This window comes from Bacillus nakamurai (assembly GCF_001584325.1).
In the GTDB taxonomy this organism is placed as follows: domain Bacteria; phylum Bacillota; class Bacilli; order Bacillales; family Bacillaceae; genus Bacillus; species Bacillus nakamurai.
Map to the genome: position 1 here is coordinate 1 of NZ_LSAZ01000003.1, position 56,194 is coordinate 56,194.

Below are 56,194 nucleotides of genomic sequence, written 5' to 3' on the forward strand. Positions count from 1 at the left end.
AACGGGGGTCAGTCCCTAACCGGCCGGGTTTTTTCTAACGGAATGAATCGTAAATCACAAATAGATTAAGCGCAATAACCAATAAGGCAATGACCCAGGCGAGAGATGTAACCCATTTCCGATTCGTCAGGACACCCATAAGCCGCTTGTTGCTTGTGAACATTATAAGCGGAACTAATGCGAAGGCGATCCCGAATGAAAGGACAACCTGGCTCCATACAAGCGCCGCTGTGGCGTTCACGCCTGAGATGATGATAATCATCGGAGGTATGATCGTAATGAAGCGCCGTAAGTAAAGCGGGATGCGGTAACGGATAAATCCTTGCATAATGATATCGCCTGACAGCGTGCCGACCGAAGAACTGGAAAGCCCGGCGGCCAAAAGCCCGATCCCGAAAAGAACAGCCGAAGCCGGCCCGATAAAATGGCCGAATTGGTGATACGCCACGTCTAAATCTTCTACAAACAGCCCTTTTTTGAAGAAAAGCGCAGCCGCGACAATCAGCATGCTTGCGTTAATCGCACCGGCGATCACCATCGCGATGAGAATATCAACTGTCTCGAATTTGAATATCTTTTTCCGTTCAGTATCTGTTTTTCCGACTACACGGCGCTGCGTAAGCGCAGAGTGTAAGTAAATGGCGTGCGGCATAACGGTCGCGCCGAGAATGCCCGTCGCCAGAAGCACACTGTCCATTCCGTCAATCTTCGGAATAAAAAGCCCTTCAATAACCGAAGCGGCATCAGGCTTTGCGAAGAAGGTTTGCAGGGCAAACGCGATGACAACGACAAACAGCAACCCGGCAATGCCTGCCTCCAGCGCACGATAGCCCCGCCGCTGCAGCTCTAATATTGCGAATGATCCGATCGCTGCAATGATCGCCGATTCAATCATCGGCAGACCGAATAACAAATTAAGACCGAGAGCCGCTCCGATAAATTCAGCGAGGTCAGTCGCCATAATCACCAATTCACCTTGTATCCACAAACCGACTGACACCCATTTCGGATATCGGTCTCTTGCGATTTCAGGCAGGTTTTTCCCTGTAGCGATGCCAAGCTTCGCTGAAAGAACTTGAATTAAAAAAGCCATCAAGTTTGAGAAAAGGATGACCCACAACAGCATATATCCATATTTTGAACCAGCTGAGATATTCGTAGCGAAGTTTCCAGGATCAATATAGGCAATGGCTGCGATAAACGCGGGGCCTAAAAAAGGCAGAAGCCTCTTGAACCCCTTGCTCTTGCCGTCAAGTGCATCTTGCACGGCTTTTGATTGCAGTGATTGTGCTGAGATGTCTTTGCTCATAATGTCTCACCTAAATTCTAATAGATTTTTAGCTTAATAATAAAAAGTTTCCTGAGTGCAAATTATTTTATCTACATCATAAATCTGCTATTATGAGATGTCAAGTTCTTTATGTTTTATAAAACAGTACATTTATGCCCTGTTTTATCTATGATATGTATCCCCCCGTGATAAAGGTCTAAAAATAAAAAAGACACCGTTTCAGGAAAGAAACGATGCCCTCTTGACGAATTTTCCTTTTACGCTTCCTTGTGCATCCCGCGGAAAATAAAGCTGAGGATCAGAACAAAGATGGCTGCCCCGATAATTGCCGGAATGATCGCAAATCCTGCAAGGCTCGGCCCCCAAGTCCCGAGCAGCCCGTGACCGATCCAAGCTCCGATCAGTCCGGCAATCATAGAACCGATCATACCGCCCGGCATCCGGTTTCCGACAATCGCGCTTCCGATTAATCCAATTACAATGGCTACTACTAACGAAACTAAAAAGCTAAGCATGATGTCTATCTTTTGCCGTTTTATTTTAAACTAAGGATTGCACACTGCACAGCCGTTTTCTTCACGCTTATTCTTCCCGACCTCCGATTTCATCGTATTTGATCACTTGATGGGATACACCGGTGCCCATGAAAATATCAAAGATGAAAAGAGTCCGCCTGCTTATAAATCTTCAAAACATTCCAGCCGCCGAGACTGATTTGAAAAAAACACAGGTCATCTCTCTATTTAACCCAGTAAATAGCACAATAATTAATCTTTCCTTTGGAAGATAAAACCCTCTTGTACCGTTCAAATGGCCTCTGCTGAAGCCCCCGCTGTTTTTTTTAGAAACGATGAAGTCCGGCGATTCCAGTTCGAAAAACGAACCTATTTTATTCATTTTTTATATCATTTAGGAAAATAAGAAGAAAATTAAAAGTTCATGTCGAATATGAAGTTGGAACATTAGACTTATTTTAATTTTCTGAACAACGGAAGTATAATAACCTTAGGAAAGCTTTCCAGTTCCATTATAAAAAGGGGGAATTTGTCTTGGTACGCCGTTTATCGATCTTTTCTTTAGTCATGATTTTTGCCGTTTCGTTATTCGCATTTGGCGGCTCTGCATCAGCCGCAGCTTTTAAACCTTCTAAAGCTGAACCGCAAGTTTCAATTTTAGCCAGCAGCGGGGGCACAGTAGGTATTTACGGTGCTAATATGCGCTCATGCTCTAAGGTTAGCTGTTCAACTATTACAACATTCTCAAGCGGTAAAACAATTACAGGTACATGGGTTACAGGAGAATATGTTCAAGGCCACTACACCAATTCTAATAAATGGCTGAAAGTAACTTATGCAGGAGCGACAGGTTACGTTTCAGTCACAACTCTATCTTATTATTATGGTTTATAATAGAAAAACCTCGTTCTGCTAGAACGAGGTTTTTCTTTTCTTTTTCATCAGCGATTCGTACATGATCTCCACAAGAAACCCTACATGTTAACCAGAATAATGCTCCGCTCTGTCCGTGTGTTCCGCATCAGCTGCCTCGCTTCGTTTCATCGTCATGCTTCATCATCTGTTCAATTTCTTCTTTAGAAGCGTTTTCTTTCCACTTTTTCGCCTGGCTTGTCGCAATAGGGATGGCCCGTCCTTCCTCATAACCTTCATCCGTCATCGCATTGGCGATTTCAATTGCTTTCTTCTTCACAGGCTCCTCAAGATTTTTAAATGATTGAGGATAATCCTTCATGGACCAAGGCATGTTTATCACTCCTTTTATTAAAGATCTTTCCCGACTGAAGAAAAAAGAAACCGGAGGATAACTTGATATAGAAGCTGAGAAAATGAACCAATGGATATTTTCAGGGTAAAAAGTTTGCATCGGTGTAAAAAGAAAGCATGCTAAAGGTATACTATGAAGAAAGAAATCAGAAGGGATGTGCAGGACGGGTGACAGAACAACAGGAAGACCTGCAAACACAATTAAAAGAAATCCGGAAATGGGAAAAGGAGCAGCAGAGGGTCTGGTTCTGGAAAAAACTCAGCCGCCTGCCATTTCAGCTTTTGGACAAGCTGACGCCGCAGTTCATTCAGAAGAAAATCGGCGTCATTCTGGATGAGACGGGAAGCTTTATTCAAACAGGCGGGCAGTATTTAACTTCTGAGAAGCAAATCTTGAAAAAGTTTAAGAAGAGGCTCCCGCAGCAGGCCTTTGAGACGCTGCAAGACATACAAGAAGCCCCGCTTGCCGTCATGGATGACATCGCCGCTGCCATGGGGCGCGCAAGAATCAATGCCGCAACCGTGCAGGGCGCCGCAACGGGGGTAGGCGGCGTGTTTACGCTGGCGGCAGATATTCCCGCTATGCTCGGTTTGTCCTTAAAGACGCTGCAAGACATCGCGATCGCCTACGGATTCGACCCGAAAGATAAAAAAGAACGCGTATTTATCGTCAAATTGCTCCAGCTCGCATCAAGTGACGTGATCGGAAAAAAGGCGATCTTACAAGATTTGAAACATTATGATCAAAACGAACAAGCATATCAGCGCGTGGCCTCACAAATTCAAGGCTGGCGCGAAGTCGTATACAGCTACCGCGATACTTTTGCAACGAAAAAACTACTTCAAATGGTTCCGGTAGCAGGGATTATCTTTGGCGCATCCGCCAACCGCTCAGCATTAGAGAGCATTACAGAAACAGGCATCATGCTTTATAAAAAGCGCCGTATCCTGGCGCGCATGGAGGCCGCTGAATCATAAAACAGCCGAAAACACACATTCAATGTGTTTTCTTTGTTTAGGAGATCTGAAATCGGGAAACCAACAACCAACACCAATTAAAGGAGGAATTCAAAAATGGCACAAGAAAACAAAATGAACAGAGAAGAAGCAGGTAAAAAAGGCGGACAAGCGACAAGCAAAAATCATGACAAAGAATTCTATCAAGAAATTGGCGAAAAAGGCGGAGAAGCCACAAGCAAAAATCATGACAAAGAATTCTATCAGGAAATCGGCCAAAAAGGCGGAAACAGCCGAAGCAGCGATTAATCCAAACATACAGGCAGACATCATGAAACCAAAAAACGATCCGGATCACATCCGGATCGTTTTTTTTGTGATCTTGCAGAGGAATACTTAGCTTATTAATCGAATTTCTGCGTTACAATAAAAACAAAAAGGAGATATCGATATGCCGGACGTTCAGAACCTGCTTTCCATGGCAAATGAAATAACAGAAAAGCATGCCGATTTTTCAGTGTCAGAAGTCAATGATCATTGTGTGCGCCTCGCCGTGTTTACGGGAGAAAATGATTGGCACCTTCAACCCGAATCCGATGAGGAGCTTCATATTGATTTTGAAAACAAAGAAACGCAATAGTACAAGCAAACGACAGCTTGCTTGTACCGAAAGGAACCGTTAATTGGTGTATCGAGCACAGCCATGCTGAAACGGTCATCAGGAAGGGTGCGGAATGCTGATTAAAAAGGTAATATGCCATGTAGCAGCATTTCAAGCCGAAGAATTTTCAAAAGCCCAGTCCGAATGGAGAGAATTGTCTAAAGTAAAAGGATTTATAAAGCAAGCGGGCGGATGGCGTACGGATGAAGACGGCCATCTCACCGCCGTGATCGTGGGAGTTTGGGAAAATCGCCAATACTATGAAGAGTTTATGGCACACAGCCACGATCAAATCTTTGCAAATACAAAGCAAAACGATACCTTTCAATCAATAAACGTCGAGCTGTGTGAAGCAGACGATGTGCACGAGATTTTCCGTCAGCTTGACCTTCGATTTGAACCGGAATGGACAGTGCTGAACACATAAAAAAAGCCCTGCAGCAGGGCTTTTTCTTACTCCCGTCACGGAAGCGTATTATGGATATAAGGCGGAACCGGCCCTAATTCAGCCTTTTCGCCGTATGCTTTCGGCTCTTTCACATATTCAAATGCTTCACCATCCGGTGCTTTTTCCTTCAGCCAATTTTGCTCAGCGCTTTCTTCGCCTTCTGAGAAATTGATAAGCTGATGGGAGAATGACTGCTTTTCAAGTGCCTTCGGAAATGTGCCGGGAACGATCCGGCCTTCCTGCGCCTCAAGTTCTTTAATGGCCGCAAGCCATTGGTTCTGGTGCATCGTATCGCGGGCCAGCAAAAAGTTGAGCATATCTTTAACGCCTTTGTCATCCGTCATTTCATACAGACGTGCGACTTGGAGTCTGCCTTGTGATTCCGCGTTCAGATTGGCCCGGAAATCCGCCAGCAGGTTTCCGCTTGCGACGATGTAGCCGGCGCTCCATGGAACGCCCGTGCTGTTTTCCGGCATCGCTCCGAGGCCTGAGACAATCGCGTGATGAGGGTTCATGCCGCCTAAGATCGAGCCGATGACCGGATCATCAGCCGCTTGTTCCTGTTCTTCCAAGGGCGCGTTTTCAAGCAGCCTTGCAATCATTGTGGCGATCATTTCCACATGGCCGATTTCTTCTGTAGCGGTGTCCATCAGCAGGTCCTTATATTTTTATTCCGCGTGTATTTCCATCCTTGAAATAAATACTGCATGGCAACGGAGATTTCCCCGTATTGCCCGCCTAAAATCTCTTGTATCTTTTTTGCGAATAATGGATCAGGACGGTCCGGTTTAGCAGGATGCTGAAGCCTTTTCGTATGTGTGAACATATCTCCATCTCCTTTTCGTTTTGTCACTTTTTACTTCCCCGGCAAAGAAACAATCGAAACGAAAGACAGCGTATTTGAATCAGTTAGGGCTGGCGCCGCAAGGATAACAGCTCCTGAATGAGCCCGCGGCCGATAACAGGCTCATATTGCCCGTAAATCGGGTCAAGGCGTTTCATCCACTTTAATTTCTCCGCTTTCGTCAATACATGAATGCTGATGGCAGAATTCTTTTTGATTTCCTCAAGCTGCTCTTTGTTCATCTGCTCGGCGGAGGACTCATTCCATTCGGTCGTTTCCTTCATCGCTTCCGTTAAAATGCTCCTCGTTTTTTCAGTTTGCGAATTCCAAAAACGCTCGTCCGTCATCACCGAATAACCGAGATACCCGTGATTACTGATTGTCAAATAATCTTGAACATTATAAAATTTTTTAGAATAGATATTTGAAATCGTATTTTCCTCTCCGTCAACGAGACGGCTCTCCAGCAGCTGAAACGTCGAATTGAAGGAGTCCTGACGGGGATACGCCCCGAGCAGGCGGTACTGGTCTTCGATCACGCTGCTCGGCATGATCCTTAATGCCTGTCCTTTCAGATCATCCGGAGATAAAATCGGCCCTTTATTCGATGTGAGCTGTTTAAATCCGTTCGTCCAATAGGCCAGCCCTTTGAAATGCTGTCTTTCTAAAGACGCAAACAGGCGTGCGCCGATTTTGCCGTTTAATCCTTTTTGAACGGCGTCATAGCTTGTAAACGCGTAAGGCAGATCCAAAACGCCCCATTCAGGAGAAAGCGTGCCGAGCTTAGAAGTGGAGGGGGCGATGAATTGCACGTCTCCGTTTTGGAGGGCGTTCATTTCTTCATTATCTGAATAGAGGCTTCCGTTTGGAAACACCTCGATCTTAATGCTGCCGCCGGACTTTTTGTAAACCAAGTCCGCAAACTTATTAGCGGCCCGCCCTTTAGGGGTGTTTTCAGCAACGACATGGCTGAATTTGAAAACAATTTGATCTTTCAGGCCTTCCTGTTCGTCATCATAGTACGTCTCCTCCGAGGTGAAACGATCATGGAAGCCGATAAATAAAGCGGTTGCAATACCGAGTACCATCAATCCGAGACAAGTCAGCATACTTTTCATCGAAATCCCTCCGCTATTTTCTATAACAAGCATAATCGGGCGGGCTGTTTTCGTAAAGAGACGGAAAGGAAGAGGCCAATGACGAAAAAAAAGCTTACCATCCGCTGGAAAATCACCATTCTTTCTTATATCGTCGTTATCTTTACATTTTTGATCGTAGGCATTGTGCTGATCGGCAATATTCAGCATACGGAGGAGCGTGAGCTGAAGAAAAGGCTGATGAATACAGCGCGGACGGTGTCAGAGATGACGGATGTAAAGCGGGCTTTGGAGCAAAAGAAGCAACGGGCTGACGTGCGCCATGCGGTCGAAGAAATCCGGATTATAAATGAAGCGGACTACATCGTCGTGATGGATATGGATCATATCCGCTACTCACATCCCGTCAGCACGATGATCGGTAAGCCTTCAAGGGGAGAGGATGAAGAGGCTGCGTTTGCCGAGCACATTTACTTTTCAGAAGCGAAGGGCGAAATCGGCACCGCCGTCCGCGCCTTTTATCCGGTGAAAGACCGGGAGCTGAATCAGATCGGTGTCGTCCTTGCGGGCAAAACGCTGCCGGGCTTCGGCGATATTTTACTCCACTTAAAGCATGAGATTCTGTTCATTGTTCTCCTGGCGCTCGGTTTCGGCCTGGCCGGCTCCTTTTTATTGGCCCGCCACATCAAAAAACAGATGTTTTGGCTGGAGCCTCACGAGATTGTGAGAATGTATGAGGAACGAACCGCCACATTCCATTCAATGAACGAGGGCGTCATAGCCATTGATAATCAGCATATCATTACCATTTTTAATGAAAAAGCGAAGCAAATATTTAATGTGAAGCAAGACACGGCAGGAAAGCTGATTTGGGATGTTCTGAACGATTCCCGCCTTCCGGAAATCGTAGAGCGCAACAAAGCCGTCTACAATGAAGAAATTCAAGTCAGCGGAAAAGTGATTATGAGCAGCAGGATTCCGATCGTCATGAAAAAAAAGGTCATCGGAGCCGTTGCCATTTTTCAGGACAGAACGGAAGCGGCCAAAATGGCTGAGGAACTGACCGGTGTGAAAAACTTTGTCGATGCGCTCAGAGTCCAAAACCACGAGCATATGAACAAGCTTCACACCATCGCGGGGCTGATCCAGCTCGGAAAATCAGAAAAGGCCCTCCAGCTTGCATTCAAAGCCTCCTCAGAACAGGAAAGCGTCACTGGATTTCTTCATCAGGCGATTCAAAATGACGCCGCGGCGGGGCTGCTGTTAAGCAAAATCAGAAGAGGAAAAGAACTCGGCATTTCTGTCCGTATTGATGAAAACAGCAGCCTTACCGCCTTCCCGGAGCATGTCGACCAGCATGACATTGTCGTGCTGCTCGGAAATTTAATTGAAAATGCTTTCGGCGCGTTTGAAACGACAGACACGGAGGATAAACGAATTGACATCAGTATCGAGCAAAATGATGAAGTGCTTGCTATATTAATAGAAGATAACGGAAGCGGCATTTCCGATCAGCACATCCCGCGCCTGTATGAAAAAGGATTTACCGTAAATAAAACAGGCGGCACGGGTTACGGCTTATATCTTGTCAAACAAATAGTCGATAAAGGAATGGGTGTCATTGAAGTTGACTCACAGCAGGGACAGGGATCGGCATTTTCCATCTTATTTCCAATGAAGGGGGCAGAAACAGCATATGGACATCAAGGTGCTGCTTATTGAAGACGATCCGATGGTGCAGGAGGTGAATAAAGAATTTATCACAAGCGTGGCGGGCTTCAGAGTCGTGGCGACGGCAGGAAACGGGGAGGAAGGAATCAGGCTGATAAAAGAATGGCGGCCTGAACTGGTGATATTGGATGTGTACATGCCGAAAAAGGACGGAATCAAAACCTTGCAGGAAATCAGAAAACAAAAGCTCAAGGTCGATGCCATTATTGTCTCGGCGGCAAAAGACAAAGAGACGATTCAGCTGATGCTGCAAAACGGCGCCGCCGACTATATTTTAAAGCCGTTTAAGCTGGAACGGATGAGGCAGGCGCTCGAAAACTATAAGCAATACAAACGAAAGATTGAAGAGCATGACACCATGTCCCAAGACCAGCTCGACGCTTTGCTCAAATTGCCGCAAAATCCATCAAGGGATCTGCCGAAAGGGCTGAATCATTTTACCATGAACGAAATATTGACCTATATGAAGCAGCAGACGGCGCCTCTCTCGGCCGAAGAAGCCGCAAAAGCGCTCGGAATTGCCAGGGTGACGGCAAGGCGCTATCTTGACTTTTTGGAGAAAGACGGCCAGATTAAACTCGACATTCAATACGGAGGAGTCGGCCGCCCGGTAAATCGTTACATGTTCGTCCGCTGAATAAGACCAAAAAGACCAAAATGTCCGTTATGATCATAAGCTTCCCCTCACAGCGTGAAAACGCTACCATTTCACTATAGACAAAACGAGAGGCAAGGGGGAAAAGGGATGAAGGTCTTTAAAAATTTAACCGTTCAAGTTATCACAGCGGTTATCATCGGCGTCATTGTCGGGCTGGTTTGGCCTGATGCGGGGAAACAAATGAAACCGCTCGGCGATACATTTATCAATGCGGTGAAGATGATTATCGCGCCGATCATTTTCCTGACAATCGTACTCGGCATCGCAAAGATGGGCGACATGAAAAAAGTCGGCAAAGTCGGGGGAAAAGCATTTATTTACTTTGAGGTTGTAACCACAATCGCCCTTATTATCGGGCTGCTTGTCGTGAATATAATGAAGCCTGGAGAAGGGCTTGACTACAGCAAGCTTGAAAAGGGAGATGTCTCGCAGTACACGCAAAACGGGGGACAGGGCATTGACTGGATCGAATTTATCACTCATATCGTACCGTCCAACATGGTTGACGCCTTTGCAAAAGGCGACATTCTTCAGGTCTTATTCTTTTCCGTTTTATTTGGGGTCGGCCTGGCGGCATTGGGTGAAAGAGGCAAAAGCATCATTGATTTCTTCGATAAACTGTCACACGTATTTTTCAAAATCATCGGCTACATCATGCGCGCGGCGCCAATCGGCGCATTCGGGGCAATGGCCTATACGATCGGACATTTCGGCTTGGATTCAATTAAGCCGCTGGCAAGTCTGATGCTGTCGGTTTACATCACAATGTTCCTGTTTGTGTTTGTTGCCTTAAACATCATCTGCAAAATATTCGGTTTCAGTTTGTGGAACTATCTTCGTTTTATCAAAGATGAATTGCTCATCGTTCTCGGTACAAGCTCATCTGAGTCTGTTCTGCCGCGGATGATGGATAAAATGGAGCGATACGGCTGTTCTAAATCAGTTGTCGGGCTGGTCATTCCGACGGGCTATTCCTTTAATCTGGACGGCACCTCGATTTACCTGTCGATGGCGACTGTTTTTCTCGCTCAGGTATTCGGCGTTGACCTCACCATCGGCCAGCAGGTTACCATCATTTTGGTACTGATGCTGACATCTAAAGGCGCAGCCGGTGTGACGGGGAGCGGTTTTATCGTGCTCGCCTCCACTCTGTCAGCGCTTCAGGTCATTCCGTTAGAGGGACTTGCGCTTCTCCTCGGCGTTGACCGCTTTATGAGTGAAGGAAGAGCGATCGTCAACCTGATCGGAAACGGAATCGCCACCATTATTGTCGCCAAAAGCGAAAATGAATTTGATGAAGTGAAAAGCACACAAGCCGTAAAAGAAATGAAGACGGCGGTATAAAGGGGGAGAACGGCATGCATCCGGCATGCCGTTCTTTTTTTCTGCCGTCATGAGTAAAAATAATAAAATTGTTTCAATTTATTAAGAGATGGACAAAGACCTTAGCGTCATTTTGTTATATAATTTACAATTAGAGAGTGAAAGATGAAATCTAAGGGCTTTTGTCCTAGCAGGAGTGTATAAATGGCGGCTATTTTTAAATTTTTTCAGCATCCGGGTGTCAGACGTTTTTGTGTTTTTCTTGTTTTGGCTGGGGTGTTAGTTGTATTCCGAAATATGATTAACCTGATTTTGCTTACGTTTATTTTTACTTTTCTGATGGATCGGCTGGAAACGGTCGTCCGGCACTTTTTGAACCGTTTTTTCCGGGTCAGCCAGAGGGTGGTCATTACCTTTTTATATATTGCGCTGGCTGTCGGGGCGACTGTCGGGGGCTTTGTGTTTTACCCGGTTGTTGCCAAGCAGATTGAACAGCTTATTAAACAAATCAAACATATCGCTTATCATCCCGATATCATCCCGTTTTATGACGAGATATCGAGCGTATTCGGCGATATCAATATCGGTTCTTATGTAAAAGAAGGATTTAATGTACTGTATACATACTTGGCCGATATCAGCACATTCGGTTTGCAGGTCGTGATGTCACTGATTCTCAGCATGTTTTTCCTGTTTGAGAAAAAGCGGCTCACCGAATTTATGAAAAAATTTCAAAACAGCAAGCTGTCTGTTTTTTATTATGAAATTGCTTATTTCGGAAGCAAGTTTGCAAGAACATTCGGCAAAGTGCTGGAGGCTCAATTTATTATCGCGCTGGTGAACTGCATCCTCACCTTTATCGCTTTGGCGATTCTGCATTTCCCGCAGCTGTTCGGCCTGTCCATCATGGTCTTTTTCCTCGGGTTAATACCCGTTGCCGGTGTGGTGATTTCTCTCATTCCGCTCAGCATTATCGCTTATACGACGGGCGGAGTCGCGTATGTCATCTACATCGTGCTTGTCATTTTCGTCATTCATGCGATTGAAACCTATTTCCTCAATCCGAAATTGATGTCAGCAAAAACGGAACTGCCGATCTTTTTTACCTTTACCGTCTTGATTTTCTCTGAACATTTCTTCGGCATCTGGGGATTAATCATCGGAATCCCGATCTTTGTGTTCCTGCTGGATATTCTTGATGTCGTCAATAATGAAGAGCAGGAAAAAAAAGGCCCGAAGCCGGATGAGACGTAAATCCGCCCTCGGCCCTTCACGAATAAATGACAAATGTTATAATGCAGACAGTGCCTATGTACGGGCACTGTTTATTTTTTGTGAAAAAGGAGGAAGGCTGTATGACTGAGCCGATTTTACATATCGAAGGCCTGGACAAAACGATAGGCAAAAAGCAAATTTTAAAAAGCATCAGCATGGATGTCAGGCAGGGCGAAATCATCGGTTTGTTAGGTCCGAACGGGTCGGGGAAAACCACGCTCATCAGAATCATCGTCGGCCTGTTAAAGAAAAACAGCGGCACGATTACGATTAACGGCTTCCAGCATGATACCGAATTTGAAAAAGCGCTTGAATCTGTCGGCGCCATTGTAGAAAATCCTGAATTTTACCCGTATTTAACAGGATGGGAAAATCTGAAGCACTTTGCCAACATGCACAAGCAAATCACGGAAGACAGGCTTGAGGAAGTAATCGAGCGGGTCGGGCTGACAAATGCCGTTCACGACAAGGTAAAAACGTATTCCCTTGGTATGCGCCAGCGCCTCGGCATCGCCCAAGCGATTCTTCACCGCCCGAAGCTGCTGATCTTAGATGAACCGACAAACGGGCTCGATCCCGGCGGAATGAAGGACTTTCGCGAGCATTTAAAGGAACTCGCCGAGCAGGAAGGGACATCCATTCTCTTTGCGACGCATTTATTGCGTGAAGTGGAGGATCTTTGCGACCGCGTGATCATCATTCAAAAAGGGGAAATCCAAACAGAGGTTACGCTGCGCGGGGCTTATGAGAAAGAAGAAAAAGCCGTCATCGAAATTCAGCCGGCTGAAGAAGCGTTTGCTTGGCTGTCTGAACAGCAATACGAACCGGAGAAAAACGGCGATTCAATCACCGTCAGCGTATCGAAGAAGAACATTCCGGAACTGAACCGCTCACTGGTTGGACAAGATTTTCTCGTGTATTCCATTACTCCTTATTCAGAATCACTCGAAGACGAATTCATGAAAGTGACGACGGCGTTTCAAGAGGAGGGAGAGACGAATGTTTAAATTGGTTTGGAACGAGCATATGAAGCTCTTTAATCGAAAGGTCGCGTTAGTTTCGCTCATTCTTTTGGCCGCGCTGCAGTTCCTCATGGCGCTTTCTATTAAACGGCTCGTCATCAGTGCCGGAACGGACGAAAATTTCATCGGCTACATGGCGTATGCACCCGGATTGAATATTCTGCTTGAGGCATTAACGATTGTCATCGCGGCAACGATTATTTCCTCGGAATTTGATAAAAAGACGATTAAATTTCTGCTCATTCGCCCTGTGAAAAGGGAGCGGATTTTTGTATCCAAACTCATTACCGTGTTTCTGGTCAGCTTGTACCTGTATTTGGCGTACTACATTTTTTCCATGCTGTTCGGAATCGCCTTTTTCGGCATGTCCGTTACGTCTGAATCAGGAACGCTTCTTGTAAACACGCTGAAGGTGATCGGCACGAATTGGGTGGAAGCTTTTGCGATGGGATGCTTCGGATTATTATGCTCTTCATTATTCCGAAACAGCGCTACGTCCGTCATTCTTTCATTTATCGTGCTGTATGGGGCGAAATCACTCGTCACCATTATGTCTGTCTTCCAAAACAAGTGGGGAAGCTTCCTTCTGTTTGCGAATACCGACCTGACGCAATACATGAGCGGTGCAAAACCGATGTTTACGGGAATGACACCGTTATTTTCCGTCGGCATCATTATCATCCATATCGTATTCTTTTTAGCGGTCGCATGGTGGAGCTTTTGCAAACGGGATGTCCGGGTATAAAGTAAAGGAATGACATTTTTGTGAAAAAGATCACGAAAAATAAATAATTACAGCTATTTTGATTTATAATAAAGGTAATGACGGAGGTGCTCTCACTTGAGAAATTTTATTACCGCATTACCGATTGTACTATTGCTTGGTTTTTCCTTTGTGTCATTTATGTTCCGTTTCGACCATCTTGTCTATTTCAGGCTTGCGCTGGGGCTGTTTTCCACAGTCGGTCTGTTTCTTTTATATAAAATGAAGACGGGATTCCGATATTTCATCATTTACCTGTATGCAAGCTGGATTGTGCTTGCCGCAGTTACCGCGTTTGAAGAGCCGATATTCTCAAGCTTTTTCTTCGGCGGTCTTGTGATGACAATGGGCTATCTCACCTATATGCTGATCTATCTCGGGTTAAAGCAGGACCGGGACCCGGAAGCAGTCTGAACGCGCTATTCAATAGGATAGCGTGTTTTTTTATGGGCGTTCACAGTTGCGAAAACAAGCCCGAATCTCTATAATACTTATTAAATTTATCGGAATTATATTGAGGGGGAATTCCAGTGTCATCGCTATGGATACAGAACGAACGGCAGAGGGAATGGATGGAAAAAATCGGCCTGCTTGCAGATGAATTTCAAGAAACGGCGGCGCATGATGATGAACAGGGACGTTTTCCCGCAGAGAAAATTCAAGCATTGCGGGATGCCGGTTATACGGCGTTAACCGTTCCCGCCTCTCACGGCGGCGCCGGCATGTCCGTTTATGACATGGTGCTGCTTCAAGAACGGCTGGCGCAGGGAGACGCGGCTGTCGCTCTCGGAATTGGCTGGCACCTATCCGTCATGGGCGAGCTCGGGGAAGGAAACAGCTGGAATCAAGACGTCTTCACATTCATTACAGATGAAGTGAAAAAAGGAGCTGTCTTAAACAGAGCAGCGACAGAAGCGCAGACCGGAAGCCCGACAAGAGGGGGAAGACCCGGCACGGCCGCTGTCAAACAAGACGGCAAGTGGGTCTTAAACGGCAGAAAAACCTTTACGACGCTTTCGCTGACACTGGATTACATGTTGGTAACGGCATGGATTGAAGAAAAGCAAACGACGGGTGTTTTCCTGATTCACAAGGACCAAGCAGGGGTTTCTATCGAGGAAACATGGGATATGATTGCGATGAAGGCGACCGGAAGCCACGATCTCCTTTTACAGCATGTCACTGTCAGTGACGACCGGCTTGTTGAGTTTCTGAATGGGCCGAGGGGGTCAAAAGTGAATGGCTGGCTTCTTCACATTCCGGCGGCTTATTTAGGAATCGCCCAAGCGGCAAGGGACTATGCCGTTCGTTTTGCGTCCGAGTATTCACCAAACAGCCTGAACGGCCCGATCAAAGAAGTGCCTGCCGTACGCCAGCGTGTCGGTGAAATGGAGCTTGAATTGTTAAAAGCAAGGCAGGTTCTCTTCACGGCGGCGCAAATGTACGACGATCCGCAGCGCCGTCAATACGTCAAAAGCGAACTCGGTGCAGCAAAATACATCGTGACAAACGCAGCCCTTTCTATTGTGGATAAAGCCATGAGGATCACCGGCGCGAAAAGCTTGGAGCGGAACAATCCTCTTCAGCGGTATTACCGGGACGCCCGGGCTGGCCTTCACAACCCGCCGATGGACGATGCGGTTATCGGCAAATTAGCGGCAGAAGCATTTGATTCGTAAAAGAGCCTGACAAGGGCTCTTTTTATGTATGGCTGTTATGCTGAAGAAGCTTCTGATGCTTACGGTCAATTCTGTCGTATATCACATTCATCAGCTTTTGATTATTCATAATCGCTGCCTTGTTTTCTTTCACGAGCTGTTCAAACGTTTTTATTTTACGTTTCGGCATGACCCGCACCTTCCTTACATATTTGATATTCGCTTTCTAACTCTCCTAATGATAATTCATATAAATGCCTGTCCGATTTTTTGTATATTCCATTGCTGATCAGCAAATGAATGAGCTGTTTTTTTCGTCCTTCAACTGATGTTCTGAGTTGAGGAGCCATCATTATTACCCTCCTATTAATTGATATTGATAATCATTATCAATTAATGAAAGTATACAATGCCCCTATTCATCTGTAAAGGTAAAATATCACCATTCTTTCGACAAAAGTTTCCCGGGCAATAATATTGTCGAAAACACTGCATGTCGCGGCAGATCAAAACTGCTATTTTTCTGCTTTATCATCCATACTATGAAGTAGAATGGAGGCGTCTGACATGAATGATCAAACGGCAAACTTAAAACGCGGGGAAAAGGGCGCGATTCTCAATATCGCTGCGTATCTTATACTTGCCGCCATTAAATTGGCAATTGGCCTTTTATATCATTCCGAAGCGCTCAGAGCGGACGGGTTAAATAATGCCACGGATATTGTTGCATCCTTGGCTGTGCTGATCGGGCTGCGGATATCCCAGCGCCCCGCTGACAGCGATCACGCGTACGGACATTATCGGGCTGAAACAATTTCTTCATTGATTGCGTCTTTTATTATGATGGCAGTCGGTATCGAAGTGCTGATCGGAGGGGCAAAGGCGGTTGTGAGCGGAAAAATGGCGGAGCCGAGCTTAATTGCGGCGTGGACGGCTCTTGGGAGCGCAGCCGTCATGTATGGGATGTATGTCTATAATAAACGGCTTGCCGGAAGCATAAAGAGTTCGGCGCTGCTTGCGGCGGCGAAAGACAGCAGATCTGACGCCTATGTCAGCATCGGGGCGTTTATAGGCGTCATAACGGCCCGGCTTCATCTGCCGTGGGTTGATCCGGTTATCGCCTTTCTGATCGGAATCATTATCTGTAAGACGGCATGGGACATTTTTAAAGACGCTTCCCATTCCTTAACGGACGGATTTAATTTGAAAGATTTGGAACCGTACAAACATACAGTCAGAGAAATTCAAGACGTGAGCCGTTTAAAAGATGTGAAAGCAAGATATTTGGGGAGCACTGTCCATGTTGAAATGGTCATTACCGTAGACCCGAAGCTGTCTGTGAAGGAAGGGCATGAAGTAGCCGATAAAGTGGAAAACGCAATTAAACATGAACATGATGTCACTCATGTCCATGTTCATGTTGAGCCTGAAGTCATAAACAAAGATAATGAAACGAATTAAATATGCTGTGACAAAAACTCTTTCACTTCTTCAGGTGATTTGGCGTTTGCGCTGTGAAGATGAGCTTTCTTTTCGCCGTTTTTAAAAATCAGAAGGCTCGGTATGCCCATAACCTGGTATTTGTCGGCAAGCTCAGGAAGCTCGTCCTTGTTCAGTTCATACCATTCATTTTGATTATATTCTTCCAGAATATCGCCGATGAACATATTCATACGCGTACAGTCAGGGCACCAGTCAGCGTAAAATTTAACAATGATTTCCTTGTCGGATTGAATAAGTTCATTAAATTGTTCTGTTGTACTGATTATTTTCATAAGACACATCTCCTTTTCCATGCCATTTTAATATAAAATAAAAAGAAATTACATACAAATGCTTTCACATTCAGAATGCCCAAAAATAAATAGATCATTTTCTGATGAAAATGATAAGATAGTAAAGATGAATTGTTGTGGGGGGAATATCCATTGAAAACAAGTCTAGGATTGGTGTACGGCGGAAAGTCAGCCGAACACAATGTATCGCTGCAGACAGCTTTAGCTGTAACGAAAGCGCTCAATACTGATAAGTTTGATATACATCCGATTTATATTACCGAAAAAGGAGAATGGCAAAGAGGGCCGCTTCTGACTGAACCGGTCTCAAATGTGAAAATGCTTCAGCTGGAGCAAAACGGCACGGCCTTTGCCCTGTCATCACTAAACCGGGAAATGTTTCCGGAAGCTGCATCAGACGAAAATGCACCGATTGATGTCGTATTTCCGCTTCTGCACGGGCCAAACGGGGAAGACGGCACGATCCAAGGGCTGTTGGAGCTGTTAAACGTTCCTTATGTCGGCAACGGTGTGCTGGCGTCTTCAGCCGGTATGGATAAAGTCGTCATGAAGCATTTGTTTGCCCAAGCCGGTCTTCCTCAGGCGAAATACGCCGCTTTCTTGAAAAAAGACTGGAAACAAACGCCTGGCGTCTGCTTGGAGCAGGTTGAGGAAGAATTGGGATACCCGTGCTTTGTAAAACCTGCGAACCTCGGATCAAGCGTCGGGATCAGCAAATGCCGCAGCCGCGAAGAGCTTGAAAAAGCATTCGAGCTGGCCTTCGAATATGACCGTAAAATCGTCGTAGAAGAAGGAATCACAGGCAGAGAAATCGAGATCGGCGTGCTTGGAAATGATGAACCGAAATGTTCCGCTGTCGGTGAAATAGCGCCGAAAACCGATTTTTACGACTACAAAGCAAAATATGAAGACGGCGACACGGATTTAATCATTCCGGCGCAGGTGACAGATGAAGAATACGCGGCGATCAGCGATATGGCCATCAAGGCGTTTAAAGCGATCGACGGCTCAGGCCTTGTCCGGGCTGATTTCTTCCTGACAAATGACGGCGAAGTGTTAATTAACGAAGTGAACACAATGCCCGGCTTCACGCCATTCAGCATGTTCCCGCTTCTGTGGAAAGAGGCCGGCGTAGAATATGGCGAACTGATCGAACAGCTGGTAGAGCTGGCAAAAGAGCGCCATGCTGAGAAACAACTGATTAAACATACATTTTAATGAAAACGGACACTGCCTTTAGACAGGGCAGTGTCTTTTCCCGTAGCAGAAAAATTTTTCAGAAAGCGAGGTGCTTCCTTTGATAAAGCGAACCGTAAAACGAATCGCCGAAATGGTCAAAGGCACACTGACGAACCCTGTATTTGAACAATCAATGATTGAAGGAGCAGCAACCGATACAAGAACGCTGGAAAAAAACCAGCTGTTCATTCCCCTCAAAGGCGAACATTTTAACGGCCATTCTTTCGTGCCTCAGGCATTTGAAAAAGGGGTCTCCGCAGTTCTGTGGAATCGGTCCGAGCCCAATCCGCCGAAGGAAAAGGCGGTCATTCTTGTAGAAGACACGCTTGAGGCGCTTCAGCTGCTGGCAAAAGCGTATTTGCAGGAGCTGGGCACACGGGTCATCGGTGTGACCGGAAGCAATGGCAAAACAACGACAAAAGATATGCTTCACGCCGTTTTGCAAACTCAGTACCGCGTTCATAAAACAGCCGGAAACTTTAACAACCATATCGGACTTCCTCTGACCGTCCTTGCCATGCCGGAGGACACAGAAATCGCCGTTTTAGAAATGGGAATGAGCGCAAAAGGCGAAATTGATTTTCTCAGCCGTCTTGCCAATCCGGAAGCGGCCGTCATCACAAATATCGGCGAATCTCATATGCAGGATTTAGGCTCAAGAGAAGGAATTGCGGAAGCAAAGCTTGAAATTATAAACGGCCTCCAAAAAGACGGCGTTCTCTTTTATTACGGGGATGAGCCGCTGCTCAGCGGGAAGTCTTACCACTGCCGGACAACGACATACGGCGCCGGTCCGGACAACGATCTCCGCGTAAAAGAGGTCAGACAGACAGAAGACGGCACCCATTTCAGTATGGACGGCATTGACCGCTCCTTCTTTATCCCCGTCCTCGGCAAGCATAATGTCATGAATGCCATGGCCGCATACGCAGCCGGGATCTATTTCGGCATCACGCCTGATAATGCCGCAAAAGGACTGAACCGGCTGAAAGTGACCGGGATGAGATTGGAGCTGGTCAAAACGAAAAACGGAATTTCTATCGTTAACGATGCGTATAATGCAAGCCCGACGTCAATGAAAGCAGCCATTGAATTGATCGAAACGATGAATGGCTACCGAAAAAAAATGCTCGTGCTCGGCGACATGCTTGAACTAGGAGATGAAGAAGAGGCATTTCACACAGATTGCGGAGCCGCCATCCGCCCGGCTGACATCGATTATGTGTTTACTTACGGTGCACTCGGCACATTCATCGCTGAAGGCGCGCGCCGAAACTTTGAAGAAGGCCGCGTCAGCCATTATAATGATAAGAAAGAACTGCTTCAAGCCATTAAAGAAAAGGCCGATACAGGCGATTTGCTTCTGTTTAAAGCATCAAGAGGTATGAAGCTTGAAGAAATCGTTAAAGATTTATTAGAGAAGAATTGAAGAAAAATCGAGCTGCGCTTCATAAAAATAATCAAAATGAAGAAACTACTTTTGAAGAAGAGAAATAAATCTGTCCGGGCTGAAGAAACACTGCCGTCTGAAAAGACCCCGCCCGGCGCGGGCTGAACCGGCCGGCTTCATCTGTAAAAGAGATTGGGCGGGCTGATTGAAGCCGCCTCCCTGTCTCGCCTTATTGAAAAACACATACTGTAATGGTAAGATTAAACGTAAAGTAATTCGGGCTTTGTATACGTATGGATCCTGTCCTTTGTATGAAGGGCAGTTTTTAGTGGTAAATCACGACATTACTGAAACAGCAATTAGAAGGAGTTTGAATAATTTGACTATAACGTTTCAAGATTTCCAATTAAGTTCCGATCTCATGAAAGCAATCAATCGTATGGGATTCGAAGAAGCAACACCGATTCAGGCAGAAACGATTCCGCTCGGACTTTTAAATAAAGACGTCATTGGACAAGCGCAAACAGGTACAGGTAAAACAGCTGCGTTTGGTATACCCCTTGTTGAAAAAATGAACCCCGAGTCTCCTAATATTCAAGCAATCGTAATCGCGCCAACCCGTGAATTAGCCATTCAAGTTTCTGAAGAGTTATATAAAATCGGACAAGATAAGCGTGCGAAAGTGCTTCCTATTTACGGCGGCCAGGATATTGGACGGCAGATCCGTGCATTAAAGAAAAACCCGCACATCATTGTCGGAACGCCGGGACGTCTTCTTGACCACATCAACCGCCGCACGATCCGTTTAAACAACGTGAACACTGTTGTTATGGATGAAGCGGATGAAATGCTCAACATGGGATTCATTGATGATATTGAATCCATTCTTTCAAACGTGCCGAGCGAGCACCAAACGCTTTTATTCTCAGCGACAATGCCTGCTCCGATCAAACGCATTGCAGAGCGCTTTATGACTGAGCCTGAGCACGTAAAAGTAAAAGCGAAAGAAATGACGGTTTCCAACATTCAGCAGTTCTATTTGGAAGTGCAAGAGCGCAAAAAATTCGATACGCTCACACGTCTTCTTGACATCCAGTCTCCTGAGCTTGCGATTGTTTTCGGCCGCACAAAACGCCGCGTTGACGAATTGACGGAAGCCTTGAACCTTCGCGGATATGCAGCTGAAGGAATTCACGGCGACTTAACGCAGGCGAAGCGTATGGTAGCGCTCCGCAAGTTTAAAGAAGGTGCAATTGAAGTGCTTGTAGCGACTGACGTTGCGGCTCGCGGACTTGATATTTCAGGCGTTACACACGTGTACAACTTTGACGTGCCTCAAGATCCTGAAAGCTATGTTCACCGTATCGGAAGAACAGGCCGTGCAGGAAAAACAGGTATGGCGATGACATTTATCACACCGCGTGAGAAAAACATGCTGCGTGCGATTGAACAAACGACAAAACGCAAAATGGACCGCATGAAAGAGCCTACACTTGATGAAGCGCTCGAAGGACAGCAGCAGGTTACCGTTGATCGTCTTCGCACGGCAATCAGCGAAAACAACCTGAACTTCTACATGACTGCCGCTGCGGAGCTTTTGGAAGATCATGATGCAGTGACAGTTGTAGCAGCTGCCATTAAAATGGCGACAAAAGAGCCGGACAGCACTCCTGTGCGCCTCACTGATGAAGCGCCGATGGTCAGCAAACGCTACAAAAACCAACGCTCTTCAAAACGAAGAGACGGCCAAGGCGGCGGCTACCGCGGCGGAAAAGGGAAAAGCAACAACCGCTCTTCCTATGATAAAAAACGCTCAAACGACCGCCGTTCTTCCGGTGACAGACGCCAGAAAAAGTCATACTAGGAAACAAAAGCGAACCCGTTAAAGGGTTCGCTTTTTATCTATATGCCGGAAAGTGAATCTTTTTTGCAACAAGACCGTATTTGTATGTATGATAAGAAACGGGAGGTAGGTATTTTGAGAGCACAGCCAAAAAATCAAATCAGTCCGAACGGCTTAAAGGTATGGCGCCTTCAAGAAGTCATCTTATCAGCCGTTTGTCTTCTTGCCGTCATTGCAGAAGCCGTCTTAAGCTATTACTTCCATTGGCCGTACTGGATCAGCGGAATTCTCGGCATCATTTGGGTCATCGGTTCGGAGATCACCATTTATGCGATACCGAAGATCAGGCACAGGATCTGGCGGTATGAAGTACATGAAAATGAAATTGATATCCAATCCGGCATTTTTATTGTCAAACGGGTCATTGTGCCGATGGTCAGGGTGCAGCACGTAGACACCTCACAAGGACCACTCCTCAGAAAATACCGCCTGGCCTCGGTCAAAATTTCGACAGCGGCAACCGTTCACTCGATTCCGGCGCTTGAGATGGAGGAAGCAGACAGGCTGAGGGATTCCATTTCGCGTCTGGCGAGGGTGACGGAAGATGATGTCTGAACCGAAACGTCTGCATCCGGCGGCCGTAATTTTGAACTTATTTCATATTATTATCCAAACCATTAAAAATATTATTCTTCCTTTCTTTTTCGTATACATCGTCAATTCAAACCACTTTATCCGCTTCTACGGCGGCATAGCACTTCTCGTATTGCTGATATGGCTTATCGCGGCAAGTGTTATCGAGTGGAGAAAATTCACGTACCGCATTGAAGATGGCGAATTCAGAATAGAAGAGGGATTGTTTTTCACACAAAAAAGATATATCTCCATTGACAGAATCCAATCGATGAATACGAGCGCCGGCATTATTCAGCAGCTCTTTAAGCTGGTCAAGCTGCAAATTGAAACAGCCGGTGAAGGGAAAAACGCAGAAGCTGTGTTGTCTGCCATTTCTCTGGAAGAGGCAGAACGAATCAGAGAAGCCGTTTTCCAGCAAAAAGAAAAGCGCAAAGCTGAACAAGAGGAGCACCAAGAGGATGCGGCGGAGCAGGAGCCGACTCGTGAAGAAGCCGTGCAGTCCGTATACCGTATGTCTTTAGGAGAACTTCTCACGGCAGCCTCAACGTCCGGCGGAATCGGTGTCATTATTTCAGCGGTCTTTGCCCTGATTACGCAAATTGATGAAGTATTTCCGATGGACTGGCTTTATGACAGATTTTCTTTTTTGAAACATGCCAGTATAGGAATCTACGCCGTTATCATTTTTATCGGCCTGTTTATCGCGTGGCTGTTAAGTATCGCGGGCATGATGATCAAGCATGCCAACTTTCAGGTTGAAAAAAAAGAGCATGAATTGGTCATTTCAAGAGGAATTATTGAGAAGCATCAAGTGACGATTCCGCTCCGTAAAATCCAAGCGATTAAAATAAAAGAAAATATCGTCAGGCAGCTTTTCGGATATGCGACGGTTACCATTGTCAGCGCGGGCAAATCCGGCAATGAGAAAGAGGGTCTGCAGACGATTCTGTTTCCCCTCATCCGCAAATCAAAGCTGGCCGGAATGCTTGGCGAATTTACGAATGACTACGTGCTTGAAGAAAAGCGGCATCATCTGCCGAGAAGGTCGCTGCGGCGTTATTTGTTCCGCTCCGTTATTTTTTCAGTTTTTGTTATGATCCCGCTTTGTATCCTTTTTAAACCGTGGGGGTATTTATCGCTGTTCCTGCTTCCGGCAGAGCTTGTTTTCGGTTATGCCGCTTTTAAGGATGCGTCATGGTTTTTAAACGGGGAAAAACTTCAGCTCACCACAAGGCTGATCGGAAAGACGACAACGATTATGCTGAGAAGAAGAATGCAGATGTACGAAGTAAGCCAATCCTTTCTGCAAAAAAGAAAACGGCTCGCTTCCGTTGCCACAGCTGTGAAATCAGCGAGCCACATGGAGCATGTCATGCTGAGGGATGTCACCGAGGAAGACGCAGAACGTATCAGAAGCTGGTATTCATATGAAAAAGCGGACGGTTAAAACCGCCGCTTTTTTTGATGCACGCATAGAAAAGAAAGCAAAAAACCGCCGGCCAAGCCGAACAAATGCGCCATAATGTTAATATTGGAATTGATAAATGTCGACAGAACCGCAATGATGAGCAGGGTGACAATCATTTTAGACTGATCCTGGTCGATCAGCTCCTTACGGAAAACAGTCAGAAAGAGATACACGCCGAACAGGCCGAAGATCGCACCGGAGGCGCCGACATGTATATAATCCAGCGGTTCGATTAGGTAAGTCCCGATATTCCCGATGATGCCGGACCCGATATACACAATAAGAAAACGGACTTTTCCGAGCATCTGCTCCAGCGGAGGCGCAAATAAGAAGATAGACATTGAGTTAAACAGAAGGTGGGTAAAATTGGCATGTAAAAAAATCGGTGTGACAAGCCGCCACCATTCTCCGCCGGCAACGCCGAAATTATAGCCTGTCACTGCGTCTCCCCACATCATGACGGAATGAACGGGCATTTTAAAAAACAGCCATAACAGCGCCTGCAAGGCTAAAATACAGCTGACAGCCGGATAACGTCTGATAAAGGTCTGGAAATTTTCCGTTCGTATAAACATCATTTGCCCCTTTGCATCTATTTTGATACTTATATAGTACCACGTTTATGAGACAAACCATTTTTTAGTACGGACTTTTTAGGAGGAATTCACATGATTTTCGGAATTGGAATAGACATCGTCGAGCTCAGCAGAATTGAAACAATGCTCAGCCGGCAGGCGAGATTCCCGCAACGAATACTGACAGAGGCGGAGTACGACCGGTTTAAGACGCTGTCAGATAAAAGGAAAATTGAATTTCTCGCGGGCCGTTTTGCGGCAAAAGAAGCCTTTTCTAAAGCTTACGGCACGGGCATCGGCAGCCAGCTCAGCTTTCAGGATATTGAAACGGCAAAAGGCCCTTCAGGAAAGCCGGTGCTTGCCTGCGCCAAACTGGACGGCGCAGCAGCTCATGTATCCATTACGCATACAAAAGAATATGCGGCTGCTCAGGTCGTGATTGAAAGGTTGTCAAGCTAGTCTGCATATTAGCCGAACCCCTCTCATATATTTGATAGTGCATTAAGGGAGACAAGTTGTTTGAGGCTTTTATGGTACGCGTCCGTCCGTCTTTTCCCGAGGCCGTCTTGAGGGCGTACCGTTAAAGTCAAACAAGCGATTTCTTCCCTTTACATCAATTGAGAAGAAGGGGTTGAAAAAGGTGAGAAAAAGCTTTGTTTTGCTTTTAACGGGACTGCTTGCCGTCCTTATTCTTTCGGCCTGCGGCCAAAAATCACAGGAAGATATCGTGAACGGTTTAGATAAGAAGGCGAAAGAATACACTTCGTACAAAGCAAAAGCCAAAATGACCATTCAAACAGGAAGTGATCCGCAAGTATACAATGTGGAAATCTGGCATAAAAAACCTTCCTTATACCGGGTCTATTTAGAAAATCCGAAAAAAGACCAAAACCAAGTTATCTTACGGAATGCCAACGGAGTATTTGTTCTCACGCCGTCCTTAAATAAGAGTTTCAGATTTCAAAGCGACTGGCCGAACAACAGCAGCCAAGTATATTTGTTTGAATCACTCGTGAAAGACGTGATCAATGACAAAGACGCCGTTTATTCCGCCAAAGACAAAAAGTATACATTCGAAACAAAAACAAACTATCAGCATAACAAAATGCTGCCGACACAAGTTATCACATTCAACAAAAAAGATATGAGCCCGTCGCTGGTGAAGGTGATGGACACAGACCGCAAAGTCATGGTGAAAGTCGAATTCAAAAGCTTTGAATTTAACAAACCGTTTGAAAAAGAATCATTTGATGAGAAGAAAAACATGACGCTTTCTCAAATGGACGTCGCCACAAGCGCCAAGCCGTCTGATTCATTTGCGGTAAAAACGCCGCTTCAAGTACCGGCGGGCGTCAAAAAGCTTGAAGAAAAAGATATTACGACAGCGGACGGGAAACGTGTCGTTATGACATACGGAGGCGAAAAATCGTTCACGCTCATTCAGGAAAAAGCCCAGGTCGCAAAAGCCGCCTCTACCGTGACGCTGAACGGCGAACCGGTTAATCTCGGCTTCACGGTTGCCGCTTTATCGGATACATCCTTAACCTGGACATACGACGGAGTCGATTATCTCTTGTCATCGCAAGACCTTTCCAAAGATGAAATGGTCGCTGCCGCCAAAAGCATGCAGGGCCAGTCATCAAAATAACGAAAAAAGAGACCGAATGCTTGTCGGTCTCTTTTTTGAATACATTTCACTTTGCCGGGCAATTTTAGTATGATAATAACGAAATGGAATGAAAATAACGCTAGGAAGTGTATCGAGTGAACACAGCATCCTTTTACAGAGATACGTGGGCGGAAATCGATCTGTCTGCGATTAAAGAAAATGTCAGCCATATGAAAAAACACATCGGCGAAAACACCCATCTCATGGCGGTTGTAAAGGCAAACGCATACGGCCACGGAGATGCAGAAGTCGGAAAAGCCGCTCTTGAAGCCGGCGCCTCATGCCTTGCCGTTGCCATTTTAGATGAGGCGATTTCATTGAGAAAACGCGGTATCACAGCACCGATTCTCGTCCTTGGCGCGGTGCCGCCCGAGTATGTCCAAGCTGCTGCCGAATATGACGTGACCTTGACGGGCTACTCCGTTGAATGGCTGCAGGAAGCGGCCCGCCACCTCGGCGGTGAAACAGTCTCTTTTCACCTGAAAGTCGATTCGGGCATGAACAGGCTGGGGGTAAAGACAGAAGAAGAGGTGCAGAGCGTTTTAAAAATCCTCGGCCAAAATCCGGGTTTAGTATGTAAAGGCGTTTTCACCCACTTTGCCACCGCGGATGAAAAGGACAGAAGCTATTTTCTCTGTCAGTTTGACCGTTTTAAAAAACTGATTGCCCCCCTTCCTTTAAAGGAACTGATGGTGCACTGCGCAAACAGCGCCGCAGGCCTCCGTCTGAAAAAAGGCTTTTTTAATGCGGTCCGTTTCGGTATCAGCATGTATGGGCTTCGTCCGTCAGCGGAGATCACAGACGAAATTCCGTTTCGATTAAAGCCGGCGTTTACGTTCCATTCCACCCTGTCGCATGTGAAAAAAATCCACAAGGGGGAAAGCGTCAGCTACGGCGCCGCGTATACGGCCCATAAAGACCAATGGATCGGAACCGTTCCCGTCGGTTACGCAGACGGCTGGCTCCGCAAGCTTAAGGGCACGGCTGTTCTCATCAACGGCAAACGGATGAATATCGCCGGCAGAATCTGCATGGACCAATTTATGGTGGAATTAGACCAATGCTATCCGCCGGGCACAAAAGTAACTTTAATCGGCAGTCAAAAGGAAGAAACCATTACTATGGATGAAATCGCCGGACGCCTTGAAACGATTAACTACGAAATTCCTTGTACGATTAGTTCCCGTGTTCCCCGTATGTTTTTGGAAAATGGGAGTATAATGGAAGTAAGAAATCCTTTGCTGCAAGAAAATACAAGCAAATAGCCATTATCCAGAAAAAGAGAATTTATAAAACCGCTATGCTTGGCGTTTGAATAATGGTATCATTATGTCTGGATGGATTAATGGTCGTATCCGTAAGTTTGGTGGAGGTGTATGTTTTTTGTCTGAATCCAGCGCAAGAACCGAAATGAAAATCAGCTTGCCTGAAAACTTAGTAGCTGAATTGGATGGTGTAGCGATGCGGGAGAAACGAAGCAGAAACGAACTGATATCACAAGCAGTGAGAGCGTATGTCAGCGAACGGACAACACGCCATAACCGTGATTTGATGAGACGCGGGTATATGGAAATGGCGAAAATCAACTTGAATATTTCTTCTGAGGCTCACTATGCTGAGTGCGAAGCAGAAACGACCGTTGAGCGCTTAGTCAGCGGAGGCTAATCATTTTGATTGTTAAGCGCGGCGATGTTTATTTTGCTGATTTATCTCCTGTTGTTGGCTCAGAACAAGGCGGCGTACGCCCGGTTTTAGTGATCCAAAATGATATCGGAAATCGCTTTAGCCCGACTGCTATTGTTGCAGCCATAACAGCCCAAATACAGAAAGCGAAATTACCAACCCACGTCGAAATTGATGCAAAACGCTACGGTTTTGAAAGAGATTCCGTTATTTTGCTGGAGCAAATTCGGACGATTGACAAGCAAAGGTTAACGGATAAAATAACTCATCTGGATGATGAAATGATGGATAAGGTTGATGAAGCCCTGCAAATCAGTTTGGCACTCATTGATTTTTAGTAATATCTTCCCGGTTGCTCATATAGAGCAACTTTTTTTGTTTTCGAAAAACATTAGCGCTATAATGAATAGATAATCAAACAAAATTGTTGTTTTCTGTCGGGAGGTCAGTGAAACCCATGTCGAATCAGAAAGTGTACCAGTTCATTATCGATCAGCATGATGAGCTGCTTCATACTTGGACAAGCAAATTAAAAGAAGTAGGCAATCAAGAAGACTATCAGCTCAACAATCAAATATATGAAAATATCTGCAAGGATTATATAGACATTCTTTTACTGTCATCGAAGGATGATGAAGCAGCGGAAGAACAGATCAGCCAGCTTGCTCTGCGTGCGGTGCAGCTCGGACTGTCGCTGAAACTTCTGTCAGCCACCCTGTCAGAGTTTTGGAAGCTGCTTTACGAAGCAATGGTTGACCATGATACGGCAGATCAGGACAGAGCAGCGCTAATTTTGCAGATTGACAGCTTTTTCAATCCGATCAATACAGAAATCTTAAATCAATATTCCATCTCTTGGGAAAAGACGGTATCTCTTCAAAAAATCGCGCTTCAGGAGCTTTCGGCTCCGCTCATCCCCGTGTTTGAGCATGTGACCGTTATGCCGCTTGTCGGAACGATTGACACGGAGCGTGCGAAACAGATTATGGAAAATCTTTTGAACGGCGTCGTCAAACACCGTGCGCAGGTCGTGCTGATCGACATTACGGGCGTGCCTGTTGTCGATACGATGGTCGCACACCACATCATTCAGGCATCTGAAGCGGTACGGCTTGTCGGAGCAAAATGCCTGCTTGTCGGAATCCGTCCGGAAATCGCGCAAACGATCGTTAATCTGGGAATTGATTTGTCGCAGGTTATTACGAAGAATACCCTTCAAAAAGGAATTCAAACAGCGCTGGAGATGACAAATCGAAAAATCGTTTCATTGGGGGAATAACATTGTGAGACATCCAAAAATCCCGATCCTGAAACTGTATAACTGCCTATTAGTATCCATTCAATGGGAACTAGACGATCAAACTGCTTTGCATTTTCAAGAAGACCTGTTAAACAAAATTTATGAAACCGGCGCAAACGGGGTCGTGATCGATCTTACATCCGTTGACATGATTGACTCATTTATCGCAAAAGTTCTCGGAGACGTCATTACCATGTCAAAACTGATGGGTGCCAAAGTCGTATTAACGGGGATTCAGCCTGCTGTAGCGGTAACGCTGATTGAACTGGGAATCTCACTTGAAGAAATCGAAACAGCGCTCGACTTGGAGCAAGGGCTTGAGACATTGAAGCGGGAATTGGGGGAATAGCGATGAACGACCAATCCTGTGTAAAAATCATGACAGAATGGGATATCGTAGCCGCCAGACAGCTTGGCCGCAACGTTGCGAAGGAATTAGGATTCGGCACGGTGGATCAGGCCAGAATCACGACGGCTATCTCAGAATTGGCCAGAAACATTTATTTATATGCCGGCAAAGGCCAGGTGAGCATCGAACAAGTAAACGACAGAGGAAAAAAAGGCCTTAAAATCATAGCGGAAGACAAAGGACCCGGAATCCCCGACATCCGTAAAGTGATGGAAGACGGCTTTTCAACGTCAGGCGGACTGGGAGCGGGGCTTCCGGGTGTAAAAAGACTGATGGATGAATTCAGCCTGCAATCTGTTGCAGAGGAAGGAACAGAGATTCAAGCCGTAAAATGGCTTCGGTAGGAGGTAAAAACGTGGATTTCAGGGAGGTTATAGAGCAGCGGTATCACCAGCTGCTTAGCCGATATATAGCCGAATTAACAGAAACATCTTTATATCAAGCCCAAAAATTCAGCCGAAAAACGATTGAACATCAAGTTCCTCCGGAGGAAATTATAAGCATCCACCGAAAAGTAGTGAAGGAGCTGTACCCGGATTTGCCGGAAGATGTTTTTCATTCGCTGGATTTTTTAATAGAAGTCATGATTGGCTACGGGATGGCCTATCAGGAACATCAAAGCCTGAGAGATATCCAGCAGGAGCTGCGCTCAGAGATTGAAATCGCCGCAAACGTCCAGCAAACGCTGCTCGGCACAAAAATTCCCGATGAAGAAGAGCTGGATATCGGCGCAATCAGCGTCCCCGCTAAACAAATGAGCGGAGATTATTATCACTTCGTCAAAGACAAGGAATCTATTAATATTGCGATAGCCGATGTGATCGGGAAAGGAATCCCCGCCGCTTTGTGCATGTCGATGATTAAGTATGCCATGGACTCTTTGCCTGAGATCGGCATTCACCCCTCCCAAGTGCTGAAAAATCTTAACCGCGTTGTAGAACAAAATGTGGACGCAAGCATGTTTATCACCATGTTTTATGCAAACTACAATACGAAAAGCCACCAATTTACATATGCTTCAGCCGGGCATGAGCCGGGCTTCTATTATTCTGAAAAAGAAAACAAGTTTTATGATTTAGAGGCGAAGGGATTGGTGCTGGGGATATCTCAGGATTTTGATTACGACCAATATGAACAGCACATGGACAAGGGAGACATGATTGTTCTCTTTTCTGACGGCGTCACCGAATGCCGGACAGAAAACGGTTTCCTAGAACGCCGAGACATTCAGAACATGCTGGAAAAGCATATGGAATGCTCCGCGCAGGATATGGTCAAAAATATTTACAACAGCCTGCTGCAGCTTCAGGATTTTCAGCTGCATGATGATTTTACGTTAATTGTTTTAAAAAGAAAGGTTTAGAGAAACAGCATCTCGGGTAATTAACCATTAGCATTAGTGAAGGATAACTTTCAGAGGTGATACGATGAATTTAAAAGTAGATATGAAGCAGAATCTTTCAGATATACAGGTCAATATCGCTGGAGAAATTGATGTATACTCAGCTCCGGTCGTTCGTGAAAAACTGATGCCCCTGGCAACCGAGGGGAAAGACATGAGAATCTGCTTAAAAGATGTGAACTATATGGACAGTACGGGTTTAGGCGTTTTTGTAGGTGTGTTTAAAACGGTCAGCAAGGAAGGCGGCTCCATGAAGCTTGAAAATCTTTCTGACCGACTCGTTCGGCTGTTTGAGATCACGGGGCTTAAGGACATCATTGATATTTCGGCAAAGTCAGAAGGTGGCGTGCAATGAAGACATCAGTTGATTATATAGAAATGAAGATTCCGGCCGAACCGGAATATGTAGGAATCGTACGGCTTACACTTTCAGGTGTCGCAAGCAGAATGGGCTATACCTATGATGAAATTGAAGATTTGAAAATTGCTGTCAGTGAAGCCTGTACAAACGCTGTTCAGCATGCTTACAAAGATGAAAACAAGGGTGAAGTATCCGTGCGATTCGGTGTGTTTGAGGATCGGCTCGAGGTAATTGTCGCGGATCAGGGAGACAGTTTTGATTTCGATCAGAAGCATCAGGATCTCGGACCGTACACACCTTCGCACACAGTCGATCAATTATCAGAAGGAGGGCTCGGTCTATATCTAATGGAAACGCTCATGGATGAAGTCAAAGTGCAAAGCAACTCTGGCGTCACCGTGGCGATGACAAAGTATTTACATGGGGAGCGAGTTGATCATGGCACAACCATCAAAAACTACGAAACTAACTAAAGATGAAGTTGATCGGCTCATATGCGAGTTCCAAATAAACGATAATAAAGAAGCACAGGAAAAACTCGTCGAAGTGTATACCAATCTTGTCGAAATGCTGGCTAAGAAATATTCAAAAGGCAAAAGCTTTCACGAAGACCTTCGCCAAGTCGGGATGATCGGGCTGCTCGGCGCCATTAAAAGATACGATCCTGAAGTCGGAAAATCATTTGAAGCCTTTGCAATCCCGACTATTATCGGAGAAATCAAACGCTTCCTCAGGGATAAAACGTGGAGCGTCCACGTTCCGAGACGGATCAAGGAGCTTGGCCCGCGTATTAAAATGGCGGTGGATCGGCTGACAACAGATACGCAGCGATCACCAAAAGTCGAAGAAATCGCAGCCTACCTCGACGTGTCCGAAGAGGAAGTGCTGGAAACAATGGAGATGGGGAAAAGCTATCAGGCCCTGTCTGTCGATCACAGCATAGAGGCGGACTCGGACGGAAGCACCGTCACCATTCTCGACATTGTCGGTTCCCAAGAAGAAGGATACGAACGCGTCAACCAGCAAATGATGATCAAAAGCGTGCTTCATGTGCTGTCTGAACGTGAAAAACAAATTATTGATTTAACATTTGTGCAAAATAAAAGCCAAAAAGAAACAGGGGACATTCTCGGAATATCTCAAATGCACGTCTCGCGATTACAGAGAAAAGCGGTGAAAAAACTGAGAGAGGCCTTGATTGGAGATCCCTCCATGGAGCTAATGTAATGATTCAGGTTGAAGAAAACGAACATGTTCAAACCCTTGTATACCAACTAAATAAAGAAGGCAAGTCGGTATGCGGCGACAGCTTTTTTATGAAGGCGAATGAAGAGGAATTAGTATGTGCGGTAGCGGACGGTCTCGGGAGCGGATCACTTGCCAACGAGTCCTCATCAGCCATTAAAGACATCGTTGAAACCTATGCAGACGAGGACGTGGAAAGCATCATCGAACGGTGCAACCAAGCGATGAGAAACAAAAGAGGAGCGACTGCTTCCATCTTAAAAATCAATTTCATCAAAAGGCAGCTCGCGTACTGTTCAATCGGGAACGTCCGTTTCTTTCTGCAATCCCCATCTGGCGACAGCTTTCATCCTCTGCCGATCTCAGGTTACCTGTCAGGCAAACCGCAGAGATACAAAACTCATACGTCATCATACGAAAAAGGAGCGAAATTTATCATTCACACTGATGGGTTAGATGTTCCGAACATCCGCTCCTATTTAAAACAAGGGCAATCAATAGATGAAATATCAAATTCGCTTCACATGTACACAACGTCAAGAAAAGATGATTTAACCTATATTCTCGGGCAGCTTTTATCGTAAGGCTGCTTTTTTTATGTTCAGCCGTTTTTTGATACACTAGAGGAAGAATGAAGAGATGGAGGCTTTGGTGATATGGAAACGTTAGCCCTTTTGAAAAAACAAATTGCTGCAGAAACAGCTTTATCACAAAAAAACGTCGAAAGTGTAATCCGCCTGCTTGAAGACGGCAACACCGTCCCGTTTATCGCACGATATCGAAAAGAACAGACAGGTTCAATGGACGAGGTGCAGATTCAGACGATCTCTGAGCGCTGGCAATACATTCAAAACCTGAGCCAGCGGAAAGAAGAAGTGATCAGATTGATCGCCGAGCAGGACAAGCTGACAGACGAGCTGAAGCAAAAAATCGAACAGGCCGTTAAGCTTCAGGAAGTCGAGGATTTGTACCGCCCCTTCAAACAAAAACGGAAAACAAAAGCGACCGTCGCCAAAAGCAAAGGGCTTGAACCGCTTGCCGAATATATTCTTTCCCTGCCAAAAGATAACCGCCTTCACGAGACGGCTGATCAATATATAAGTGCAGAAAAAGAGGTGGCTTCAAGAGAAGAAGCCATCGAAGGCGCGAAGCACATTATAGCCGAACAAATTTCGGACGATCCTCATTTCAGAAAATGGATACGCCAAGAAACCTTTAAAAAAGGAATCCTCACATCTGCGGCAGGAAAATCAGCCGGGGAAGACGAGAAGAACGTATACGAGATGTATTATGAATATGAAGAGCCGATTCAAAAAGTCGTGCCTCACAGAGTGCTTGCGATGAACCGGGGTGAAAAAGAAGGCATCTTAAAGATTGGGATCGAACCGCCCGCCGATCAAATCAAGGCCTATTTAGAAAAGCAAATCATCAAACACCGCGATACACCAGTCAGGGAAACGCTGAAAGAAGCCATTGACGACGCGTACAAACGCCTGATTCAGCCGGCCATTGAGCGTGACATCCGCAAAGAGCTGTCAGAAAAAGCGGACGCACAGGCGATCCATATTTTTGCTGAAAACCTGCGCAAGCTCCTGCTGCAGCCGCCGATGAAGGGAAAGGTTGTGCTCGGCATCGATCCGGCTTTCCGCACAGGCTGCAAATTAGCCGTCGTCGACGAAACGGGAAAGGTGCTGAAAATCGACGTCATCTACCCGCACGCTCCCGTGAAAAAGACAGCGGAAGCGCGGGAAAAAGTGAAAAACATTTTGGAGAAGTACGAAGTCGAGGTCGTGGCGATCGGAAACGGTACGGCATCCAGAGAGACGGAACAATTTACGGTTGATTTATTAAAGGAAACGGAGCGGGACATTTATTATGTGATCGTCAATGAGGCCGGCGCAAGTGTCTATTCTGCGTCAGAGCTGGCGCGGGAAGAATTCCCTGATTTTCAGGTTGAAGAGCGCAGCGCCGTCTCAATCGCGCGGAGATTGCAGGACCCGCTGGCCGAACTCGTCAAAATTGATCCGAAATCAGTCGGTGTCGGCCAATATCAGCATGACGTCAGCCAAAAGCAATTAAACGAATCACTCCGTTTTGTCGTTGAAACCGTCGTCAACCAAGTCGGCGTAAACGTCAATACCGCATCAGCCGCGCTGCTTCAATATGTAGCTGGATTATCTAAGACCGTTGCCGGAAACATCGTCAAAAAACGGGAGGAGCTCGGAAAATTTACAAATCGCAAAGAGCTGAAAGACATCCCGCGCCTCGGCGCGAAAACGTATGAGCAATGTATCGGCTTTTTAAGGGTGCCTGACGGAAAAGAACCGCTCGACCGTACCGGCATTCACCCGGAAAGCTATAAAGAAACAAAGGACTTGCTCAAAAAACTCAAGCTCACAACTGACCAAATCGGAAGCGCGGACGTAAAAGAGAAGATCAGCAAGCTGCCGCTGTCTGAAACGGCACAAGAGCTGGGAATAGGGGAAATCACGCTGGCAGATATTTGCGGGCAGCTGACAAGGCCTGAGCGCGATCCGCGCGATGAAGTGCCGAAGCCTTTACTGAAAAAAGACGTCCTTCAGCTTGAGGATTTAAAGGAAGGAATGGAATTGCAAGGCACCGTCCGCAACGTTGTAGACTTCGGCGCATTCGTCGATATCGGCGTTAAACAAGACGGGCTTGTGCATATATCGAAACTGAGCAATCAATTCGTCAAACACCCTCTCGACGTCGTATCGGTCGGAGACATCGTCACCGTATGGGTGGAAGGGGCAGACGTGCAAAAAGGCAGAGTGTCACTGTCTATGGTAAAATAAAAGCACTGCTTACGAGCAGTGTTTTTTTCTATAAAAATACCAGCATTGGTTCAAAAGCTTAATTTGATAATTATCTTTTTCTAAAAACGCTTTTTGCATTTGTTTCATCAGCCAATTCGGCATGGCTCATTCCTCCTCAGCTTTTAGTAAGAGGGCAGTTTTAACACATTGTATGCGAACGGTGAATTGTCCCGTTCAAAGTTTTTAAAGCGAGGTGCACAATGGATAACGAACAACTTCAAAAGCTGACAGAGGACATCTCTGCCGTTTATTTCGAAAAACCATTTCGCCACCGGGCCTTGTTTAATGACCGGCTGAAAACGACGGGAGGCAGATACCTGCTGTCTTCCCATAACATTGAATTGAATCGGAAATACTTGCTTGAACACGGCCAAAGAGAGTTGGAAGGCATCATCAAACACGAACTCTGCCATTATCATCTTCATCTTGAAGGAAAAGGGTACAAGCACAGGGACAAAGACTTCAGAGAACTGCTTCAGAAAGTCGGGGCGCCGAGATTCTGCACGCCGCTCCAAACAAAAAAAGCACAAAAGAAAACATATATGTATAGATGCACGGCCTGCGGCCAACAGTATATAAAGAAGCGGGCAATGAATCCGGAAAGATATGCCTGCGGAAAGTGCAGAGGAAAAATCAAAAGAATTTTGTAAAAAGGCTTGACTCAATTCTCTGATCTGTGTTAAATTATAAAAGTCGTTGAGAGACAACGATGCTTTCTTAAAAAATAAATGTTGCTTCTTGACACTATATGTCGCATCATTTATAATAAAGAAAGTCTGATTATTCCACAGTAGCTCAGTGGTAGAGCTATCGGCTGTTAACCGATCGGTCGCAGGTTCGAATCCTGCCTGTGGAGCCATATGGAGAAGTACTCAAGTGGCTGAAGAGGCGCCCCTGCTAAGGGTGTAGGTCGTGTAAGCGGCGCGAGGGTTCAAATCCCTCCTTCTCCGCCAGATAAGTTCTCAACCAGACGGGCCCGTTGGTCAAGCGGTTAAGACACCGCCCTTTCACGGCGGTAACACGGGTTCGAATCCCGTACGGGTCACCATTTACCTTCGTTGGGCTATAGCCAAGCGGTAAGGCAACGGACTTTGACTCCGTCATGCGTTGGTTCGAATCCAGCTAGCCCAGCCATTTTATTTTTAAAGAATCACTTTTATAGAGCGAGCCATTAGCTCAGTTGGTAGAGCATCTGACTTTTAATCAGAGGGTCGAAGGTTCGAGTCCTTCATGGCTCACCATTTGTTTACGCGGGTGTGGCGGAATTGGCAGACGCGCTAGACTTAGGATCTAGTGTCTTACGACGTGGGGGTTCGAGTCCCTTCACCCGCACTTTATTTTTAAAGTGTTTATCACTAGCTTACATGCCTAGTGGAAAAACAATTTCATAGTCACGCGGTCGTGGCGGAATGGCAGACGCGCTAGGTTGAGGGCCTAGTGGGTGAATAACCCGTGGAGGTTCAAGTCCTCTCGGCCGCATCAATGATACCAAGGGTTTTGAGTACCTTGGTATTTTTTGTGTCTTTCGAAAAAAGATGTTTTGTGACCAAAAGTGTCCACTAACTTAAAGTGAGTTATCTAATTTATCTGCCATTTCTTTTTGTTTGGATATAAATGTCCGTATACGTTAATCGTTGTTCTCACTGAAGCATGTCCTAAGCGTCCCTTTATTGTAATGTAATCTAATTGGTTTTAAATCGGTGTCTCTGAGAATGTTCGGAGACATTGAAAATTTTGCAATCAGAGTAGCGGATTATTTTTATGGTAAAGGGGATTTAACGCGTTCCAATGAATATTATCGACTGAGTATTGAAGCGAGACGAAAAATAAAAAAAGGGGAGATTATTAATGAAGATCAGCCGGACTTTGTTTACAGTGATTTTATTGGGTAGCATAGTAGGAGTGATTTTAACAAATGATGGCCCTGTTATCAAAGCTCCTTTTCATGTTGCTGATGACAGAGTAGGTGCTTAGAAGTGAAGTGAGAAAATCAAACATGATCGTAAGAGAAAAAACATACCAAAGAATTGGTATGTTTTTTATTTATAAAAATTCTTCATTTGTTAATAAGTTGTTTTTTTTCTTATTATAAATAATAAACTTTCGAATAACAAATAAATCAAAGGTGCTATTAAAACAAAGAGAGAGTGAGAGATAGCATATGGTAACAGCAAGTAAATTAATAGTTTTAATATTATTAAAGAGTATTTCTTGAATCTCCATATCTCACCTAATTTATCTGTGATGAAAGATAAGATAAGGCCAATCGTTAAATATCCAAATAATATGTAAAAGTAAATAGCGAGATAATACTGATAAGATATTATAGGGATACTTTCCGGTGTAGTTCTTAATGCCAAATAATAAACAAACAAAAATAAGACTGAAGAAATCAAAGTTAAAATGAGATGTTTATATAAGAACTTTTTCATTTTTTCACCTGCCTATTATATGATTTAAACATTTTTGGGATACTATTTCAATAGTATATAACTCTTGATTATTTTCATGAAATATAATATCCTTATAATTACATATATTAAATAATTTTACTAAGGAGTGATTCTGTGTATATTAAGAAGGTTATTTCCTTTCTTATACCATTGTACTTTTTATTAGGGCTTAGTGTAGTTCATGCTGAAGAGAAATATGGAGTAAAAGGAACTGATTATCGGGTAACAAGTGACACTGTTAAGTTAACATGGAGTGGCGCGTCTAAAGAATATGAAATATTTAAAGACGGTAAATTAATTTATAATGGATCAGAAAAACAGTTTGTAGATAAAAAACTGAAAAGTGGTACTCAATATCATTATATCATTGCTGCTAAAGATAAAAGTCTTAAACATAGTACTGCAGATGTTAAAGTGATTACAAAAAATCCCAGTGCATTTTCAAGTTTGTCTATTTCAAGTGAAAATAATAATAAACTTCATCCAATATCCCTTAATGCTATAGCTTATAATGATCGCGTTGAATTAAGATGGGACAGCTCATTACCTGATGATGATCACATAATCGAGTTATATAGAGATGGAAAACTTGTAAGTGAATTTAAAGATGACCATACATATATTGATAGTGATGTTAAATCAAACAAAACTTACAGTTATAACTTAGTCGGCAAACAAAAATTGTCTGATGATAAAATAAAAGAAATCAAACAGACTTATAAAAAGGCCGGAGAAAAAATAACCAAGGAAATGGAAGAAGATTTATTTTATAATAAATTTCAACTGGGTCGTTCTGCAACAACATTGTCTGGTAATATGAGTCTAAAAAATGTTAAAGAGTTTTCTGCACTAGCAGCAACAAAAAAGTATGCTTTTAAATACATGACTTTTATTCCTGATAAAACTGCAACACCTCCGGCTCCAGGAGTAACTTATAAATTCAAAGGTGATAATAGGGGATTTGATTTTACTTCCAACAAATATAGAACACGTACGATTCTAACAACCACTTTTGGTTCGGGAACATCACATAGTTTATCTAAGAGTGTAGGGCAAACTCATAGGCTTAACAAAGATGGAACTGTTGACAAAGCAACGGCTTCTTCAAAAGATATTACTTCGAAAGTGATAGAAAAAAACAACAAGGATTATATTTCAGTTAAAGTTAATCACCATGTAGGTATTCCATTTAAAATTTATGGATTAGTATCTCCACCAGCTATCGACTATGATTATGTTGCATCAGTTCATAAAAATGGAAGTTTTCAAATAACAGGTAATCATGATAAGGCTCCTTCTCATGAGATGTACGCCTATATACCAAATACAGCTGCAGAAGCTTTAATCATTATTCAAGATAAAAATAAAGGATTTAAATATCTCTTCCCTACATACTCTCAAACAAAGATTTATTTCAATTGGATAAACTAATATAAACAAATTTTAAGAGTAGGCTATGCCTACTCTACCCTAAAAAGAGTATCCTTCTTCAAAAGTTATTCGTAAGGGACATGTCCTGTATTTGTTTTAAGGGCTTTTATAATGATTTATATCAGTAATTGGTATTCTATTTGACTCCTTGAAAAAAAATTCAGAAAAGAATAATGACTGCTTTTCAAGCATGTGCTAAATTTTCAGTGAGGTCATAACAAGCAAGCTTTTCTTCTTGTAGAATAAGCAGCCATGTAAACCAGTGTCACTTCTGTTTAATTATCTAAACAGATACAAATCGGGACACCATTTTTTAACCATAATTCATGAAAATAAATAGAAAATATAGAAAATGACAGTTAAGAGTATAATGAAAATAAGCTTTCATAACCAATGATACGGATTCACAATGTTGAGGGACTCGAACAGAAGATACAGAACTATTATCTTCTTTTATTTTTGCTAAGGTTTTTTTATCTCTCTAGACGTATCCATGACATGACATCAATGACATGTTCGCTAAGCTACCCGTACCCAATAGATAAGAGAACAGGCTTATTCTCTCTTTTCGCCTTTTCAAATGCTTCATCGCACCACGGATACCAATCCACGGGATTATAAGCATGTTGGAGTAAGTACGGTGACTTCTCAGTGATTAAACTATTGGGTACTTTTTTATTTGGCATGGGATCACCTTCCTTCTTTTTAGATTTTGACTTGATTCACCAAGCAAACTTTGTGAATTCCTGTTGTCCTTGGCATGATAAAAGGTTCATGTGCTCCATTTTATACTCTACTACAAATAAGGGGAGCTGAAAGAATGAGGCGATTTGTTTTAATGTCCAATTTTGCAAGTTTGGTAATTCGTTGGAAATGACGTGGTCGGGTAAAAGTAATTCAGTTGCAAAGGCATTGGCTTGTATTTCCAACTATGTATCAATTCTTTATCCACTTTACGCTCAGCCCTAACATTTATGCGGTGGATAATTTGTATAAGCAGCTCAATCAGACCGTCTGTAATTTCTGCTCTTCGAAGCCAAAAGAAGGAAGATAAAAGTGTGTAGCGAATCTGGGGTGGATGCCTGCGCAGTTCACGAATATCCTTGGTTGCCGTACGCTTTCTGTATTTCTTTAAAATCTTTGGTGATATATCGCTAAATATATCATAAGGTAATTGCAAATCTTTTATGGTTTGAAGTTTATGTAGTTCTTTGAAGACTGTTTCTAATCCAATGCGTCCTTGGCTCCAGTTACTCTATTCCGCAATCGGGCCAGTTATGGAATAACACCTTTAAAGAAAATTGGATATCTATGTTAAAGTTTAAAAGAGATTGTGAAGTTTTGTACTTAAGCAAACAGCGCAGATTAGCAATAAGGAAATCAAATTTATATAGTTTTTTGTCCATAAATGTTCCATTGTAATGTAATCCTTCTTTCTATCGGTTCAATAAGTTGAGAATGAAAAGCTCGCATCAATTGGGTTCTTACTACCCAGTAGCGAGATATGCGAATAAAAAAGCAGTACCACTGGTGTAAAAGTGTTGGTACTGCCATATGAAAAGTGTTTTGCTAATTAGAACGTATTTGCTACTTTAACAGCCTTTTCAAGCCCTGTGGCAATAATTTCTTCTGCTTTATCTGGGAATTGATTGTGACCTTCAATCACTATTTTCTCTATATCTTTTACACCGAAGAAGCTCATCATACTTGCTACATATTTAACAGCCATTTCTACTTCAGCTTTTGGTCCTTCAGAATATACACCGCCACTTGCGTTTAATATTGCAATTTTCTTATTTCCAATAAGACCCACTGAACCTTCTGGTGTATATTTAAATGTTTTACCTGCTCGGTTTAAATAATCAATATATGTGTGTAGTACAGCTGGAATTGTTAAGTTCCATAATGGGAATCCAAACACAACTTTATCAGCTGCAAGGAATTGATCTAAATATTTATCAGCAACAGCAACTGCTTTTGCTTCTTCTGCTGTTAAATCAAGTCCTCTACTAGCCTTAAATGTACCGTTAATCATATCTACTCCTACATATGGCAATTCTTCCTTATATAAATCAAGTTCTACCACTGTATCATTTGGATGTGATTCTTTATAGCTTGTTAAAAAAGCCTCATATAATTTCACACTCACTGCTTGGTTTGCGGGGCGATTGTTTGCTTTTACAAATAAAACTGTTGTCATTCTCTTTTCCTCCTGTTACTCACTCTTATGTTGTTATATATTTATTCACTAAAAAGGGAATCCTATTGTCTTTACAATACCTTTTTAAAACTATATTCCATGTCTCCACCTAGAGCTTCAGCAGTATCACCAGTTTCTCTGAAGTCATGTGTATGAATCTTCTCAAACGGACCAAAGTTTACTTGCTTATAAAATTCATAACAAGGGAATCCGTCATGTGCACCTTGAATATCGACAGTACCATCTTTTTTGACATGTACAGTTAATAGATAATCAACGGGAGGTGCATATATATTTAATGGGTTGCTAGCACTAGCACTCATTTGAAATTTGACGTCATCTGACCTCCATACAACATCAGTGCACAAAATACCTTCCGTACTAGCTTTTCCTGTTCTTTTAATAACGGAACCATCAGGAGTTGTGATTCTTTCTGTTGTTATGCCAGTATTCGCATATGTGAAGATTTCTTTTTTATAAAAATCTACAACTACTTCTTGTTCAATTCTGGAACGCATAGCGTTTACAGCATATGGTGTAAATTCACGTGAGTCACCTTCGAATTGAATCACGTTTCCTGTTTGAGTATCCTTCTTAGGTTCAGTCCAAGATATTGGAATAAATACACTTGCTCTAACTTTAACGATATTAGTCATGAGACACACCTCTATGATCTTTAATTTTACTTTGGATAATAATATTGACCTATTGAGCAAAACAGATCGCAATTTCTTTCGTATAAATAATTGCTTTTCCTTTAATATTTGCTGCTTGTAAACTTCTATTTAGTATTTATATCTAGATTGTCGCTTTAAAACTGTATTCCATTTCCCCAGCTAGCGCTGCTGGAGTGTCACCAGTTTTTCTGAAATCATGTGTATATATTAATTCAAAAGGATCAAAATCTGTTTGTTTATAAAATTCATAGCAAGGGAACCCATCATGGGAACCATCAATATGTGTAACCCCATTTTTGTTAACGTTTATAGTTAATACATAGTCAGCTGCAGGTGCTGCGGTATTTAATGGATTACTAGCACTTGCTCTCATTTCAAAAGAAACTTCATCAGAGCTCCACACAACATTAGTACATTCAATGTTTTCTGTACCTGCTTTTCCTTTTTTATAATCAATAGACCCATCTGGATTTGTAATTTTTACAGTTACGATACAAGCATTTTCGTATGAGAAAATTTCTTTTTTATAAAAGTCAATAATCACTTCTTGCTCTAATCTTGACCGCATGGTGTTTACAGCGTATGGTGTAAATTCACGTGCATCACCAGTGTATTCGAATATCTTTTCTGTTGCAGGATCTTTAATAGGTTCCAACCATGCATACGGTGCAAATACACTTCCTCTAATTTTAACGATGTTAGCCATGAAAAACCTCCATAATTTGTTAGTTTATTTCGGTAAATCTTATTCCTTTTATAATTGGAATATAGTCAATTTGATTGACTATATTTCGTATAGTACAATAAGATTCAAATGTAGTCAACTTAATTGACTTTGTTTATGGAGGTTTTATGTATGAATCATCAAGTATTTAGTGAATTAGATCTTACATCACTTTTGTCATTATCTTTTAGTGCATCGATTAATGAACTCCATGACAAATTAAGTGAATTGGGATTTGGAGATATTAGGCCTGTACATGGTTTTATGTTCAAATGTATCACTCCTAATGGAGCAACAGGTATAGAACTAGCCGAATATTTAGGAATTACAAAGCAAGCTGTGAGTAAAATGGTAGATTATCTTGAGAAAAGTGGTTATGTAATGCGCAAAACTCATCCCACTGATAAGAGAGGGAAAATTATTGTTTTGACCGAACAAGGTTGGTTAGTAGTACAAGCGAAAGAGAAAATACTAACTGAGATTGAGCAACGTTGGATTGAAAACATAGGTGCTGAACGAATGCAAATGCTAAAAGAAGATTTATCAAAATTAGTTTTTGAAGAAAATGAGGGTAAACTATCATCGAGGTTAAGACCTGTCTGGTAATTATAAAGGTGGGAACTTTTAATCGTGTTTAAATTCGTACTAACAGTACAGCAATCCTGTAATTATAATTAGCAGCAAGGTTTGTGAAGAATTGTACGGGAGCGTTAGTTCAAGAAAAACAAGCTAAATTGCATTGGTGGTTCTATTTTCGTTGTTCCATTAAAGGGCGCGATTCTTGAATACAGAGGACTCTAGGAGTATCAGAAGGGTTTGCATAAAAGAGAATGCAGTCCGTTTCAATATTGTCTTCAACTATTAAGAAATTTTGTCCGATAATATTATTTCTGCCGCAAATAGATTTGCCTGATGTTCAAGTTTATCTTTCAAGACACTTGAACATTTCTTTTTTAACTCGTCTATGAATTTAATTCCATTTTTTAGTGCTTTCTTAATTAATAAAGCAGTTTCTTCATCAAATTCACCGTTATTCATAAAAAGGAGTGTATCTTCATCCTTTAATTCCAGGATGGCTTCATTAATTGTTTTGTTAAGCAGATTATTGTCATTAGATTCTTTGTTTTGGTTCACTTGTTCTTTTCCTAATAAGTAATCTGTTGTTACATCGTAGACGTCACTGATTTTTTTCAAAGTAGACGTATCGGGGTCTCTGTAAATCTCTTTCATAATTAGATAATGTGTTTTTGGATATTCCGATTTTATTAGCAGCTTGTTGTTGATTCCAACCTAAGTTTTCTCTACATATTTTTAATCTTTGACCTAATGTCATATTGTTTTCACTCCACGAAAAGTTGATTATGAAAAGAATAATACCACTATGAGTTGATTTTTTCATTTTAGTTAACGAAAAGTTGATATATAATATTGACATCAACGTTACGTTGTTTTAAAAGGCTCAAAAAAAGTAGCTCTTTTAGCCACCTATCCAACGGTTCAATCTGGATTATTTCAAGAAACCTTAATGAGAGAAGGTTATGATTTTTTACACCATCCTCATACATTGACTCCTTTCACCTTGAATTTTTTTATAGTGGTGAATTTTTGTCCTTTGCGTGCCTTAAAAAATCCCCTCAAGTATGTAACAGCCACTTCTGAAAAGTGGTTTTTTACACTGTCTACTTAGAGGGGATAATATCAAGATAGCCGATTTTTATGTGTGTCGCTTCTTTCTCTGATAAAGAAAGGAGATTATAGTTGTTAAGATGAATATGCAGATAAACAATCCGATCATGATCCAGAAAAAATTTGGTTTAACTTTAAATGAAAAAGACGATTCGTTGTTCATCATAAATGACAAGCTATTAAACATTATGTCAGAGCTCGTTTTATTTGAAAAAAGATGATAAAGCAAAAGTGCCGCTGATAACATAGGAAATGCCAAGAAACTTGAGAAACTGGCAAATATTAATCCTTGCTTTAAATTATTTACATTCATAATGATTTACCTCCAATTCCTCTGAACATCAACTGTTTTATAATCGATTTGCCGTCACCCAAAAACGGGAGCAAATAAATCATATGTAGAGTATAAGTGGAAAAGAACAGCAAGATGCCTACAGAAAACATATTTTCATGTAGAAAAAAGATTGTAAATAGTACACCGACTACTCCTAATATCCCTGGAACGAGCGGGCCTAAAAGGGTAATCAGCACCATTTTTTTATTGTACGGAGAAATGACTGGTCTTAAAAATTTGACGGACATTATATCAGCCGCTAAATACCCTTTTGGTCCGTGTTTTCCTACAAATTTTCGGTGAACCAATCCATGTATAACTTCATGTAGAGTAGTTCCTGTGATCAACCCAAAATAAATAACAGAAAAGTAAATCGCTATATTGATAATCGAAGCATTTGGGATAGCAATGAATGACACAACAGAAAGCATTAGAAAAAGTAGCCAAAATAAAATAATTTTCCTCGAAATAACATGAAAAAAGTTAATGTATAAAGACAAAAATGAATCCGACTGGTTTGAAAACCTTTCTCTATAATGAATGTGATATTGGGATAAAAATCGATAGAGAAATGCTGAAAAAGACGGATGTTCCCCATATTTCCAATTGATCAAATAGCGGCGGTTTAGTCCAGTCAATAATTCATTTAAATCTTTTAATAATACCGATTCGCTAATATTAAAGATTTCGGAAATGCCCGATACTATATCTTGCTCATCTTTTTTTCCGTCAATTTCTTTCAGCATATGAAAGGCTGTCAAATTTATAGGGAACTTTGTATCAAGGTCATGATCCATAATATGCTTTTTATTAAGCGTAACATTCTCCGGAAAGTAGGGGATTTTTTTGACTGCAAAAAAATATTTAAGCATATTAATAATCATAATAGTACCTCCATTTAAATCCCACGTACAATAGTAAGAATAACAGTATTTCCAGTAAAGAAATAAAAAGAAGCAAGCCTTGCTTCGTTATTTCACTAACAACATAATTTCCTATAAAAAACAACGGAATTAAAATGAGAAACAGCATTCCAAATGAAAAAATTCCCATATAAGGATTGTTTCGATCAAGTGGAAATATGATTCCCGCTAAATAGAACACTGCAATCGAATTAAGAAGGACGACAAGTGTCTTTAAAAAAACAAGTAAGCTTTCGGGAAAAGTCGAGGTTAGTAAAGAGAACAGACAAAGTTGCAAAATCCCTAACGTACATAAACCAAAATATTTCGACCATAAAACGGTTGTCATTTTCAAATGAAGGGCTCTATACACTGGCATCATCCGTTGGTCGTTTCCAAAAGAATTAAATGCAACCATTCCTGTAACACCGCCTAACACAAGGTAACTCTCGCCTGAAAAACTGATTTGAAACCTATATTTTAAAAAGCATAAGACCAAAAGCAAGAAAATAAAGTTTAAAATATTTTCTTCATTTCTGGCTTGTGATTTTATTTCTTTCACCATTAGGGACAATGGTTTTGAATATGGCATTTTGATAAACGAAAACAGTTTAGATGCCTTTTTTTCGGTGAGTATTGGTACAAAGTTCAGAGACAGAAAAGATGCCACTACTGTACCAATAAGGACAAGTATGACAATTAAATAACTGACGTCTGGTTTCTGGCCATTTAGAAAAAGAAATAATGGTGCTGTAAAATAAGTCATATTGTAATCAAAAGTTAAATAGGCATGTTGAATTTTTGTTATATTAAAAAAGGTGATACCGTAAAATGTTGCTAAAACAACAACTGCAAAGATTGAAAAAAATTTTTGTAACGGGAAACCAAATTTCAAAATTATAAAATAGACCAGGTTATAAACAAGGTTTAAAAGGGAAAAGAAAAAAATGATTTGTACAAAAAGTATTACAAAAAAACTGAACACAAACCTGATGCCTACGCCACTTGCAATAAAATTCGGAATAAGCAAAATGAAAATTATAAATAAGACAAGGGATGCAACTGCTCCTGCAAATGGAATATAATAGCCAAGGCTTCTCTGGAAAACGGTAAGAGGGAGCCAGCTTAACTGCATTGAAAAGCTGTGATGTTCCGGTGTCCGTACCTTAAATAAAATAAAGAATACAAATGTAAAAATTGATGTATTCATAAACATTGCTACTACGAACAATCCTAATGAATGAACATCGCCATTTAAAAATAAACTTAGAAATATACCTGTAAAACTGTACCCTATAATTGCCCCCATGCTAATGGCCAAAAGTAAACACAAAATGGCTAACCCTTTTTTTGTACCTGTATTTAACAATTTGTGTATTTCCTTCTGCCACATTTTTAGCATTATCTTAGAAATTTCGAATGATTTGATCAAAATGTGCACCCCTATCACTCAGCATGGAAGCTTTTAAAAACACTTCTTCTAATGAATTGCTATTATATTTGAGCTTCAATTCTTCAACCTTTCCTTCATCTGTTTTGATTCCTTTAGAAAGAATTGCGATTTTATCGCACAATTCTTCAGCAGAAAGCATATCGTGAGTTGAAAGCAGAATCGTCCCTTGAGTTGCTTTATAGCGTTTCATCAATTTTTTTGTATTAATGACTGCTTCAATATCAAGGCCCCGAAAAGGTTCATCCATGATAATGAATTCGCTTTCTAGCATAAAAGCCGAAATCAGCTGTGTCTTTTTTTTCATCCCGTGAGAGTATGTTTCAATTGGCTCATTTAATGCCTCTTCCATATTAAAGAGTTCGATTAATTGTTTCCTTTTTTGTTTTGATGTACAATTATACATTGAAGAAACAAAATCAAAATACTCTGTAGCTGAAAGGGCTTCTGGCAATAGTAGGTCATCAGGAACATAAGCTAGCTTTTGTTTAAACTCAGCCGTTTTGTTCGACAGATTATCCAAAAGAATAGTTCCTTCACTAGGGGCGATGATTCCCAGAATTGAATTAATGATAGAAGTCTTCCCGGAACCGTTCGGGCCAACAATTGAGACAATTTGATTTTTTTCAATTTCTATATCAAACCCACTAACGGCAGTCACATTATTTTTATATTTTTTAGATAGTTGATGAATTGTAAACATAATTGCCTCCAGGGTAATAATAGCTTAATAGGAAGGCTTAACCGCCCTCCACGGGCGGTTAACCCTTCTCTTCATTTAAAAAGAAACAAATGTATTGCTAATTCTTACATTCAATGCCGATATCTATACCATCGTTCCATTTGACGTGCCCTGAGAATGCACCATGTCCGTGAGCTATACACCAAACAGCGGATCCAAGAACAACTGTAGCTCCTAATGCCAATAGTACAGCACTAAATACTAAGAACCAAGCTTGATCTTCGATCATCGGATTGACAGAATAATCAACTTGTGGAGATGCATATGTCATTTTTCCTCCTCCTTTCTATTCAGTAATCAAATTGTACCACACCTAATTTTTTACTGAAATCTATGAATTCTCCTATTTGTTAACATTTCATTTGAACTATAATCTAATAATGAAAATCAAAAATAGGAAATTAGACCTATTTAGAAGAAGGTCTTTTTTACATCCTGTTTCGGTTAATATTTTATGTTATTTAGGATTTTATATTATGAAATCCAAAATTCCTAGATCGAAAGGTATTGATTATAATGTAAAAGTGAATTAACATTATGTTAATCTTAACTAACAATATGCCAAATATACTATACAAATGGAGAGTTGTAGGTGGTCGGATGAATAACAGGGTAAGAGAGCTCAGAGCAAGATTTGGATATTCATAAGAAAATCTTGCAAAAGCAATTGGAGTAACAAGACAAACAGTTGCAGCAATTGAAAAGGGAGATTACATACCGTCGCTCCTATTAGCACTGAAAATTTGTGCGGAGTTTCAACTGAAAATGGAAAGTGTTTTTTGGTTAGAGGAGGATAATCTATGAATATGAAATTGAGAACCCTATTGCACATCCTACTTTTTGGGCTAGCTTGCTGGACTTTTACCAAGCTTTTTGAAACATCTGAACAAATTGTCAGGAGCCTTAAAGAAAATACATCAGAACTGCAAATTGAATTTAATATTATTCCAATTCTTCTGTTTGTGTTTGTTTTGGTGATTTATACTTTTCTTGAAAAAAAGAGAGGCTCTGGTAAGCAAAGCCTTCTTCTCATGCCGGATGAATTTAAAGAACAAGATGAACGGGAGCAGATGATTACTGCTAAAGCATGTAGAACTTCTTATATTGTATTGTATTTTGCTATGCCATGTGCTGCCCTCTTATTTATCTTTTATCCGTTTATTCAAGTTTCAATCCCATATTTTCCGATCGTAATCATCTTCGTACTTATTATAGTACAACATCTGGCCTATATGTTTTCATTTAGAAAGAACAGATAGAGCCAAATAAACCGACGTGAAAAATCTATATACATTACTAATAGGCTTTTGTAAGTGATGATAAGGGGACTAGGGAATAACTTGCCATCAGGGTAAACAGGGCGGGAATTGGAACACGGGGTATACTATGTTTAATAATGATGTATTTATCTTTGTTAATATAAGTTCAGCCGGAAGAACGGGGCATGATTACGATAATAAATTTATCGGAGATGACCTTCAATGGTTTGGTAAGAATAGTCATTCATTACAAAATGCTTCTATTCAGTCTATGTTAAAACCCAAAGGGAATATTTATATTTTTACACGTGAAGATAGTAATAATCCCCTCTTTACTTACCAAGGAAATGCCAGGGTAAAAGAATTTCATGACACTAAGCCAGTCAAAATTATTTGGGAATTTAATGATGAAAAAGAAATCCGACATAATCAAATGGCTGAAGAAATTGATAACCCAACAAGGTATATAGAAGGAGCCACAAAAAAGGTCTCAGTCAATGTCTATGAGAGAAATCCCATGGCGAGGAAAAAGTGTTTAGAGCATTATGGTTTTAGTTGTGTCATTTGTGGGTTTGATTTTGAAAAGGTATTCGGAGAATTGGGTATAGGCTTTATTCACGTACATCATATAATTGAGTTAATCAGATAGGCAAGGAGTACGAAATTGACCCGATCAACGATTTACGTCCAGTTTGTCCAAATTGTCATGCTATGTTGCATAAGAAAAAACCAGCTTTCACGGTTGAGGAGTTAGTAGAAATTATTAACGATAATAGATAAAAGCCAACCATTGTTAAATCGGATTGCTACTCCATTTTTACTCCTGAAAAATTAACAACTTAAATGCATATCATTTGAACATAATGAGAGTTGGTGAAGTAGGAAGTAAGGGAGTTTTTGCTCACCAATTATTAACCATAATTCATACAAACTTATAGAAATGATGTAATGTGGAGTTAGAAAGTGTAATGAAAATAAGCTTTCATAACCAATGATACGGATTTACAATGTTGAGGGCCTAGTGGGTGAATAACCCGTGGAGGTTCAAGTTCACTCGGCCGCATCAATGATACCAAGGGTTTTGAGTACCTTGGTATTTTTTGTGTCTTTCGAAAAAAGATGTTAAAGTCTCCACTAACTTAAAGTAAGTTATCTAATTTATCTGCCATTTCTTTTTGTTTGGATATAAATGTCCGTATACGTTAATCGTTGTTCTCGCTGAAGCATGTCCTAAGCGTTCCTTTATTGTAATGTAATCTCCCCCTTGGTTTATTAAAAGGGAGGCGTGTGAATGTCGAAAATCATGTAGTCTGATTGGTTCTATTTCAGTATCTTTGCAGAAATATATTATTTTTCGGCTGAAAATATCCTTTGATGATGGTTTATCTTTATATTGAGATACATAAGTTTTTGCTGAATGTGGAATCTTTAATGAGTTGAATAACTCTTTTTGATGCTTTTTCCAATGTTCAAGCAAGCCAAATTATTTTTGGTTAATACTTATGCGCCGGATACTATTCCTCGTTTTTAGTTCATTAACAATAAATTCACCCTTTATATATGTAGCTGGTTTTCGAGGCTTTGATTATGCCTTCCCGTCCCGATCTGATCAAAAGCATTCTATTAGTGTACAAAGCAAATTACGTTCTTTGGAAAGCTATTCAAAGCCGATCGATGATTCAAATGAGTTGTTTTTAAACATTGTAGAGGTGTCAACTACCGCAAACTCTGTAACCAGCCAGCAAGTGCTGATAGTCCAAACGAAGATGAAGAAAGAAAAGAACAAATGGTTAGTTGACAATGTTCAGGTAAAAGGAAATGGATAAAAGGTGCTTTGACCAAAGGATTTGATGGGGGTAAATATATTCAGATTGCATTTTATCTGCCAAAAAACTTTTCCCGTGAACTCACATCATTCACTAAAATTAGGGAATAAGTATCAAGATATGTCGATGACAGGTGAAAACGAGCGGCTTAAGAATACACCCCCGGAGTATGGAGAGGTAAAGTGGAAAGAAACTATTAAGAAGTAGACCAAGTTTTCCTACTCCCTTATTTAACTTTCCACATTTATGATGAAATTGATGGGGCACATAAAAACGTATTTGCCAATAAAGGTAAATAAAATTTAAAACCAATTGAAATCTCATGGCTATTACTTAATTAAGGCGATAGAAGAATGAATACAGGAATTCTTTTTAATTACATCGTATACGTACTGACTAATTTGTAACAATAATTATAGGTGATGTAAACTTTATGTGCTAATCATTCGAAAATCGAGAAAAAGTAGGGGAGAAAATGCAGTTTTTAATCAATTTGATGGAACAACATGGATATGTGGTTTTATTTTTTTCTCTTATGTTAGAACTCATTGCTCTTCCTTTGCCGGGAGAATTTATTATGGGTTATGCAGGCCATTTAATATTTCAAGGAAGGTTAGACTGGATTATAAGTATAATCGCTGCGGGTGTGGGAGGCAGTGTTGGAATGACCATCTCTTATTGGATTGGTTATAAATTAGGCCCTACATTTTTTCATAAGTACGGTCACCGGATTCATATGGGGCCAGATAGATTAGATAAAATTTCATTTTGGTTTGAAAAGTTTGGGAATAAACTTTTATTAATTTCATGTTTTATTCCTGGTGTACGCCATATAACTGGCTATTTTTCAGGGGTTACTCAAATTTCTTTTCGATTATATGCAGTTTATGCGTTCATTGGTGCTTTTTTGTGGACAGGGATTTTTATTTCTTTAGGAAATATATTAGGTCCGCAATGGCATCAATTCGACAATACAATTAAGAGATATTTTTTGATCGGAAGTATTATTGTAGCCATCATTTTTGCGATATTCTACGTCTACAGAAATTATAAAAAGCAAATTAAAGAATTTATTTTAGCTTTTTTGGGCAGGGGGGTACAAAGATTTCGTTCTCTTCGACGGCTTAGAATACTAATTGTAGGGATAGTAGTTCTATTTTTAGGGTTTGTCGTAATTATGGGAGGGTTAACTCAAGATTACTTAAATAATGAGTTTAAGCCATTTGATACACTGGTTTTAACATTGATTCCTTTGCTTTTTAATGAGCAGTGGGCACCATGGATGAATACGTTCAGTTTACTTGCATCTCCAAGGGTACTACTTCCACTTATCATTTTAACTTTCTTATGGATTATGTTTAGGGGAAAAGATCGAGTCATAGAAGTATCTTTCTTACTTATCGTTTCTGTTGGTGGGGAAGCTTTTGAGGAAGGAATTCGACGAATATTTTACCAATTGCACCCAGTCCATGCTGAATTAACTAAAAATATTCTGTATCCTTTTCCTAGTGAACAGACATTAACGGCCTTTATTCTTTATGGTTTTTCTGCCTTCCTATTGGTTCGACACTTAAAGATGGCATGGTTACAGACATTCACTTTTATTATTGTTTCTTTGATTCTAGTTTTAGTTGGACTAAGTCGGATATACTTTAAGATACAATATCCGAGCGATGTAGTGTCGGGATATATCTTTGGCGGTGTTTGGCTAAGCTTAAACATTTTAGTAATGGAACTTTTTCGTTTTTCAAAATTACTAAAGAAAAAAACTCGGTTGATAAATTTTTAAATAAACCACAAAAGACCAAAATTACAAATAAATTCATCGTAAGGAAGAATAAACGATAAGAATAAAGCAATAAAGCTTATCATTTGTCCATAATAAAACACAAATCATCACACCTCTTTAAGTTCAAATTCGTTCGGTGCCGGCTTTACCAGCCGGTATTATTATTTTGCTGAAACTAAAACTTACTTTAGGAACGGGCTTTTGTAAACCAAATGAATCACAAGCTGAAGGAAAGAATGAAATTTAAAAGGTGTAAAACATTTTTGAGATCGCTACAACCACAAATTCTGTAACAACTGATCAAGTGTTAATCGTTCAAACGACAATAAAAAAAGAGAACAAATGGTTAGTTGACAATGTTCAGGTAAAAGGAAATAGATAACAGTTGGAAAATGATAAATTGTTTGATTATACCAAATGTTGAAAAAGGGGTAATGTTTATTTTGAAAAAGCTTTTTATTTTCCTTGGTATTTCCGCCATGTTTCGATGACTGCTTGCGGCGGAAATAAATATGATGAAGCGATTAATGGTGTGATAAAACAGGAGAAGAAACTAGGAAAGAAACGAATATAGATTCGGATGAGTACAAGAGAGAGAATTCTGTAATTCGTGTATATAATAGCGGAAAGTATATTCAGCTTGCGTTTTATATGCCAGATGATAATTATAGAAAGCTCACTGCATTTTCATATTATGAAAAGCTTGGCGATTCTTATGAAGAAATGATGTATATGCCGGTCGATGGGGAACAGGATCGCTTAGGGTTGTATAAGAAAACGCCAGATTATAAAATCGTACCTTTTTGTGTTTAAACTTTGTCAATATAACTTCAATCTGCCATAATACAATTAATGTAAATGTTCGTACAATTATGTATTGGAGGAATTTTCTTGCATCAAATACTTTTAGATGAAAATAAAATCCCATACGATCTAGTAACCAAAAAATTAAATGCTTGGTATACCCTGATAAAAAATGATCAGGTTGAACAGGCTGAGCAAATAAGAAAAGAAGTAGAATAAGAATTAATAGATATGGAAGAAAATCAAGATGCTTTGTTGTATTATCAATTGTTAGAATTTAGACATGAGATAATGTTAAGTTATATGGAATCGAAGAAAATTGATGATCTAAATAGTGCATATGAAACAATAAAGGAAATAGAAGAGCAGGGGCAATTGACAGGAATGCTGGAATACTATTATTTGGCAAGACGAAAAATAAAGAACGGAGAGATTATAAATGAAGATCAGCCGAATTCTATTGACAGTAATGGTGTTAAGTAGCATCTTAACATTTACTCACTTTATAGTTGAAGACAGCGCTTCAAATGGTGGTTTCAAAATTGCCGCAGATCGAGTTGGTGCCCATAAAGAGGAAGGGGATATAGCCCCCTTCTTTTTTTGTGTGTATTAGAAATGGTTAAATTCTTTAGAGTACCGATGAAATACACCGATATAACTGTTTCTCTTTATTAAGAAGTTATGTGTTTTAGGCTAAATACCGTTTCCTTTAAATGAAATTCCTTAATGTGGCACATTCCCATAAAAAAAAGCATATGATTATATCATGAAAATTTAAAATTGTGGGGATCAAAAAATGTACTATATACCTTTTTCGCATCAATGTTATTATTATGTGAATGTACCGATGTATAACGATGGAAGATCTGTTTATTGGACTATCCCAAATGACGCGGAGCATGCAAACAGATTTAATTATTTACACTCTTCATACGAACATAGAAACCTTCTCTTGAAAGATTATGGACCCAAACCATTTGTTGTAAATATCAATAAAGCAACAAAACAAAACAATACGTTCCGTACTGCTTTATGGACAGGAAAACATTTGCAAGTTACTTTGATGAGTCTTGGTATTGGAGAAGATATTGGTTTGGAAATTCATCCTAACGTCGATCAATTCTTACGGATTGAGCAAGGCCGAGGGATAATTAAAATGGGCAAGAGTAAAGATAATTTAAATTTCCAAAGAAATGTCTATGATGATTATGCCATTTTTGTACCTGCTGGCACTTGGCACAATCTGATTAATACAGGTAATATGCCGTTAAAACTATACTCAATTTATGCTCCTCCTAATCATCCATTTGGTACGGTTCATGTGACCAAAGCAGATGCAGCGGCTGCGGAAGATGAGCATAGGTATTCTGCAGAAGTTTGAGCACTCTGGAATCCCGCATAGTTTGAAACACGGAGAACTAGGATCTTAGGCAAATGAAAATCAATGTAGGCAGCAGAGGATTGAATTCTTTACAAGAGTGGTGCTGTGCAGCGTATGCCGCAAAGTTCTAAGCAAATGTGCTGTCCTGTGTTAATTGTAAAGTAATTGATTGAACAAAGTCGATTTAAAATATAATCGGCTTGTTTCTTTATTGAAGTTATTTTTAGCAGACTTGGCACCGATGAAAAGTGATTGTATTTACAGTCATTAGAAATTGAAATCGATCTATCAACTCAAAGGAATAAACTTTCACACTTGACTTTATACCCTTTGGGGTATATTATTGTTTCGGATATTCGTCATTATAATGATGTACCCAATTTTTCAGATGATCTTAGTTTAAACATTCCATTTGTGTATCTAAAACGTTTTATTTAGAGATTCAACGTGATAAAATACACATCATACATGATAGGTGAACTAAATCTAGGAGTGCGTTTTCAGCGCAAAGGTATTCATGTGAACAGTTATGAATTGGAAACATGTAAATGTAGAAATAAATTAAAGAAAGGATTTCATCGATATGGAATATGATCAAAAAATTAAAAATCGCTTACGCCGGATAGAGGGGCAAATTAAAGGTGTATTGACTATGATGGAGCAAGGAAAAGACTGTAGAGAAGTTGTGACTCAATTGGCAGCATCACGCAATGCAATCGATAGAGCATTAGGTGTTATTGTTGGCACAAATCTTGAACATTGTGTCCGTGAAAGCTTGGAACAGGGAGAAGACACAGCCAACTTAGTAAAAGAAGCAGTCGACTTATTGGTAAAAAGTCGATAAAAAATTTATCAACCTAAATCTTTAAGGTTGACGAATTTTTTTATATATTATAGTATACCCATACCGGTATATGTATGATGATTGGTATTTAATTTTTTTGACTTCGATATACCCCCGTGGGTAATTTGGTTATTAGGAGGAGAAACATGACAGGACAAACAAAACGCACAACAATTGTTTTATTTAGTGGGGATTATGATAAAGCAATGGCAGCTTATATAATTGCAAATGGTGCAGCTGCCTACGATCATGAAGTGACTATCTTCCACACTTTCTGGGGATTAAATGCTTTGCGTAAAGAAGAGCTGGTTCCAGTGAAAAAAGGACTTC

The 56,194-nt window shown here is 41.6% G+C and carries 57 protein-coding genes, 7 tRNA genes and 15 pseudogenes (1 of these 79 cut by a window edge); 56 read left to right on the plus strand and 23 right to left on the minus strand.

Features of this window, described 5'->3' with window-relative positions; translation table 11 throughout:
• Positions 1-34: 34 nt before the first annotated feature.
• On the minus strand, positions 35-1,312 hold the full coding sequence (locus AXI59_RS01660) for an Nramp family divalent metal transporter (protein ID WP_156476203.1): 1,278 nt from the start codon (positions 1,310-1,312) through the stop codon (positions 35-37).
• Positions 1,313-1,548: 236 nt separating this feature from the next.
• Positions 1,549-1,806, minus strand: coding sequence for a GlsB/YeaQ/YmgE family stress response membrane protein (locus AXI59_RS01665; protein WP_061527212.1), 258 nt, complete (start codon positions 1,804-1,806; stop codon positions 1,549-1,551).
• A 534-nt stretch (positions 1,807-2,340) separates the two neighbouring features.
• On the opposite strand from AXI59_RS01665, the gene AXI59_RS01670 reads away from it, so the two are divergent.
• A complete protein-coding gene (locus tag AXI59_RS01670; RefSeq protein ID WP_061520109.1) occupies positions 2,341-2,700 on the plus strand; it encodes an SH3 domain-containing protein in 360 nt (119 codons plus the stop codon).
• A 136-nt stretch (positions 2,701-2,836) separates the two neighbouring features.
• On the opposite strand, the pseudogene AXI59_RS01675 reads toward AXI59_RS01670, so the two are convergent.
• Positions 2,837-3,052: pseudogene (locus AXI59_RS01675) on the minus strand (DUF2188 domain-containing protein); the annotation flags it as partial.
• A gap of 188 nt (positions 3,053-3,240) precedes the next feature.
• On the opposite strand from AXI59_RS01675, the gene AXI59_RS01680 reads away from it, so the two are divergent.
• The 4 genes and pseudogenes from AXI59_RS01680 to AXI59_RS01695 all read left to right on the plus strand — a co-directional run bounded on the left by AXI59_RS01680 (position 3,241) and on the right by AXI59_RS01695 (position 5,117).
• A complete protein-coding gene (locus AXI59_RS01680) occupies positions 3,241-4,050 on the plus strand; it encodes an EcsC family protein (RefSeq protein ID WP_061520145.1) in 810 nt (269 codons plus the stop codon).
• 96 nt (positions 4,051-4,146) lie between these two features.
• Positions 4,147-4,335: pseudogene (locus AXI59_RS01685) on the plus strand (KGG domain-containing protein); the annotation flags it as partial.
• Positions 4,336-4,480: 145 nt separating this feature from the next.
• Positions 4,481-4,770 (plus strand): annotated as a pseudogene (locus tag AXI59_RS01690) (cupin domain-containing protein).
• The gene (locus tag AXI59_RS01695) at positions 4,764-5,117 is read left to right on the plus strand and encodes a YdbC family protein (RefSeq protein ID WP_061527214.1); all 354 of its coding nucleotides are present in this window, start codon (positions 4,764-4,766) and stop codon (positions 5,115-5,117) included. The pseudogene AXI59_RS01690 and the gene AXI59_RS01695 overlap by 7 nt, the downstream one beginning before the upstream one ends.
• Positions 5,118-5,152: 35 nt before the next feature.
• Here the strand turns inward: AXI59_RS01695 and AXI59_RS01700 are convergent.
• A pseudogene (locus tag AXI59_RS01700) lies at positions 5,153-5,964 on the minus strand (manganese catalase).
• Positions 5,965-6,047: 83 nt separating this feature from the next.
• Positions 6,048-7,100 (minus strand): TRAP transporter substrate-binding protein, encoded by a 1,053-nt coding sequence (locus AXI59_RS01705; protein WP_061527215.1) that lies wholly within the window; start codon positions 7,098-7,100, stop codon positions 6,048-6,050.
• A 78-nt stretch (positions 7,101-7,178) separates the two neighbouring features.
• Between AXI59_RS01705 and AXI59_RS01710 the strand changes: the two genes are divergently transcribed.
• The 8 genes from AXI59_RS01710 to AXI59_RS01745 all read left to right on the plus strand — a co-directional run bounded on the left by AXI59_RS01710 (position 7,179) and on the right by AXI59_RS01745 (position 15,530).
• Positions 7,179-8,801 carry an ATP-binding protein gene (locus AXI59_RS01710; protein WP_061527216.1) on the plus strand — a complete coding sequence of 541 codons (1,623 nt, stop codon included), beginning with the start codon at positions 7,179-7,181 and terminating at the stop codon, positions 8,799-8,801.
• Complete coding sequence (locus AXI59_RS01715) at positions 8,776-9,447, plus strand: response regulator (protein ID WP_061520115.1); 672 nt, start codon at positions 8,776-8,778, stop codon at positions 9,445-9,447. The genes AXI59_RS01710 and AXI59_RS01715 overlap by 26 nt, the downstream gene beginning before the upstream one ends.
• Positions 9,448-9,555: 108 nt before the next feature.
• Positions 9,556-10,812 carry a C4-dicarboxylate transporter DctP gene (gene dctP / locus AXI59_RS01720; protein WP_061527217.1) on the plus strand — a complete coding sequence of 419 codons (1,257 nt, stop codon included), beginning with the start codon at positions 9,556-9,558 and terminating at the stop codon, positions 10,810-10,812.
• Positions 10,813-10,995: 183 nt separating this feature from the next.
• Complete coding sequence (locus AXI59_RS01725; RefSeq protein ID WP_061527218.1) at positions 10,996-12,045, plus strand: AI-2E family transporter; 1,050 nt, start codon at positions 10,996-10,998, stop codon at positions 12,043-12,045.
• A gap of 101 nt (positions 12,046-12,146) precedes the next feature.
• The gene (locus AXI59_RS01730) at positions 12,147-13,073 is read left to right on the plus strand and encodes an ABC transporter ATP-binding protein (protein ID WP_061527219.1); all 927 of its coding nucleotides are present in this window, start codon (positions 12,147-12,149) and stop codon (positions 13,071-13,073) included.
• Positions 13,066-13,833, plus strand: a complete 768-nt coding sequence (locus AXI59_RS01735) for an ABC transporter permease (protein ID WP_061520119.1) — start codon at positions 13,066-13,068, stop codon at positions 13,831-13,833. The genes AXI59_RS01730 and AXI59_RS01735 overlap by 8 nt, the downstream gene beginning before the upstream one ends.
• 96 nt (positions 13,834-13,929) lie before the next feature.
• Positions 13,930-14,265: a hypothetical protein gene (locus AXI59_RS01740; protein WP_061520120.1), complete on the plus strand. Its 336-nt coding sequence runs from the start codon at positions 13,930-13,932 to the stop codon at positions 14,263-14,265.
• Positions 14,266-14,423: 158 nt separating this feature from the next.
• On the plus strand, positions 14,424-15,530 hold the full coding sequence (locus tag AXI59_RS01745) for an acyl-CoA dehydrogenase family protein (protein WP_061527220.1): 1,107 nt from the start codon (positions 14,424-14,426) through the stop codon (positions 15,528-15,530).
• Between the two features lie 22 nt (positions 15,531-15,552).
• Here the strand turns inward: AXI59_RS01745 and fbpB are convergent, their stop codons facing one another.
• Both fbpB and AXI59_RS01750 read right to left on the minus strand, forming a co-directional pair.
• Positions 15,553-15,699 carry a Fur-regulated basic protein FbpB gene (gene fbpB / locus AXI59_RS19005; RefSeq protein WP_064485269.1) on the minus strand — a complete coding sequence of 49 codons (147 nt, stop codon included), beginning with the start codon at positions 15,697-15,699 and terminating at the stop codon, positions 15,553-15,555.
• On the minus strand, positions 15,686-15,859 hold the full coding sequence (locus tag AXI59_RS01750; protein ID WP_061520146.1) for a Fur-regulated basic protein FbpA: 174 nt from the start codon (positions 15,857-15,859) through the stop codon (positions 15,686-15,688). Before AXI59_RS01750 ends, fbpB begins: the two co-directional genes overlap by 14 nt.
• Before the next feature lie 217 nt (positions 15,860-16,076).
• On the opposite strand from AXI59_RS01750, the gene AXI59_RS01755 reads away from it, so the two are divergent.
• Positions 16,077-16,970: a cation diffusion facilitator family transporter gene (locus AXI59_RS01755; RefSeq protein ID WP_061527221.1), complete on the plus strand. Its 894-nt coding sequence runs from the start codon at positions 16,077-16,079 to the stop codon at positions 16,968-16,970.
• Here the strand turns inward: AXI59_RS01755 and AXI59_RS01760 are convergent.
• Entirely contained in the window at positions 16,967-17,284 is a 318-nt protein-coding gene (locus tag AXI59_RS01760; protein ID WP_061520123.1) for a thioredoxin family protein, read from the minus strand. The two genes, AXI59_RS01755 and AXI59_RS01760, sit on opposite strands and share 4 nt — an antisense overlap.
• Before the next feature lie 153 nt (positions 17,285-17,437).
• Between AXI59_RS01760 and AXI59_RS01765 the strand changes: the two genes are divergently transcribed.
• From AXI59_RS01765 to AXI59_RS01785, 5 genes are all read left to right on the plus strand, one after another.
• Positions 17,438-18,523 carry a D-alanine--D-alanine ligase gene (locus AXI59_RS01765; RefSeq protein ID WP_061527222.1) on the plus strand — a complete coding sequence of 362 codons (1,086 nt, stop codon included), beginning with the start codon at positions 17,438-17,440 and terminating at the stop codon, positions 18,521-18,523.
• Between the two features lie 79 nt (positions 18,524-18,602).
• Positions 18,603-19,973: a UDP-N-acetylmuramoyl-tripeptide--D-alanyl-D-alanine ligase gene (locus tag AXI59_RS01770; RefSeq protein WP_061527223.1), complete on the plus strand. Its 1,371-nt coding sequence runs from the start codon at positions 18,603-18,605 to the stop codon at positions 19,971-19,973.
• A gap of 340 nt (positions 19,974-20,313) precedes the next feature.
• On the plus strand, positions 20,314-21,798 hold the full coding sequence (gene cshA, locus AXI59_RS01775; RefSeq protein ID WP_061527224.1) for a degradosome RNA helicase CshA: 1,485 nt from the start codon (positions 20,314-20,316) through the stop codon (positions 21,796-21,798).
• A 114-nt stretch (positions 21,799-21,912) separates the two neighbouring features.
• A complete protein-coding gene (locus tag AXI59_RS01780) occupies positions 21,913-22,392 on the plus strand; it encodes a PH domain-containing protein (protein WP_061527225.1) in 480 nt (159 codons plus the stop codon).
• On the plus strand, positions 22,382-23,860 hold the full coding sequence (locus AXI59_RS01785) for a PH domain-containing protein (RefSeq protein ID WP_061520128.1): 1,479 nt from the start codon (positions 22,382-22,384) through the stop codon (positions 23,858-23,860). Before AXI59_RS01780 ends, AXI59_RS01785 begins: the two co-directional genes overlap by 11 nt.
• Here the strand turns inward: AXI59_RS01785 and AXI59_RS01790 are convergent.
• The gene (locus tag AXI59_RS01790; RefSeq protein WP_061520129.1) at positions 23,857-24,456 is read right to left on the minus strand and encodes a rhomboid family intramembrane serine protease; all 600 of its coding nucleotides are present in this window, start codon (positions 24,454-24,456) and stop codon (positions 23,857-23,859) included. The genes AXI59_RS01785 and AXI59_RS01790 overlap by 4 nt on opposite strands.
• A 93-nt stretch (positions 24,457-24,549) precedes the next feature.
• Between AXI59_RS01790 and acpS the strand changes: the two genes are divergently transcribed.
• The 14 genes from acpS (at position 24,550) to AXI59_RS01860 (ending at position 35,341) form a co-directional block, all read left to right on the plus strand.
• On the plus strand, positions 24,550-24,915 hold the full coding sequence (gene acpS / locus AXI59_RS01795; protein WP_061527226.1) for a holo-ACP synthase: 366 nt from the start codon (positions 24,550-24,552) through the stop codon (positions 24,913-24,915).
• Positions 24,916-25,087: 172 nt separating this feature from the next.
• Positions 25,088-26,104 carry a LolA family protein gene (locus tag AXI59_RS01800; protein ID WP_156476204.1) on the plus strand — a complete coding sequence of 339 codons (1,017 nt, stop codon included), beginning with the start codon at positions 25,088-25,090 and terminating at the stop codon, positions 26,102-26,104.
• A 116-nt stretch (positions 26,105-26,220) separates the two neighbouring features.
• Positions 26,221-27,390 carry an alanine racemase gene (alr, locus tag AXI59_RS01805; protein WP_061527227.1) on the plus strand — a complete coding sequence of 390 codons (1,170 nt, stop codon included), beginning with the start codon at positions 26,221-26,223 and terminating at the stop codon, positions 27,388-27,390.
• A gap of 118 nt (positions 27,391-27,508) precedes the next feature.
• Entirely contained in the window at positions 27,509-27,790 is a 282-nt protein-coding gene (endB, locus tag AXI59_RS01810; protein WP_003156188.1) for a type II toxin-antitoxin system antitoxin EndoAI, read from the plus strand.
• A 5-nt stretch (positions 27,791-27,795) separates the two neighbouring features.
• A complete protein-coding gene (gene ndoA / locus AXI59_RS01815; RefSeq protein ID WP_003156187.1) occupies positions 27,796-28,146 on the plus strand; it encodes a type II toxin-antitoxin system endoribonuclease NdoA in 351 nt (116 codons plus the stop codon).
• 119 nt (positions 28,147-28,265) lie between these two features.
• Positions 28,266-29,087 (plus strand): STAS domain-containing protein, encoded by an 822-nt coding sequence (locus AXI59_RS01820; RefSeq protein ID WP_061527228.1) that lies wholly within the window; start codon positions 28,266-28,268, stop codon positions 29,085-29,087.
• Positions 29,088-29,091: 4 nt separating this feature from the next.
• Positions 29,092-29,457, plus strand: coding sequence for an RsbT antagonist protein RsbS (rsbS, locus tag AXI59_RS01825; protein WP_003156180.1), 366 nt, complete (start codon positions 29,092-29,094; stop codon positions 29,455-29,457).
• A 2-nt stretch (positions 29,458-29,459) separates the two neighbouring features.
• The gene (locus AXI59_RS01830; RefSeq protein ID WP_003156178.1) at positions 29,460-29,861 is read left to right on the plus strand and encodes an anti-sigma regulatory factor; all 402 of its coding nucleotides are present in this window, start codon (positions 29,460-29,462) and stop codon (positions 29,859-29,861) included.
• 11 nt (positions 29,862-29,872) lie between these two features.
• Positions 29,873-30,880, plus strand: a complete 1,008-nt coding sequence (locus AXI59_RS01835; protein WP_061527229.1) for a PP2C family protein-serine/threonine phosphatase — start codon at positions 29,873-29,875, stop codon at positions 30,878-30,880.
• Positions 30,881-30,944: 64 nt separating this feature from the next.
• Positions 30,945-31,274, plus strand: coding sequence for an anti-sigma factor antagonist RsbV (gene rsbV, locus AXI59_RS01840; RefSeq protein WP_061520135.1), 330 nt, complete (start codon positions 30,945-30,947; stop codon positions 31,272-31,274).
• Positions 31,271-31,753 carry an anti-sigma B factor RsbW gene (gene rsbW / locus AXI59_RS01845; RefSeq protein WP_061520136.1) on the plus strand — a complete coding sequence of 161 codons (483 nt, stop codon included), beginning with the start codon at positions 31,271-31,273 and terminating at the stop codon, positions 31,751-31,753. The genes rsbV and rsbW overlap by 4 nt, the downstream gene beginning before the upstream one ends.
• Positions 31,719-32,507, plus strand: coding sequence for an RNA polymerase sigma factor SigB (gene sigB, locus AXI59_RS01850; protein ID WP_061520137.1), 789 nt, complete (start codon positions 31,719-31,721; stop codon positions 32,505-32,507). Before rsbW ends, sigB begins: the two co-directional genes overlap by 35 nt.
• Positions 32,507-33,109 (plus strand): phosphoserine phosphatase RsbX, encoded by a 603-nt coding sequence (rsbX, locus tag AXI59_RS01855; RefSeq protein WP_061520138.1) that lies wholly within the window; start codon positions 32,507-32,509, stop codon positions 33,107-33,109. Before sigB ends, rsbX begins: the two co-directional genes overlap by 1 nt.
• Before the next feature lie 72 nt (positions 33,110-33,181).
• Entirely contained in the window at positions 33,182-35,341 is a 2,160-nt protein-coding gene (locus AXI59_RS01860; RefSeq protein WP_061520139.1) for a Tex family protein, read from the plus strand.
• Between the two features lie 9 nt (positions 35,342-35,350).
• Here AXI59_RS01860 and cmpA read toward each other — a convergent pair whose 3' ends face one another.
• Positions 35,351-35,464: a cortex morphogenetic protein CmpA gene (cmpA, locus tag AXI59_RS19615; protein ID WP_003156164.1), complete on the minus strand. Its 114-nt coding sequence runs from the start codon at positions 35,462-35,464 to the stop codon at positions 35,351-35,353.
• A 98-nt stretch (positions 35,465-35,562) separates the two neighbouring features.
• On the opposite strand from cmpA, the gene AXI59_RS01865 reads away from it, so the two are divergent.
• The 8 genes from AXI59_RS01865 to AXI59_RS01900 all read left to right on the plus strand — a co-directional run bounded on the left by AXI59_RS01865 (position 35,563) and on the right by AXI59_RS01900 (position 36,841).
• Positions 35,563-36,012 carry a SprT family protein gene (locus AXI59_RS01865; RefSeq protein WP_061520140.1) on the plus strand — a complete coding sequence of 150 codons (450 nt, stop codon included), beginning with the start codon at positions 35,563-35,565 and terminating at the stop codon, positions 36,010-36,012.
• Between the two features lie 134 nt (positions 36,013-36,146).
• Positions 36,147-36,221, plus strand: a tRNA-Asn gene (locus tag AXI59_RS01870).
• A 3-nt stretch (positions 36,222-36,224) separates the two neighbouring features.
• Positions 36,225-36,315: transfer RNA gene (locus tag AXI59_RS01875), tRNA-Ser, on the plus strand.
• Positions 36,316-36,335: 20 nt separating this feature from the next.
• Positions 36,336-36,410: transfer RNA gene (locus tag AXI59_RS01880), tRNA-Glu, on the plus strand.
• Between the two features lie 11 nt (positions 36,411-36,421).
• A tRNA-Gln gene (locus AXI59_RS01885) sits at positions 36,422-36,496 on the plus strand.
• A 31-nt stretch (positions 36,497-36,527) separates the two neighbouring features.
• Positions 36,528-36,603 (plus strand) — tRNA-Lys (locus tag AXI59_RS01890).
• A gap of 9 nt (positions 36,604-36,612) precedes the next feature.
• Positions 36,613-36,694, plus strand: a tRNA-Leu gene (locus tag AXI59_RS01895).
• Between the two features lie 63 nt (positions 36,695-36,757).
• Positions 36,758-36,841, plus strand: a tRNA-Leu gene (locus tag AXI59_RS01900).
• Positions 36,842-36,926: 85 nt separating this feature from the next.
• On the opposite strand, the pseudogene AXI59_RS19620 reads toward AXI59_RS01900, so the two are convergent.
• Positions 36,927-37,045, minus strand: a pseudogene (locus AXI59_RS19620) (tyrosine-type recombinase/integrase); the annotation flags it as partial.
• A gap of 20 nt (positions 37,046-37,065) precedes the next feature.
• Here AXI59_RS19620 and AXI59_RS01905 point away from each other — a divergent pair.
• Together AXI59_RS01905 and AXI59_RS01910 are read left to right on the plus strand one after the other, a co-directional pair.
• A pseudogene (locus tag AXI59_RS01905) lies at positions 37,066-37,254 on the plus strand (tetratricopeptide repeat protein); the annotation flags it as partial.
• Positions 37,255-37,929: 675 nt separating this feature from the next.
• Entirely contained in the window at positions 37,930-39,246 is a 1,317-nt protein-coding gene (locus tag AXI59_RS01910) for a DUF3238 domain-containing protein (RefSeq protein ID WP_061527231.1), read from the plus strand.
• 530 nt (positions 39,247-39,776) lie between these two features.
• Here the strand turns inward: AXI59_RS01910 and AXI59_RS19015 are convergent.
• From AXI59_RS19015 to AXI59_RS01925, 5 genes and pseudogenes are all read right to left on the minus strand, one after another.
• Positions 39,777-39,932, minus strand: a pseudogene (locus AXI59_RS19015) (DUF255 domain-containing protein); the annotation flags it as partial.
• A 36-nt stretch (positions 39,933-39,968) separates the two neighbouring features.
• Positions 39,969-40,175, minus strand: a complete 207-nt coding sequence (locus tag AXI59_RS19020; RefSeq protein WP_082791698.1) for an ImmA/IrrE family metallo-endopeptidase — start codon at positions 40,173-40,175, stop codon at positions 39,969-39,971.
• A gap of 644 nt (positions 40,176-40,819) precedes the next feature.
• Complete coding sequence (locus tag AXI59_RS01915; protein ID WP_061527232.1) at positions 40,820-41,446, minus strand: FMN-dependent NADH-azoreductase; 627 nt, start codon at positions 41,444-41,446, stop codon at positions 40,820-40,822.
• Between the two features lie 71 nt (positions 41,447-41,517).
• The gene (locus AXI59_RS01920; protein WP_061520173.1) at positions 41,518-42,102 is read right to left on the minus strand and encodes a DUF3238 domain-containing protein; all 585 of its coding nucleotides are present in this window, start codon (positions 42,100-42,102) and stop codon (positions 41,518-41,520) included.
• A 142-nt stretch (positions 42,103-42,244) separates the two neighbouring features.
• Positions 42,245-42,829, minus strand: coding sequence for a DUF3238 domain-containing protein (locus AXI59_RS01925; RefSeq protein WP_061527233.1), 585 nt, complete (start codon positions 42,827-42,829; stop codon positions 42,245-42,247).
• A 150-nt stretch (positions 42,830-42,979) separates the two neighbouring features.
• On the opposite strand from AXI59_RS01925, the gene AXI59_RS01930 reads away from it, so the two are divergent.
• Positions 42,980-43,453 (plus strand): MarR family winged helix-turn-helix transcriptional regulator, encoded by a 474-nt coding sequence (locus tag AXI59_RS01930; RefSeq protein WP_061527234.1) that lies wholly within the window; start codon positions 42,980-42,982, stop codon positions 43,451-43,453.
• A gap of 261 nt (positions 43,454-43,714) precedes the next feature.
• Here AXI59_RS01930 and AXI59_RS20225 read toward each other — a convergent pair.
• A pseudogene (locus AXI59_RS20225) lies at positions 43,715-43,792 on the minus strand (peptidase); the annotation flags it as partial.
• A 232-nt stretch (positions 43,793-44,024) separates the two neighbouring features.
• Positions 44,025-44,282: a helix-turn-helix domain-containing protein gene (locus tag AXI59_RS20685; protein ID WP_338022770.1), complete on the minus strand. Its 258-nt coding sequence runs from the start codon at positions 44,280-44,282 to the stop codon at positions 44,025-44,027.
• An 18-nt stretch (positions 44,283-44,300) separates the two neighbouring features.
• Between AXI59_RS20685 and AXI59_RS20690 the strand changes: the two are divergent.
• Positions 44,301-44,399: pseudogene (locus tag AXI59_RS20690) on the plus strand (amino-acid racemase); the annotation flags it as partial.
• A 443-nt stretch (positions 44,400-44,842) separates the two neighbouring features.
• Here the strand turns inward: AXI59_RS20690 and AXI59_RS01940 are convergent.
• From AXI59_RS01940 to AXI59_RS01955, 4 genes are all read right to left on the minus strand, one after another.
• A complete protein-coding gene (locus AXI59_RS01940; protein WP_061521521.1) occupies positions 44,843-45,751 on the minus strand; it encodes a PqqD family protein in 909 nt (302 codons plus the stop codon).
• Entirely contained in the window at positions 45,741-47,210 is a 1,470-nt protein-coding gene (locus AXI59_RS01945; protein ID WP_082791700.1) for a hypothetical protein, read from the minus strand. Before AXI59_RS01945 ends, AXI59_RS01940 begins: the two co-directional genes overlap by 11 nt.
• Positions 47,176-47,922, minus strand: coding sequence for an ABC transporter ATP-binding protein (locus AXI59_RS01950; protein ID WP_061521520.1), 747 nt, complete (start codon positions 47,920-47,922; stop codon positions 47,176-47,178). Before AXI59_RS01950 ends, AXI59_RS01945 begins: the two co-directional genes overlap by 35 nt.
• Positions 47,923-48,019: 97 nt before the next feature.
• Complete coding sequence (locus AXI59_RS01955) at positions 48,020-48,232, minus strand: hypothetical protein (protein WP_061521519.1); 213 nt, start codon at positions 48,230-48,232, stop codon at positions 48,020-48,022.
• A 329-nt stretch (positions 48,233-48,561) separates the two neighbouring features.
• On the opposite strand from AXI59_RS01955, the pseudogene AXI59_RS19030 reads away from it, so the two are divergent.
• The 3 genes and pseudogenes from AXI59_RS19030 (at position 48,562) to AXI59_RS20230 (ending at position 49,869) form a co-directional block, all read left to right on the plus strand.
• Positions 48,562-48,765, plus strand: a pseudogene (locus tag AXI59_RS19030) (helix-turn-helix transcriptional regulator).
• Entirely contained in the window at positions 48,762-49,220 is a 459-nt protein-coding gene (locus AXI59_RS01960) for a hypothetical protein (protein ID WP_061527235.1), read from the plus strand. Before AXI59_RS19030 ends, AXI59_RS01960 begins: the two are co-directional and overlap by 4 nt.
• Before the next feature lie 127 nt (positions 49,221-49,347).
• On the plus strand, positions 49,348-49,869 hold the full coding sequence (locus tag AXI59_RS20230; protein WP_240491473.1) for an HNH endonuclease: 522 nt from the start codon (positions 49,348-49,350) through the stop codon (positions 49,867-49,869).
• Positions 49,870-50,359: 490 nt separating this feature from the next.
• Here the strand turns inward: AXI59_RS20230 and AXI59_RS19040 are convergent.
• Positions 50,360-50,760 (minus strand): annotated as a pseudogene (locus AXI59_RS19040) (tyrosine-type recombinase/integrase); the annotation flags it as partial.
• 34 nt (positions 50,761-50,794) lie between these two features.
• Here AXI59_RS19040 and AXI59_RS20235 point away from each other — a divergent pair.
• The 8 genes and pseudogenes from AXI59_RS20235 to AXI59_RS01995 form a co-directional block, all read left to right on the plus strand.
• A pseudogene (locus AXI59_RS20235) lies at positions 50,795-51,046 on the plus strand (hypothetical protein); the annotation flags it as partial.
• Positions 51,047-51,521: 475 nt separating this feature from the next.
• On the plus strand, positions 51,522-52,835 hold the full coding sequence (locus tag AXI59_RS01975; RefSeq protein ID WP_061527236.1) for a bifunctional DedA family/phosphatase PAP2 family protein: 1,314 nt from the start codon (positions 51,522-51,524) through the stop codon (positions 52,833-52,835).
• Positions 52,836-53,091: 256 nt separating this feature from the next.
• Positions 53,092-53,217: pseudogene (locus AXI59_RS20240) on the plus strand (hypothetical protein); the annotation flags it as partial.
• Between the two features lie 61 nt (positions 53,218-53,278).
• Positions 53,279-53,648 (plus strand): annotated as a pseudogene (locus tag AXI59_RS19045) (cystatin-like fold lipoprotein).
• Between the two features lie 45 nt (positions 53,649-53,693).
• Positions 53,694-54,041: pseudogene (locus tag AXI59_RS19050) on the plus strand (response regulator aspartate phosphatase); the annotation flags it as partial.
• Positions 54,042-54,435: 394 nt separating this feature from the next.
• The gene (locus AXI59_RS01985; RefSeq protein WP_061527237.1) at positions 54,436-55,020 is read left to right on the plus strand and encodes a cupin domain-containing protein; all 585 of its coding nucleotides are present in this window, start codon (positions 54,436-54,438) and stop codon (positions 55,018-55,020) included.
• A 583-nt stretch (positions 55,021-55,603) separates the two neighbouring features.
• Complete coding sequence (locus AXI59_RS01990) at positions 55,604-55,864, plus strand: metal-sensitive transcriptional regulator (RefSeq protein WP_061521515.1); 261 nt, start codon at positions 55,604-55,606, stop codon at positions 55,862-55,864.
• 146 nt (positions 55,865-56,010) lie between these two features.
• A protein-coding gene (locus AXI59_RS01995; protein ID WP_061527238.1) for a DsrE/DsrF/DrsH-like family protein crosses the window boundary here: on the plus strand, positions 56,011-56,194 show its beginning. Its footprint extends 299 nt past the window's final position; 184 of the gene's 483 nt are visible here — the first part of the coding sequence; its start codon is at positions 56,011-56,013; its stop codon lies beyond the right edge, outside the window.

Coding starts and splice junctions, on each gene's coding strand:
- AXI59_RS01665 (WP_061527212.1), bottom strand. CDS start 1,806: ATGCTTAGCTTTTTAGTTTCGTTAGTAGTAGCCATTGTAATTGGATTA.
- AXI59_RS01695 (WP_061527214.1), top strand. CDS start 4,764: ATGCTGATTAAAAAGGTAATATGCCATGTAGCAGCATTTCAAGCCGAA.
- AXI59_RS01705 (WP_061527215.1), bottom strand. CDS start 7,100: ATGAAAAGTATGCTGACTTGTCTCGGATTGATGGTACTCGGTATTGCA.
- AXI59_RS01710 (WP_061527216.1), top strand. CDS start 7,179: ATGACGAAAAAAAAGCTTACCATCCGCTGGAAAATCACCATTCTTTCT.
- AXI59_RS01715 (WP_061520115.1), top strand. CDS start 8,776: ATGGACATCAAGGTGCTGCTTATTGAAGACGATCCGATGGTGCAGGAG.
- dctP (WP_061527217.1), top strand. CDS start 9,556: ATGAAGGTCTTTAAAAATTTAACCGTTCAAGTTATCACAGCGGTTATC.
- AXI59_RS01725 (WP_061527218.1), top strand. CDS start 10,996: ATGGCGGCTATTTTTAAATTTTTTCAGCATCCGGGTGTCAGACGTTTT.
- AXI59_RS01730 (WP_061527219.1), top strand. CDS start 12,147: ATGACTGAGCCGATTTTACATATCGAAGGCCTGGACAAAACGATAGGC.
- AXI59_RS01735 (WP_061520119.1), top strand. CDS start 13,066: ATGTTTAAATTGGTTTGGAACGAGCATATGAAGCTCTTTAATCGAAAG.
- AXI59_RS01745 (WP_061527220.1), top strand. CDS start 14,424: ATGGAAAAAATCGGCCTGCTTGCAGATGAATTTCAAGAAACGGCGGCG.
- fbpB (WP_064485269.1), bottom strand. CDS start 15,699: ATGCCGAAACGTAAAATAAAAACGTTTGAACAGCTCGTGAAAGAAAAC.
- AXI59_RS01750 (WP_061520146.1), bottom strand. CDS start 15,859: ATGGCTCCTCAACTCAGAACATCAGTTGAAGGACGAAAAAAACAGCTC.
- AXI59_RS01755 (WP_061527221.1), top strand. CDS start 16,077: ATGAATGATCAAACGGCAAACTTAAAACGCGGGGAAAAGGGCGCGATT.
- AXI59_RS01760 (WP_061520123.1), bottom strand. CDS start 17,284: ATGAAAATAATCAGTACAACAGAACAATTTAATGAACTTATTCAATCC.
- AXI59_RS01785 (WP_061520128.1), top strand. CDS start 22,382: ATGATGTCTGAACCGAAACGTCTGCATCCGGCGGCCGTAATTTTGAAC.
- AXI59_RS01790 (WP_061520129.1), bottom strand. CDS start 24,456: ATGTTTATACGAACGGAAAATTTCCAGACCTTTATCAGACGTTATCCG.
- acpS (WP_061527226.1), top strand. CDS start 24,550: ATGATTTTCGGAATTGGAATAGACATCGTCGAGCTCAGCAGAATTGAA.
- AXI59_RS01820 (WP_061527228.1), top strand. CDS start 28,266: ATGTCGAATCAGAAAGTGTACCAGTTCATTATCGATCAGCATGATGAG.
- AXI59_RS01830 (WP_003156178.1), top strand. CDS start 29,460: ATGAACGACCAATCCTGTGTAAAAATCATGACAGAATGGGATATCGTA.
- rsbV (WP_061520135.1), top strand. CDS start 30,945: ATGAATTTAAAAGTAGATATGAAGCAGAATCTTTCAGATATACAGGTC.
- rsbW (WP_061520136.1), top strand. CDS start 31,271: ATGAAGACATCAGTTGATTATATAGAAATGAAGATTCCGGCCGAACCG.
- sigB (WP_061520137.1), top strand. CDS start 31,719: ATGGCACAACCATCAAAAACTACGAAACTAACTAAAGATGAAGTTGAT.
- rsbX (WP_061520138.1), top strand. CDS start 32,507: ATGATTCAGGTTGAAGAAAACGAACATGTTCAAACCCTTGTATACCAA.
- AXI59_RS01860 (WP_061520139.1), top strand. CDS start 33,182: ATGGAAACGTTAGCCCTTTTGAAAAAACAAATTGCTGCAGAAACAGCT.
- cmpA (WP_003156164.1), bottom strand. CDS start 35,464: ATGCCGAATTGGCTGATGAAACAAATGCAAAAAGCGTTTTTAGAAAAA.
- AXI59_RS01865 (WP_061520140.1), top strand. CDS start 35,563: ATGGATAACGAACAACTTCAAAAGCTGACAGAGGACATCTCTGCCGTT.
- AXI59_RS01915 (WP_061527232.1), bottom strand. CDS start 41,446: ATGACAACAGTTTTATTTGTAAAAGCAAACAATCGCCCCGCAAACCAA.
- AXI59_RS01920 (WP_061520173.1), bottom strand. CDS start 42,102: ATGACTAATATCGTTAAAGTTAGAGCAAGTGTATTTATTCCAATATCT.
- AXI59_RS01925 (WP_061527233.1), bottom strand. CDS start 42,829: ATGGCTAACATCGTTAAAATTAGAGGAAGTGTATTTGCACCGTATGCA.
- AXI59_RS01930 (WP_061527234.1), top strand. CDS start 42,980: ATGAATCATCAAGTATTTAGTGAATTAGATCTTACATCACTTTTGTCA.
- AXI59_RS20685 (WP_338022770.1), bottom strand. CDS start 44,282: ATGTCAATATTATATATCAACTTTTCGTTAACTAAAATGAAAAAATCA.
- AXI59_RS01940 (WP_061521521.1), bottom strand. CDS start 45,751: ATGATTATTAATATGCTTAAATATTTTTTTGCAGTCAAAAAAATCCCC.
- AXI59_RS01950 (WP_061521520.1), bottom strand. CDS start 47,922: ATGTTTACAATTCATCAACTATCTAAAAAATATAAAAATAATGTGACT.
- AXI59_RS01955 (WP_061521519.1), bottom strand. CDS start 48,232: ATGACATATGCATCTCCACAAGTTGATTATTCTGTCAATCCGATGATC.
- AXI59_RS01960 (WP_061527235.1), top strand. CDS start 48,762: ATGAATATGAAATTGAGAACCCTATTGCACATCCTACTTTTTGGGCTA.
- AXI59_RS20230 (WP_240491473.1), top strand. CDS start 49,348: ATGTTTAATAATGATGTATTTATCTTTGTTAATATAAGTTCAGCCGGA.
- AXI59_RS01975 (WP_061527236.1), top strand. CDS start 51,522: ATGCAGTTTTTAATCAATTTGATGGAACAACATGGATATGTGGTTTTA.
- AXI59_RS01985 (WP_061527237.1), top strand. CDS start 54,436: ATGTACTATATACCTTTTTCGCATCAATGTTATTATTATGTGAATGTA.
- AXI59_RS01990 (WP_061521515.1), top strand. CDS start 55,604: ATGGAATATGATCAAAAAATTAAAAATCGCTTACGCCGGATAGAGGGG.